Genomic DNA, 56,249 nt, shown 5'->3' on the forward strand with positions numbered 1-56,249 from the left:
ACCGTTCAACAGCCCCTGCGCCTGACCGCCACCGAGCAGGCCGGGGATCATCGAGCTCAGGCTGTCGGCCGCGACGCCGGCAATCGCCAGGCTGACTTCCGCACCGGCCTCCCGCGCGGGCAAGGCCTGGGCGAGGTGACCGATGATCAGCGTGCGGCTATCGCTGGCCTGAATCTTCGGCAGGCCTTTGGCGTTCTTTGCCAGTTGATCGCGACGGGTCGCCAGCAACTCGGCGGCGACGATCTTCTTGCCCAGCGGCGACTGGAAAAAAGCCAGTGCAGGTTTGGGATCGGCCAGGGTTTTGCGCAATTGCGCTTCCGCGCGCTGGTCCACGGCCTGCGGGGCAAAGCGCTGATTGCTGTTGTTCACCAGCGCCTGAAACACGGCGGGCGGCAGGCTGTTCTGGTAACGCTGCTGAGCGGCTGAAAGGGCATCACTGAAATGCGCGCGTTGTTCTGGCCAGCCGGCGACCTTGTACAACTGGTCGTGGCCGTCTGCCCAAGCGGGCAAAACGCAGAACATCATCAGTGAGAAAAGCAAACGGCGCATAGGGACTCCTGTCAGCAGGCGACTATTCTCCGTGTGGCATAGGGACTTGTCGAGAATTCGTATCAAGCCGCCGCGCGGCTCTGTCGGATTTTCCGGCACAGGAATACTATGCGCGCCATGCCAATACCCTCTGATCACCCGCTGCTGTTACGTATCGTCGACGACCTGGCCGAACGCGGCTGGTCGCAGCAGAACATTTTCCTGCCTTTGGGTCTGACCCAAGAACTGGCGGCTGAGTGCCGTAAACGTGCCGCCGAGGGTGAATTGGCCCCGGCCGCCGTGGGCCGCGGGCCGACATCGGAGATTCGCGAGGGAATTCGCGGCGACCGAATCCAGTGGATCGAGCCGGGTCAGGCCCTGGCTTGCGACAACTATCTGCAGTTGATGGACAGCCTGCGCGAGGCAATGAATCGCGGGTTGTATCTGGGCCTCGAAGACTTTGAGAGCCATTTCGCGATGTACCCGCCCGGCGCTTTCTACCTCAGGCATGTCGACCGCTTTCGCGACGATGATCGGCGCATGGTCTCGGCGGTGGTCTACCTCAATGACGCCTGGCTGCCGGAGCACGGCGGTCAGTTGCGCATGTACCTCAAGGAAGGCGTCGAATACGATGTGGTGCCCACCGGCGGATGCCTGGTGGTGTTCCTGTCGGGCGAAGTGCCCCACGAAGTCCTGCCCGCGACCCGCGATCGCCTGTCGTTGACCGGCTGGTTCCGGCGTCGTGGCAACGAGCCGTTCTGATCATGCAGAAAATTCTGGTTAGTCGCTGTCTGCTCGGCCACCGCGTGCGTTACGACGGCGGTGCCAGCGGGCCGTTCGACCAGCTTCAACAGTGGGTCGACGAGGGTCGCGTCGTGCCGTTGTGTCCGGAAGTTGCCGGTGGCTTGCCGACCCCACGGGCGGCGGCGGAGATTCCGGGCGGGCAGGGCGGTGAAGTGCTGGAGGGGCAGGCGGCGGTGATTACCGCCGAGGGCGAGGATGTCAGCGCGCAGTTTCTGAGCGGTGCTTACCAGGCGCTGGAGCTGGTACAGAAACACAACATCCGCATCGCCGTGCTCAAGGCCAACAGCCCGTCGTGCGGCAACCTGTTGACCTATGACGGCACGTTCAGCGGCGTGAAAGTCAGCGGCGAAGGCGTGACGGCGGCGTTGCTCAAGCGCCATGGCGTGCAAGTGTTCAGCGAACTGGAACTGGCTGAAGCCGCCGCCGCACTGCAACTCTGAACGCAAATTCCTGTAGGAGCCGGCTTGCTGGCGATAGCGGTGTAACAGTCAGCGCAAATGTTGAATGTTAAACCGCTATCGCCAGCAAGCCGGCTCCTACAGGGGGATCGCGGTGATCAATATGATCGTCGGTGGTCTTAGGGTTTCGGTATCTCGGCGGCATCCGCCCCAAACCATTTTTTCTCCAGTGCCTCCAGTCGCCCATCCGCCTTTATCCGCTGCAACGCATTTTCCAGGCTGGCGTGAAACGCCGGGTTCCCTTTCTGAAACGGAATGGCCAGGTTCTCGGCCGGGGCGGCTTTCGGCTTTTCTTGCGTCAGCGACTGCACCAACAGGATTGAACGCGGCTCTTCTTTCTGCGCGATCAAATGCGCATCGGTGTGAATGTAAGGTTCGCTGAAGTCGAAACGATCCTTGAGCGCCGGAGTCTCTGTTATGTGATTGATGGCGATGTCGTACTTGCCGCTTTCAACGCCGGTCAACAGATCGCTGGAATCGGTGACGACGAAGTCGGCCCTTACATCCAGTTCATTGGCCAGCAGTTGGCCCAGTTCGACTTCGAAGCCCGAGAGTTGGCCGTCGTCCTTGAAATTGAAAGGTGGTGTATTAGCCTCAAGGGCAATACGCAATTCACCGCGGTCGTTTACATCGTCAATCAGTTCGGCATGAGCCAAAGGGCTCAAAAGGGGTAGCAGGCAGATCAGGCCAGGCAAAAAGCGCATGGTCACTCCTTTGAATACATTTATCGCGATGCGCTGGTTCAGGCTCGCTTTGCTATGGTTGTCGAGTGCCTTCGACAACGAATGGCCATGAAGTTGTCATGGTCACATGGATTTTACGAAAAAACTGGAGAAGAGAATGAAAACCTTTATGTCACGTGCTGCGCTGGCTGGCCTGCTGATGGGTGTTTCGATGCTGGCCAGTGCGGCTACGCCGGCACCCAAGGGTGCTGAAGTGTCCATCGTTTCTCCTGAAGACGGTGCGACGGTCCCGCAAACTGTCGTCGTGAAGTTCGCTGTCGAGAACATTGCGCTGGCCCCGGCGGGTGATCCCACCAAGAACACCGGTCATCACCACTTGTTGATCGATGTCGATGAGTTGCCGGCCGCCGGTGCGCCGATCCCCAAAGATGCCAACCACCAGCATTTCGGCAACGCGCAGACTCAGGCTGAAGTAACGCTGACGCCCGGCAAGCACACCTTGCAACTCGAACTTGGCGATAGCAACCACATGCCGTTCGATCCGCCGATCCTCTCCGAGAAAATCACCGTCAACGTTAAGTAACGTCAGTCGCGCCCAAGAAAAAGGAGACCCGGGGGTCTCCTTTTTTGTCACTCAAGTCGCTATCAGAACAACACGCGGCTACGGATGGTGCCGTTGACGTGTTGCAGCTTCTGTTGCGCCAGATCCGAGTACTCGGCGTCTACGTCGATCACCACGTAGCCGACTTTCTCGTTGGTCTGCAGGAACTGACCGGAGATGTTGATGCCGTTTTCGGCGAAGACCTTGTTGATCTCGCTCATCACACCCGGAATGTTCTCGTGGATGTGCAGCAGGCGGTGCTTGCCAGGGTGAGCCGGCAGGGCCACTTCCGGGAAGTTCACGGACGATACCGACGTACCGTTGTCGCTGTACTTGACCAGTTTTTCCGCCACTTCCAGACCGATGTTGGCTTGCGCTTCAGCGGTGGAACCACCGATGTGCGGGGTCAGGATCACGTTGTCCAGGCCACGCAGCGGGCTTTCGAACTCTTCGTCGTTGGAGCGTGGCTCCACCGGGAATACGTCGATGGCTGCGCCGATCAGGTGCTTGTCCTTGATCGCGTCCGCCAGGGCTTGCAGTTCGACCACGGTGCCGCGAGCGGCGTTGATCAGGATGCCGCCCTTCTTGATGGCGCGGATTTCCTTCTCGCCGATCATCCACTGGGTCGCAGCGGTTTCCGGAACGTGCAGGGTGACGATGTCGGACATGCCCAGCAGCTCGTGCAGGTTGCCGACCTGGGTCGCGTTACCCAGAGGCAGCTTGGTCACGGTGTCGTAGAAGTACACCTGCATGCCCAGGCCTTCAGCCAGGACCGACAGTTGTGTACCGATCGAGCCATAACCGACGATGCCGAGCTTCTTGCCACGGATTTCGAAGGAGTTGGCCGCGCTCTTGATCCAGCCGCCACGGTGGCAGGAAGCGTTCTTCTCAGGGATGCCGCGCAGCAACAGGATCGCTTCGGCCAGCACCAGCTCGGCAACGGAGCGAGTGTTGGAGTACGGAGCGTTGAACACTGCGATGCCGCGTTCGCGGGCAGCGTTCAGGTCAACCTGGTTGGTGCCGATGCAGAAACAACCTACAGCGACGAGCTTCTTCGCGTGATCGAAGATCTCTTCGGTCAGTTGAGTGCGGGAGCGAATGCCGATGAAGTGAGCATCAGCGATCTTTTCCTTCAGCTGGGCTTCCGGCAGAGAACCCGTGAGGTACTCGATGCTGGTGTAGCCCGCCGACTTGAGAACGTCGACAGCCGATTGGTGGACGCCTTCGAGAAGAAGGAACTTGATCTTGCTCTTATCGAGAGAAGTCTTGCTCATCTGCGTAAACCTGTATCCCGGAGAAAAATGGCAGGAAATAGCCAGCAGACGCTGACCCGGACGGCAACTAAGCCGTCGCCGCAGAACAGCCGTTGGGCACTATCCTGCGGGGTCGGTATGCTAGCATAAGCGCCCCGCAAACACTCATTCCTGCGACGTGAAGCGTTCTCAGGATGACCATGAATTGTTCGAGAGTTCTGTCGATGACCAATCCTGCCCTGATTGATGAACTGAAGACCCTGGTCGAGCCTGGCAAGGTACTGACCGATGCCGACTCCCTGAACGCTTATGGCAAGGATTGGACCAAGCATTTCGCCCCGGCCCCGACCGCCATCGTGTTCCCGAAGACCACCGAGCAGGTTCAGGCCATCGTTCTGTGGGCCAATAAACATAAAGTGGCGCTGGTGCCGTCTGGCGGGCGCACCGGGCTTTCTGCCGCTGCGGTGGCCGCCAATGGCGAAGTGGTCGTGTCCTTCGACTACATGAACCAGATCCTCGACGTGAACCTCACCGACCGCACCGCCGTGTGCCAGCCGGGCGTCGTGACCGAGCATTTGCAGAACGTCGCCGAAGAAAAAGGCCTGTATTACCCGGTGGACTTCGCTTCCGCAGGATCGAGCCAGATTGGCGGCAATATCGGCACCAATGCCGGCGGGATCAAGGTGATTCGCTACGGCATGACCCGCAACTGGGTTGCCGGCATGAAAGTCGTCACCGGCAAGGGTGACGTGCTGGAACTGAACCGCGACCTGATCAAGAACGCCACCGGCTACGACATGCGTCAGCTGTTCATCGGCGCTGAAGGCACCCTCGGGTTTGTGGTCGAAGCGACCATGCGCCTGGACCGGGCGCCGAAAAACCTCACCGCGATGGTGCTTGGCACTGCCGATTTCGACTCGATCATGCCGGTATTGCACGCGTTCCAGAGCAAACTTGACCTGACCGCGTTCGAATTCTTCTCCGACAAAGCCCTGGCCAAGGTCATGGGGCGCGGTGACGTGCCGGCGCCGTTTGAAACCGACTGCCCGTTCTACGCGCTGCTGGAATTCGAAGCGACCACTGAAGAAGTGGCCAACCATGCGCTGGAAACCTTCGAGCATTGCGTGGAGCAGGGCTGGGTGCTGGATGGCGTGATGAGCCAGAGCGAAACCCAACTGCAAAACCTTTGGAAACTGCGCGAATACATTTCCGAAACCATCTCCCACTGGACGCCGTACAAGAACGACATTTCGGTCACCGTGTCGAAAGTCCCGGCGTTCCTGAAGGAAATCGATGCGATCGTCGGCGAACACTATCCGGACTTCGAAATCGTCTGGTTCGGCCACATCGGCGACGGCAACCTGCACTTGAACATCCTCAAGCCGGATGACCTGAGCAAGGACGAGTTCTTCGCCAAGTGCGCGACCGTGAACAAGTGGGTGTTCGAAACCGTCGAGAAGTACAACGGCTCGATTTCCGCCGAACACGGCGTGGGCATGACCAAGCGTGACTACTTGACCTACAGCCGCTCCCCGGTTGAGATCGAGTACATGAAAGCGGTCAAAGCGGTGTTCGATCCGAACGGCATCATGAACCCGGGCAAGATTTTCGCTGTTTGATTTTCGAACTTAAGCGCTACGAACCAGGAGTCGGTCAATGAGCTATCAGCACCAGTATGTCGACGGTACACGCATCCACTTCCCATTGGGCAAAGTGGTTTGCATCGGCCGCAACTACGCCGAACACGCCAAGGAACTGGACAACCCGGTGCCAACGGAGCCCCTGCTGTTCATCAAGCCCGGCAGTTGCGTCGTGCCGCTGGAAGGCGGTTTCAGCATTCCGACCGAGCGCGGTTCAGTGCACTATGAGGCCGAAATCGCGGTGTTGATCGGCAAGCCATTGTCGACCAAGCCAAGCCGTGAAGAAGTCCTTGATGCTATTTCCGGTTTCGCTCCAGCGCTGGACCTGACCCTGCGTGACAAGCAGGCAGAGCTGAAGTCCAAAGGCCTGCCGTGGGAAATCGCCAAGTCCTTCGACGGTGCGGCAGTGATTGCCCCGTTCGTATCCGGCAGCACCTTTGCCGACCTGACCGACATCGGCATCCGCCTGACCATCAACGGCGAAGTGCGCCAGGATGGCAACAGCAGCGCGATGCTCAACCCGATCGTGCCAATGATCCAGCACATGGCCGGCTGCTTTTCGCTGCAGGCTGGCGACGTGATTCTGACTGGTACGCCGGTCGGTGTCGGCCCGCTGAATGTGGGTGACGAAATCGTTCTGGAACTGCCAGGCGCGAGCAGCTTCACCAGCAGCGTCCGCTAACACACCGCAAAACCTTGTAGGAGCCGGCTTGCTGGCGATAGCGGTACAACATTCGATAGAGATGTTGAATGTTAGGTCGCCATCGCCAGCAAGCCGGCTCCTACAGGGATTGTGTTCCTACCTGAAGAAAGCGGCGCCCATGCAGGGCAATCCCGCCATTTCCCGTTTTTTTCACATCTTGTCTGGATAATTCCCGGGTTTCTGGCGTCTGAGCCGGTCCCAATTGTGCTATTACCCTTAGCCTGAATTTCTGGAACGCATCCCCCGATGGCCATCCAATCGCTGCCCACGCTTAAAACTGCCCGTCGCCCGCGCTTTTTCATGCGTTGGTATGCCTGGCTTTTGCTGGTCGCGGCCGCCGCGTATGGCCTCGCCTTTGCAATGCATTGGGATGATCGCGGCGTGCTCTGGGTGCTGGAGCGTTTCGAAAGCCCGGCTGAACGCCAGGAAAGTATCTGGCTCCCGGATTACCGGGCGGTGATCGATGCCAAGCTACTGCCGGGGATGGAAAAGGACGAAGCGTCCGACCTGGCCTACAACCCGCAAACCAAAACCCTGTTCTCGGTGATGGGCAAAAACCCGTTCCTGGTCGAACTGGACCTGCAGGGTGAAGTGCTGCGCAAAATGCCCTTGGTGGGCTGGAGCAACCCGGAAGGCGTGACGGTCATGGGCAACGGTCTGCTGGCCATTGTCGATGAGCGTGAGCATTTGCTGAGCATCGTCAAGGTCGACGCCGATACCCGTGAGCTGAACATCGCCAACTTCCCCAAGTACGACCTCGGCCCGTCGAAAGACCAGAACAAAGCATTCGAAGCGGTCGTCTGGGATGCGCACAATCAACACATGCTGCTGGGTGAGGAGCGTCCACCGGCGCTGTTCACCTGGAAAAGCGCCGATGGCCTGACACTCACCGGCGACAAGCAGAAGCTGGCCAGTGACGCGCTGGACATCCGCAACCTGTCGGCCTTGGCCATCGATCCGCGCACCGGCCATACGCTGGTGTTGTCCGCCGATTCCCACTTGCTGCTGGAGCTGGACGAGAAGGGCGAGCAGGTCAGTTTCATGACCTTGCTGGGTGGTTTTAATGGCCTGAAGAAGACCATTCCCCGCGCCGAAGGCGTGACCATGGACGAGGCGGGCACGCTGTACATGGTGAGCGAGCCGAACCTGTTCTACCGATTCGAAAAGCAGCGCTGAATCGCGAGCTTGATCTGCGAATGTGTAGGAAACGCGACGCTCAGTTGTAGGGTCAACCCAACGGCCTTTAAGCTTCAATTCAGACTGCCGTGGTATTTCATCCGCCCGTCCTGATTCCGAGCTTGCCTGAATGCGCCGACTTGCCCGCCCCAAACCCCTGATCCTGATTCTCTCGGTGATCGCGCTGACCGTGCTGGTTGCGTTCGGCCAGCACCTGCGGCTGTTCGAGCGGGCCTGGTTCAATCTGCATACGCTTTGGCAGGCCGAGAGTGCCCAGTCGATTGGGCTGGATCACTATCAGGTTGTCATTGAGGGCCGGGTTATCGAAGGCCTGGACGACGATGTGTCAGCGCTGACCTTCGATCCGGTCCGCAAAAGCCTGTTCACGGTCACCAATAAAAACTCCGAGCTGATCGAGCTGTCGCTGGAAGGCCAGATCATTCAGCGCATCGCGCTGGTCGGCTTCGGTGATCCGGAAGCGGTGGAATTCATCAGCGCCGACACTTACGTCATCACCGACGAGCGTCAGCAGCGGCTGATCAAGATTCATCTGGAGAAGGACACGACGTTCCTCGATGCGGCGGATGCCGAACAGATAACCCTCGGCGTGCACATGAGCAGCAACAAGGGTTTTGAAGGCCTGGCCTACGATTCGGTGGGTAAGCGGCTGTTTGTCGCCAAGGAACGCGACCCGATGCTGATCTACGAAGTGCAGGGCTTTCCGCATTACAACCCGGAAAAATCCTATGCGGTGCACGTGGTCAACAACCCCAAGCGCGATGCCGGGATGTTTGTGCGAGACCTGTCGAGCCTGCAATACGACGAGCGCAGCGGTCACCTGTTGGCGCTGTCCGACGAGTCGCGACTGATTCTGGAGCTGGATGTGGACGGGCGTCCGCTGAGCACCATGTCACTGAGCAAGGGGCGCCAGGGGTTGCAGAAGACGGTGCCGCAAGCGGAAGGGATCGCCATGGATGACGACGGCACGATGTACCTGGTGAGCGAGCCGAACCTGTTCTACGTCTTCAAGAAACCGGCACAACCCTAAAACATAAACACAACCCCTGTAGGAGCCGGCTTGCTGGCGATTGCGGTGCGACAGTCAATCTAAATGTTGAATGTCATACCGCAATCGCCAGCAAGCCGGCTCCTACAGGGTTTTGCGTCTGGCTTACTGCGCGCGCAGGGTCTTCACGCCTTCGCTGGTGCCCAGCAACAGCAGGTCCGCAGGACGCGCCGCGAACAAGCCGTTGGTCACCACGCCGACGATCGCATTGATCTGCGTCTCCAGCTCCACCGGGTTGGTGATCTGCATGTTGAACACATCCAGAATGATGTTGCCGTTGTCAGTCAGCACGCCTTCACGGTAAACCGGGTCGCCGCCGAGCTTCACCAGCTCGCGGGCCACGTGGCTGCGGGCCATCGGGATCACTTCGACCGGCAGCGGGAACGCGCCGAGCACCGGCACCAGTTTGCTGCCATCGGCGATGCAGATGAAGGTCTTGGCCACGGCCGCAACGATCTTCTCGCGGGTCAGGGCTGCGCCGCCGCCCTTGATCAGGTTCAGGTGCTCGTCGCTTTCGTCGGCGCCGTCGACGTAGAACTCCAGGTCGCTGACGGTATTCAGCTCATACACCGGAATACCGTGGCCCTTGAGGCGTGCGGCGGTGGCTTCGGAACTGGCGACTGCGCCGTCGAAGGCGCCCTTGTGTTGCGCCAGTGCGTCGATGAAGCAGTTGGCGGTGGAGCCGGTGCCGACCCCGACGATGCTCTTGTCGTCGAGTTTCGGGAGGATGAAGTCGACGGCGGCCTGGGCCACTGCCTGTTTGAGTTGATCCTGGGTCATGCGGGCTCCGAAAGCGGGCAAGGGGAAAACGGAAAGGCCGGCATTATAGCCCCATGCCGGGCTAAAACCTCTTGATTCGTGTGGTCGCCCGGTCGAAAGCCGGGTTAGACTCCTTGGCCCTGCCCAACCCGCTCAGTGATGCTTTCCGATGCTCGAACAGTACGTCAAAAAGATCCTCACCTCGCGCGTTTATGACGTTGCCGTAGAAACCCCATTGCAGACTGCCCGCCAGCTCTCCGAGCGGCTGGGCAACAGTATTTTGCTCAAGCGTGAAGACTTGCAGCCGGTGTTCTCGTTCAAGATTCGCGGGGCCTACAACAAGCTCACGCAGTTGAGCGATGAAGAACGCGCGCGCGGCGTCGTGACGGCTTCGGCCGGTAATCACGCGCAGGGCCTGGCCCTGGCGGCGAAAGTGCTCGGCGTGAAAGCCACCATTGTCATGCCCAAGACCACCCCGGAAATCAAAGTCGAAGGCGTGCGTTCCCGTGGTGGCAAAGTGGTGCTGCACGGGGATTCGTTCCCGGAAGCCCTGGCTTACTCGCTGAAACTGGTCGACGAAAAAGGCTACGTCTACATTCACCCGTACGACGATCCCCACACCATTGCCGGGCAGGGCACGGTGGCCATGGAGATTCTGCGCCAGCACCCTGGGCGTCTGGATGCGATCTTCGTTCCGGTCGGCGGCGGCGGGCTGATCGCCGGTATCGCGGCGTACGTGAAATATCTGCGCCCGGAAATCAAGATCATCGGCGTCGAGCCGGACGACTCCAATTGCCTGCAAGCCGCCATGGCCGCCGGCGAGCGCGTGGTGCTGCCGACCGTGGGCCTCTTCGCCGACGGCGTCGCGGTCGCTCAGATTGGTCAGTACACGTTCGACATCTGCAAAGACTATGTCGATGAAGTGATCACGGTCAGCACCGACGAGATCTGCGCGGCGATCAAGGATATCTACGACGATACCCGCTCGATCACTGAACCTGCCGGCGCCCTGGGTGTGGCCGGGATCAAGAAATACGTCGAGCAGCATGCTGTCACCGGGCACACCTTTGTGGCCATCGATTCCGGCGCCAACGTCAACTTCGACCGCTTGCGCCACGTCGCCGAACGCGCCGAGCTGGGCGAGGGCCGCGAAGCCATCATCGCCGTGACCATCCCCGAGAAGCCGGGCAGTTTCAAGGCGTTCTGCGAAGCCATCGGCAAGCGCCAGATCACTGAATTCAACTACCGCTACAACACCGGCAGCGAAGCGCACATCTTCGTTGGCGTGCAGACGCACCCGGAAAACGATCCGCGCAGTGCGCTGCTTGCCAGTCTGACCGAGCAGGGTTTCCCGGTGCTGGACCTGACCGACAACGAACTGGCCAAGTTGCACATCCGGCACATGGTCGGTGGCCGCGCGGCCCAGGTGGTTGATGAAGTGGTGCTGCGTTTCGAATTTCCGGAGCGACCGGGCGCGCTGTTCAACTTCCTCAGCAAGCTCGGCGGGCGCTGGAACATCTCGATGTTCCACTACCGCAACCACGGCGCGGCGGACGGTCGTGTAGTCGCTGGGCTGCAAGTGCCTCACGAGGAGCGTCATCTGGTGCCGGCGGCGCTGGAAGAAATCGGCTACCCGTACTGGGACGAAAGCGACAATCCGGCCTATCAGCTGTTTCTTGGCTGAGCGGCTACGCTGATGGGCAGGTCATAAGGAAGTCGAACAATGGAAACGTTAACCGCCCTGAAAGTGGCGCACATGGTCGCGACGGTTGTGCTGCTGGTCTGTGCGCTGGGCCTGGGGATCTGGGTCTGGCGAACTCGGCGTAATGGCGACGCGACGGCGGGCAGCCGAACCTTGCAAAGGCCTCGGGTGTTCATCTGGCTGTTGATGGGGCTGGCATTGCTGAGCATGCCGTTCACCGGCTGGTGGATGGTGCATCTGGTGGGCTGGCCGTTGGGGCAGACGTGGTTGCTGGCGTCGAGTGTGCTTTACACCGTTGCGGCGTTGGCGTGGTTCTGGTTGTTGGTGCGACTGAATAAGTTGCGCAAGGCGCCGGCGGGGAACGGCAAGTTTACCTTCGCCCTGGCGTTGTTCAGCTTCGTCTGCTTTATCGCCATTGCCGGGTTGATGGGTGCCAAGCCTGTTTAACGCTTGAAACCGAGTCGACCCAATCGCGAGCAGGCTCGCTCCCACAGTGGATTTGTGATTGATGCAAATCCCTTGTGGGAGCGAGCCTGCTCGCGATGGCGATATCAGCCGCGCAGACTGATTACCGGCCAGCCACGTTTCTCGGCCTCGGCGCGCAAATTCGGGTCCGGATCAACCGCCACCGGATTCACCACCTGTTCCAGCAACGGCAAATCATTCATCGAGTCGCTGTAGAAGTAACTGTCTTCCAGCGAATGCCCGGACTCTTCCAGCCAACGATTAAGCCGAGTCACCTTGCCTTCGCGGAAGCACGGCACGTCGGTGCTGCGCCCGGTGTAGCGGCCATCGACCATCTCGCACTCGGTGGCGATCAGGGTTTCAACGCCCAAACGCTCGGCAATCGGACCTGTGACGAAGCGGTTGGTCGCCGTGATGATCACCAGTTTGTCGCCGGCATCGCGGTGCTTCTTCAGCAGCTCAAGCCCCTTGGGCAGCACGATCGGTTCGATGCAGTCGCGCATGTAATCGCTGTGCCACTGATCCAGCGTGGCCATTTCGGTGCGGCCGAGCACTTCCAGGCAAAAGTTCAGGTAGGCGGCGTTATCCAGCTTGCCGGCCAGGTAATCCTGATAGAACTCGTCGTTGCGTGTCTTGTAGGCGACGGCGTCGAGGAAGCCGCGTTCGCACAGGTAATCACCCCAGGCGTGGTCACTGTCGCCGCCCAAAAGGGTGTTGTCCAAGTCGAATAAAGCCAGGCGCATTGCAGTTACTCGCTGAAAAGTCTGTAGAAAGGCGCCCAGAATACGGACTTTTCACAAGAGTGCACATAAGGTTGGCCGGCTCGTTGCTGCCTTCACAACCTTTGTGGAACAATGCGGCGACATGCGTTTGCGAGGTTGTTGCCGTGATCGACCCCGATGGTTTCCGCCCCAATGTCGGGATCATTCTCACGAATGATGCCGGACAGGTGCTATGGGCTCGCCGTATCAATCAAGATGCCTGGCAGTTTCCACAGGGTGGTATCAACCCCCAGGAGACGCCGGAAGACGCCTTGTACCGCGAGTTGAACGAAGAAGTGGGTCTGGAGCGTGAAGATGTTGAAATTCTCGCCTGCACCCGGGGCTGGTTGCGCTATCGTTTGCCGCAACGTCTGGTCCGTACCCACAGCCAACCGCTGTGCATCGGCCAGAAACAGAAATGGTTTCTCCTGCGCCTGATCTCCAACGAGCAGCGGGTGCGGATGGATTTGACCGGTAAACCGGAATTCGATGGCTGGCGCTGGGTCAGTTATTGGTATCCGTTGGGCCAGGTGGTGACATTCAAGCGCGAGGTTTATCGACGCGCTCTCAAAGAGCTTGCCCCGCGCCTTTTAGCGCGCGACTGACGACGGAGTTCGACCCCGAGCCATGCTCAATACGCTGCGCAAGATCGTCCAGGAAGTTAACTCCGCCAAGGATCTCAAGGCGGCGTTGGGGATTATTGTGTTGCGCGTCAAAGAGGCCATGGGCAGCCAGGTCTGCTCGGTCTACCTGCTTGACCCCGAGACCAACCGCTTCGTGCTGATGGCGACCGAGGGCTTGAACAAGCGCTCGATCGGCAAAGTCAGCATGGCACCCAACGAAGGTCTGGTCGGCCTGGTCGGCACGCGTGAAGAACCCCTGAACCTCGAAAACGCCGCGGATCACCCGCGCTACCGCTACTTCGCCGAGACTGGTGAAGAGCGCTACGCCTCATTCCTCGGGGCACCGATCATCCACCACCGCCGCGTTGTCGGCGTGTTGGTCATTCAGCAGAAAGAACGCCGCCAGTTCGATGAAGGTGAAGAAGCCTTCCTCGTGACCATGAGCGCGCAGCTTGCCGGGGTTATCGCCCACGCCGAGGCCACCGGTTCGATCCGAGGCCTGGGCCGTCAGGGCAAAGGCATCCAGGAAGCCAAGTTCATCGGCGTGCCGGGTTCGCCGGGTGCGGCGGTCGGTACGGCGGTGGTCATGCTGCCACCAGCCGATCTGGACGTGGTGCCGGACAAGACCATCAGCGACATCGACGCCGAACTGGCGTTGTTCAAGACCGCCATCGAAGGCGTGCGCGCCGACATGCGTGCGTTGTCGGCCAAACTGGCCTCACAGTTGCGCCCCGAAGAGCGGGCCTTGTTCGACGTCTACCTGATGATGCTCGCCGACGAGGCGCTCGGCAGCGAAGTCACCACGGTGATCAAGACCGGTCAGTGGGCCCAGGGCGCGCTGCGCCAGGTGGTCACTGAGCACGTCAACCGTTTCGAATTGATGGACGATGCCTACCTGCGTGAGCGCGCATCGGACGTCAAGGACCTTGGTCGCCGTCTGCTCGCCTACTTGCAGGAAGAGCGTCAGCAGAACCTGGTCTACCCGGAAAAAACCATTCTGGTCAGCGAAGAACTGACGCCGGCGATGCTCGGCGAGGTGCCGGAAGGCACGCTGGTCGGTCTGGTTTCGGTTCTCGGTTCAGGTAACTCCCACGTCGCGATCCTCGCCCGGGCGATGGGCATCCCGACGGTGATGGGCCTGGTCGACCTACCTTATGCCAAGGTCGACGGCATCGAATTGATCGTCGACGGCAACCGCGGCGAGGTCTACACCAACCCCAGCGATGTGCTGCGCAAGCAGTTCGCCGAGGTGGTGGAAGAAGAGAAACAGCTGGCGCTCGGTCTCGATTCCCTGCGCGACCTGCCGTGTGTGACCCTCGACGGTCACCGCATGCCGCTGTGGGTCAACACCGGCCTGCTGGCGGACGTGGCGCGGGCGCAAAAGCGCGGCGCCGAAGGTGTCGGTCTGTACCGCACCGAAGTGCCGTTCATGATCAACCAGCGCTTCCCGAGCGAAAAAGAGCAACTGGCGATCTATCGCGAGCAGCTCGCCGCGTTCCACCCGCAACCGGTGACCATGCGCAGCCTGGACATCGGCGGCGACAAGTCGCTGTCGTACTTCCCGATCAAGGAAGACAACCCGTTCCTCGGCTGGCGCGGCATTCGCGTCACCCTCGACCACCCGGAAATCTTCCTGGTGCAGACCCGCGCCATGCTCAAGGCCAGCGAAGGCTTGAACAACCTGCGGATTCTGCTGCCGATGATCTCCGGCACCCATGAACTCGAAGAAGCCTTGCACCTGATTCACCGGGCGTGGGGCGAAGTCCGCGACGAAGGCACCGACGTGCCGATGCCGCCGATTGGCGTGATGATCGAAATTCCCGCGGCGGTGTATCAGACCAAGGAACTGGCGCGGCAAGTGGACTTCCTGTCGGTCGGTTCCAACGACCTGACCCAGTACCTGCTGGCCGTGGACCGCAACAACCCGCGAGTGGCCGACCTCTACGACTACCTGCACCCGGCGGTGCTTCAGGCGTTGCAGAACGTGGTGCGTGACGCCCATGCCGAAGGCAAGCCTGTGAGCATCTGCGGCGAGATGGCGGGTGACCCGGCGGCGGCGGTGCTGCTGATGGCGATGGGCTTTGACAGTTTGTCGATGAACGCCACCAACCTGCCGAAGGTGAAGTGGATGCTGCGTCAGATCAACCTGAGCAAGGCCAAGGAATTGCTCGCGGAGCTGATGACCATCGACAACCCGCAAGTTATCCACAGCTCGCTGCAACTGGCGCTGAAGAACCTCGGGTTGGCGAAGATGGTCAGCCCGGCTGCGGTCAAAGCCCTCTAAAAGGCTGATGGCCTCATCGCCAGCAAGCTGGCTCCCACATTGGATTTGTGTTTGACGCAAATCCCCTGTGGGAGCCAGCCTGCTGGCGATGAGGCCGGATCAGACAATGCTAAATTCTGACCTCAACTTCCCCTAAATGCCCGCCATACGGCCCGAAACTCCGTTCGACCATCAGCCGCGTCCCATCCGCCTGAACAATCAACGCCGTACTCGCCCGCGTGCCATAACTCTGGCTGGCAATAAACACACTCGATAACAACGACTCGGTCGCCAGACCTACCCCGGTATCCGGCAGCTCGGCAAAAGGCGCTGTCTGCGAATCACTGAGCAACGCCAATAACGCCTCAGGCTGCGGATCCTCCAGAACAGCCTCCAGCGCCGCTCGCGCCTTGAGCAACTTCGGCCACGGCGTATCCAGACCAGCATTCGATAACCCATACACCCCGGCCGGCAGCAGCACCGCTTCAAGCTCCCGGGCATTGAAGTGCCACAGTTCATTGGCATTGCCGATCAGCAGGTTAAAACCGGCATATTCGATCGAACGTCCGACAACGTCGTCCAAATAATCATCTATCGGCATGTCGCCGCTGAGAAATCGCGCAACCAGTTCGCCTCGGGATTTTCGAGCGGCCGGTTGATGGGGATCGCGAATATTGGTCAGCGCCGCAAAGCGCCCGTTGGCGCCGACACCGAGCCAGGTGCCGCCAGCCTCCAGATCGCGACCGGCGTAGACGTGCGGTGCTTCGGGCCATTGCGCCAGGGGCAGACTGGGCCGGGCATAGAATTCGTCGCGGTTGGCGGCGACGATCAGCGGCTGGGCGTGACCCGGGCGCCAGGCAAAGACAATCAGGCACATAAGGTGGTCCTTGTGTGTTTTTGCCCACTCTACGCAGTCATTGTGCGGGTATCCATCGCCATCCAGTGGAGCCGAAGGCCATGCATCCGTTACCATGCCGCTCTTCTTTGGGGGTCGTACATGGAATTTCTGCTCTATCTGGCGCTCGGCGCCTGTGCCGGCGTGCTGGCCGGCCTGTTTGGCGTCGGCGGCGGAATTATCATCGTGCCGGTGCTGGTGTTCAGTTTCACCTTGCAGGGTTTCGACGCCTCGATCCTGACGCATCTGGCGGTCGGCACATCCCTGGCTACGATCATCTTTACCTCGGTCAATGCTGTGCGCGAGCATCATCGCCGCGGTGCCGTGCGTTGGCCGATTTTTGCCTGGATGACCGTCGGCATCCTGCTCGGCGCCGGGTTCGGCGCGCTGACAGCCGAAGCGATCTCCGGGCCAAACCTGCAGAAAATCATCGGCGTATTTGCCCTGGTCATCGCCGTGCAGTTGATGCTGGACGTCAAGCCCAAGGCCAGCCGAACGGTGCCGGGTAAAGTCGGCCTGACCGTGGCCGGCAGTGTGATTGGCTGGGCGTCGGCGATTTTCGGGATTGGCGGCGGTTCGCTGACCGTGCCGTTCCTGACCTGGCGCAGCGTGCCGATGCAGCAAGCGGTGGCCACGTCCTCGGCGTGCGGTCTGCCCATCGCGCTGGCCAGTGCATTAAGTTTCATGATTCTGGGCTGGCACGATCCGTTGCTGCCGGCCCATAGTCTCGGTTTTATTTATTTGCCGGCGCTGCTGGGGATCGCCCTGACCAGCATGGTCTTCGCCCGCCTCGGTGCGCGACTGGCCCACAGCCTGTCGCCGAAGTTGCTGAAAAGACTGTTCGCCGCTTTGCTGTTCTGCGTGGGTTTGAATTTTCTGATCTGACGCACCGCACAATCCTGGCTTAATCCTGAGGTGGCAGCGTCGCCCGGGAATTTTGAAGCTTTCAACTCTAACGAGGAGTCGCAATGCTGCCTTACCCGCAGATCGACCCGGTGGCCCTGGCCATCGGTCCGCTGAAAATCCACTGGTACGGCTTGATGTACCTGATCGGCATCGGCGGTGCGTGGCTGCTGGCGTCGCGCCGGCTCAACCGTTTCGACCCGACCTGGACCAAGGAGAAGCTCTCCGACATGGTCTTCTGGATGTCGATGGGCGTTATCGTCGGTGGTCGCCTGGGTTATGTGCTGTTCTACGATCTGCACGCTTACCTGGCCAACCCGACGCTGATTTTCGAAGTGTGGAAGGGTGGCATGTCGTTCCACGGCGGCTTCATCGGCGTGATGCTGGCAGCGTTGTGGTTCGGTAAGAAGAACAACAAGTCGTTCTTCCAACTGATGGACTTCGTCGCGCCGATGGTGCCGATTGGCCTGGGCGCCGGGCGTATCGGTAACTTCATCAACGCCGAATTGTGGGGCAAGGCGACCGACGTGCCGTGGGCGATGATCTTCCCGCCGTTCAGCGATCCGGCGCAGTTGCCGCGTCACCCGTCGCAGCTGTATCAGTTCGCGCTGGAAGGCGTCGCGCTGTTCCTGATCCTGTGGCTGTTCTCGCGCAAGCCACGGCCGACCATGGCGGTGTCCGGGATGTTCGCGCTGTTCTATGGCATCTTCCGTTTCATCGTCGAATTCGTCCGCGTACCGGACGCGCAACTGGGCTATCTGGCCTGGAACTGGCTGACCATGGGCCAGGTGCTCTGCGTGCCGATGATCGTTGGCGGGCTGTTCCTGATCTGGCTGGCGTATCACCGCGCCCCGGCGACTCCAGCGGCAGCCGTATAAATTCGAACCCCGGGGCTTTGGTCCCGGGTTCAAGGACACAGGTAACTCATGAAGCAATATCTCGAACTGGTCGCCCACGTCATCAAGAACGGCACCAAACAGGCCAACCGCACCGGCGTGAACACCATCAGCTTTCCGGGCGCGATGCTGCGTTACGACCTGCAAGAAGGTTTCCCGGCGATCACCACGCGCAAGATGGCCTTTAAATCGGCCATCGGCGAGATGTGCGGTTTTCTGCGTGGGGTGAACAACGCCGCCGAATTCCGTGCGCTGGGCTGCAAGGTCTGGGACCAGAATGCCAACGAAAACGCGCAATGGCTGGCCAACCCGTTCCGCCAGGGCGAAGACGACCTCGGCGAGATCTACGGCGTGCAATGGCGCAAGTGGCCGGCGTACAAACAGATCCCGGTCAGCAACCAGGCCGCCATCGAGCAGACCCTGAAGCAAGGCTACCGCCAGATCGCTGAAGGCGAAGAAGACGGTCAGGCCTACGTGGTGCTGTACAAGGCGATCGACCAGATCCGCCAGTGCGTCGATACCATCATCAAGGACCCGGGCAGCCGCCGCATCCTGTTCCACGGCTGGAACGTCGCGCAGCTTGATGAAATGGCCCTGCCGCCGTGCCACCTGCTGTACCAGTTCCACCCGAATGTCGAGACCAAGGAAATTTCCCTGACCCTCTACATCCGCTCCAACGACCTGGGCCTGGGCACGCCGTTCAACCTCACCGAAGGAGCTGCGTTGCTGAGCCTGATCGGTCGCCTGACCGGTTATACGCCGCGCTGGTTCACCTATTTCATCGGTGACGCGCACGTCTACGAAAACCACCTGGACATGCTGAACGAACAGCTCAAGCGCGAGCCGTTCCCGATGCCGAAGCTGGTGATCAGTGATCGTGTGCCGGAGTTTGCCAAGACGGGCGTGTATCAGCCGGAGTGGCTGGAGTTGATCGAACCGGGTGATTTCTCGCTTGAGGGTTATCAGCACCATGCGCCGATGACCGCGCCGATGGCTGTCTAAAATTTAGCGCACAACCCCTGTGGGAGTGAGCCTGCTCGCGATGAGGCCATCACATTCAGCATCGATGTTGACTGTAATGCCGCCATCGCGAGCAGGCTCACTCCCACATTCGGTTTTGTGGTGTTCCTAATGGCCGTGACTGCGGCCCACATGCGAATGCTCAACCTCCGTCGCCACAACCCCGCCGCTCACTTCCAACCGCTGCAAAATCCCGCATTGATCGATATCCGGCCCTTCGCCACAGCGTTGGCGCAGGTCGAGCAGTTGTGCCTGTAACGCCAGCAACCCGTCGATCCGCGCCTTCACGTGATGAATGTGCTCGTCGATCAGCGCATTCACGCTTTCACACTGATCCTGCGGACTGTCGCGCAAGGCCAGCAGGCTGCGGATTTCCTCGAGCGTCATGTCGAGGGTGCGGCAGTTGCGGATGAAGGTCAGGCGCTCGGCGTGGGCCTGGGTGTAGACGCGGTAGTTGCCGTCGCTGCGGGCCGGTTCCGGCAGCAGGTTTTCGCGCTCGTAGTAGCGAATGGTTTCCACGGCGCAGTCCGTGAGCCTGGCCAGTTCTCCGATCTTCATGACGGCGATCTCCAAAAGGGTGCTTGACCCTATAGTGGCTACAGGGTCTTTACTTGGCAACAGGCACCTTATGGACGCGACCTGATGAGCGATTCCCGACACGATCACACACACGAGGCTGGTCACAGCCACAAACTGCAGCCTGTACAGAAACATGACCATGGCGGTCACGGGGATTCCTGCTGCTCTTCCAAAGCGGCGGCACCGTCGCTGATCAAGCTCAGCGAAACGTCCACCGCCAACGCGCGGTTGAGCAGTTTCCGCATCGACGCGATGGACTGCCCGACCGAGCAGACGCTGATCCAGAACAAGCTGGGCAAGCTCGCCGGTGTGCAGCAGCTGGAGTTCAACCTGATCAACCGCGTGTTGGGCGTCACTCATGACTTGCCGAGCACCGCGCCGATCATCGACGCGATCAAGTCGCTGGGCATGGTTGCCGAGCCGCTGGAGCAGGGCGTCGAAGCACCCGCCCCGGCACCTGAGAAAAAGCCGTGGTGGCCGCTGGCGTTGTCCGGCGTGACCGCGCTCGCCGCCGAAGTGATCCACTTCACCGACGCAGCGCCCAACTGGGTCGTGGCGGTTATCGCGCTGGTCTCGATCCTCAGCGGCGGTCTCAGCACTTACAAAAAGGGCTGGATCGCCCTGAAAAACCTGAACCTCAACATCAACGCGTTGATGAGCATCGCGGTGACCGGCGCGATCCTGATCGGGCAGTGGCCGGAAGCGGCGATGGTGATGTTCCTGTTCACCGTGGCCGAGTTGATCGAGGCCAAGTCCCTGGACCGCGCGCGCAACGCCATCAGCGGTTTGATGCAGATGACGCCGGAGCAGGCCACGGTGTTGCAGGCCGACGGCAGCTGGGTTTTGCAGGACGTCAAAACCATCGAGCTGGGCGCGCGGGTGCGGGTGCGGCCCGGCGAGCGGATTGGCCTGGACGGTGAAGTGGTGTCCGGCAGTTCAACCATCGATCAGGCCCCGATCACGGGTGAAAGCCTGCCGGTCGAGAAGACGCTTGGCGACAAAGTGTTTGCTGGCACGATCAATCAGGCGGGTTCTCTGGAGTATTCCGTCACCGCCGCCGCCAACAATTCGACCCTGGCGCGGATTATCCACGCCGTCGAACAGGCGCAAGGCGCACGGGCACCGACTCAGCGTTTCGTTGATCAGTTTTCAAAAATCTACACACCGGCCGTATTCGCCCTGGCCTTGGCCGTCGCAGTGATTCCGCCGTTGTTCATGGGCGCCGTCTGGTTCGACTGGATCTATCGCGCGTTGGTATTGCTGGTGGTCGCGTGCCCGTGTGCGCTGGTGATCTCGACGCCAGTGACCATCGTCAGCGGCCTCGCGGCGGCGGCGCGCAAAGGGATTCTGGTCAAGGGCGGCGTTTATCTGGAGGGCGGTTACAAGCTCGATTACCTGGCGCTGGACAAGACCGGCACGATCACCCATGGCAAACCGGTGCAGACCGATTACCTGTCGCTTGACCCAACCGCTGATGCCTCGGCGCCGGGAATTGCAGCGGCTTTGGCCGGGCGCTCGGACCACCCGGTGTCGCTGGCCATCGCCAATGCAGCTGTGGATAAAACCTTTGCGCCGCTCGTTGTGGATAACTTCGAAGCCCTGGCCGGTCGCGGGGTGCGCGGTGAAATCAACGGTCAGGTCTACCACTTGGGCAACCACCGTTTGGTCGAAGAGCTGAACCTGTGTTCGCCCGCCCTGGAAGAAAAGCTGTTTGCGCTGGAGAAGCAGGGTAAGTCCGTGGTGCTGCTGCTCGACAAATCCGGCCCGTTGGCGCTGTTCGCCGTGGCCGATACGGTCAAGGAATCCAGCCGCGAGGCGATCCAGCAACTGCACGACCTGGGCATCAAAACCCTGATGCTCACTGGTGACAACGTCCACACCGCCCAGGCGATTGCCGCACAAGTCGGCATCGACGAAGCCAAGGGCGATCTGCTGCCGACCGATAAACTGCAAGCCATCGAAGCCCTTTATGCACAGGGCCATAGCGTCGGCATGGTCGGTGACGGCATCAACGATGCCCCGGCACTGGCCCGGGCAGAAATCGGTTTTGCGATGGCTGCCGCCGGCACCGATACCGCCATCGAAACCGCCGATGTCGCCCTGATGGACGACGATCTGCGCAAAATCCCCGCATTCATCCGCCTGTCGCGGCAGACATCGAGCATCCTCAAACAGAACATCGCCCTCGCTTTGGTCATCAAGGCTATCTTTCTTGGGGTAACCTTCGCCGGGATCGCCACCATGTGGATGGCGGTATTCGCTGACATGGGCGTGAGCCTGTTGGTGGTGTTCAACGGTTTGCGCCTGTTGCGCAAGTAAGTGATGAGGAGCGGGTGTGCTGAGTGCCGAGCTGAAGGCGTTTTACATGGTGGCCCGCCTGGGCAGCATTACCCTGGCGGCGAAAAAGCTCGGCCTGAGCCAGCCCACCGTGACCACGCAAATCCGCAACCTGGAAAGCCAGTACTCGGTTGAACTGTTCTACCGTGGCGGTCGCCGCCTCAGCGTCAGTGATGAAGGTGCGCGGCTGCTGCCGATGGTCAAGACGCTGTTGCAGCAGGAAGCCGACATCGAGTTTTTCCTGCGTAACAGCGGCCAAGTCCAGGGCACTTTGCGCATCGCCGCCACGGCACCGTATTACATCCTCGATCTGGTGAAGACCTTTCGCGAGCGCTTGCCGCAGGTGGAAGTGTCGGTGGAAATCGGCAACTCGCAGCAGGTACTGGAGGCGCTGGAGGATTACCGGGTGGATGTCGCCGCGTCCTCGCAACTGCTCGACGATGCGCGACTGATTCGGCGGGTGCTCGGCAGCGATCCGCTGGTGTTGGCGGTGCATCGCAATCATCCGTTGGCGGTGCACGATCATGTGCCGCTCAGCGCGTTGGCCGGGCATACGTTGTTGATGCGTGAGTCAGGCTCGACCACTCGGCGCCTGACCGAAGAATTGCTGGCCAGCGCCGGGGTGAGTTTCGGGCCGTTGCTGGAGATCGGCAGCCGTGAATCGATCCGCGAAGCGGTGCTGCGCAACATCGGGATCAGCATCATTGCCCGGCAGGAAGTGCCGCACGACCCGCAACTGCGCGTGCTGACCATCGAGAATGCGCCGCAGATTCCGGAGTATTTGTATTGCCTCAAGGAACGCAAAGGTGCGCGGTTGCCGGCGGCGTTTCTGGGGTTGGCGCAGGAAATGGCCCCGGCCTGAGTTCTTCATTGCCTGAACTGGCCTCATCGCGAGCAGGCTCGCTCCTACAGTTGACCGCATTCCCCCTGTAGGAGTGAGCCTGCTCGCGATGACGGCAGATCAGGCACCACAAAACCTCAACCCAAATATCTGAATACCACTATCAGCCGTTTTGGCCTCACTGCCACATGACGGACGCATTACATCCCTAGGATGGCCTTCATCTGCTTGATGAGGCCCGTCCATGAACCACTCGATCGCAACTGCCCTGACCAACCCCGGCGCCCCGATGAAGGTGCGCGGCGTGCAGAAACGCTTCGGCGCCTTCACTGCGCTGGATAACGTTTCCCTCGACGTGGCGGCCGGTGAACTGGTGTGTCTGCTGGGGCCGTCGGGTTGTGGCAAGACCACCTTGCTGCGTTGCATCGCCGGTCTGGAGAAACAGGACAGCGGCGAGTTGTACCTCGGTGATCGCGACGTTTCGCACCTGGCACCTCAGGCGCGGGACTACGGCATTCTGTTCCAGTCCTACGCGCTGTTCCCCAATCTCACCGTCGAAGCGAACATTGCCTACGGCCTCGCCGGCAGCGGTCGCGATGAAGTGCGCAAGCGCGTCGGTCAGATGTTGGAACTGGTCGGCCTGACCGGCAGTGAGAAAAAGTACCCCGGCCAATTGTCCGGTGGTCAGCAGCAACGTGTCGCACTGGCCCGCGCCCTGGCGCCGGCGCCTTCGTTGTTGTTGCTGGACGAGCCGATGTCCGCCCTCGATGCCCGGGTCCGCGAGCACCTGTGCACCGAGCTGCGCCAACTGCAGCGCAGCCTCGGCATCACCACGCTGATGGTCACCCACAATCAGGACGAGGCCATGCTGATGGCCGACCGCATCGCCGTGATGAACAACGGCAAGGTCGAGCAGTACGCCACGCCGCAGGAAATCTACGACCGCCCGGCCACGCCGTTCGTGGCGGAGTTTGTCGGCCAGGGCAACTGGTTGCCCTTCCAGCGCAGCAGCGACAGTCATGCGCAGGTCGGCGGGATGAACATGCGCCTGGCGGATGGCAGTGCAAAAACCGCGTCGGGTCGTTTGTTCTGCCGGCCCGAGGCGATCAACGTCAACCCGCTGGTGCATGAAGAAAACCTGTTCCCGGCCAAGGTTCGTGAAATCACCTTTCTCGGCAACCGCTGCCGCATGAGCTTCGAACTCGATCAACTGCCGGGTCACGCACTGCTGGCAGAACTGGCGCCGGAAGCCATGCCGCGCCTCGGCGCGCAGCAGATCATGGTCGCCTTGCCGCCGCGCAGCCTGCAGGTGTTTGCCTGATGAGCGCGAACATCGCGCTGCCGATACCGCACAAGCAGGTTCGGCAGACCTCCCGTGCCGAGATCGGCGACCGGGTGTTCGTGGTCGGCGGCAAAGTTCTTTTGCTGGTGTTGCTCGGCGTCGCGGTGTTGATGCCGTTGCTGGCGATTTTCTGGCGTGGCTTCAGTTCGGAGGCCGGGCAGGGCGGTGGTCTGGTGGCTGCGCGTGAACTGGTCACCAGTGCGAATTTCCACTGGTTGCTTGGCAATAGCCTGAAAGTGTCCCTCAGCGTCGCGGCGATTGTCGTACCGCTGGCCTACCTCTTTGCCTACGCTCTGCAACGCACCCTGATTCCGGGCAAAGCTATCTGGCGCGGCATGTCGCTGTTGCCATTGATGGCTCCGTCGATGCTGCCGGGCATTGCGCTGGTTTATCTGTTCGGTAACCAAGGCATGTTGCGCGGTTTGCTCTCGGACAATATCTACGGCTTCTGGGGCATTGTTCTGGGCGAGGTTATCTACACCTTCCCACACGCCTTGATGATTCTGCTGTCGGCGCTGTCCCTGGCGGATGCGCGACTGTTCGATGCCGCCTCCAGCATGGGCGCCAGTCCGGCGAAAGCCTTCCGCAGCATCACCTGGCCGGCGACGCGTCAGGCGGTGTTCGCCGCGTTCTGTCTTGTTTTCACTCTGACCATCACTGACTTCGGCGTGCCCGTGGTGGTCGGTGGCGACTATCAGGTGCTGGCGCTGGAAGCCTACAAAGCGGTGGTTGGTCAGCAACAATTCGGTCGCGGTGCATTGATCGGCATGGTCCTGCTGCTGCCGGCGCTGTTCAGCTTCGGGGTCGATGCGTGGTTGCGTCGGCGTCACGGCGATTCCATGAGCGGTCGGGCGCAGGTCTTCCAACCGGCACCATCGAAACTGCGCGACGGCTGCTACCTGGCCATCGTGCTGCTGATCTGCGCGGTGTTGCTGCTGGTGTTCGGCATGGCGGTGTTCTCGTCGCTGGTGAAGTTCTGGCCGTACAACCTGTCGCTGTCGCTCAACCATTACCAGTTCAACGATACGGCGGGCGGTGGTTGGCTGGCCTACGGCAACAGCGTGAAGATGGCCCTGTGCACGGCGTTGATCGGCAGCGTGCTGATCTTCACCGGCGCCTACCTGATGGAAAAAACCAAGGGCCAGCGCGGACTGAATCTGACATTGCGCATGCTCAGTTTCGTACCGATGGCGGTGCCGGGTCTGGTGCTGGGCCTGGGTTATGTCTTCTTCTTCAACCTCAGCGACAACCCGCTGCATGTGCTCTACGGGACCATGACCCTGCTGGTGGTCTGCACCATTGCTCACTATCTAACCACCGCGCAAATGACCGCGACCACGGCGCTGCGCCAACTCGACGCCGAGTTCGAAGCCGCCGCGCTGTCGCTCAAGGCGCCGCTGTACCGGCATTACCTGCGGGTCACCGTGCCGATCTGCCTGCCGGCGCTGCTGGATATCGTGCGCTACTTGTTCGTCTCGGCCATGACCACCGTTTCGGCGGCGATCTTCCTCTACAGCCCCGACACCATCCTCGCGGCGGTGGCGGTGCTGAACATGGACGACGCCGGCAACGTCGGCGGCGCGGCGGCGATGTCGACCCTGATTCTGTTCACCTCGGCGGGCGTGTCCCTGCTGCTGGCCTGGGCCTCGCGCGGTTTGCTGCGCCGCTCCCAAGCCTGGCGGCAGACCGCGCCCGGTCACTGATTCCACTCCCGCAACCTCAACTCAAAACAGGAAAAGATCATGTTCAAGCCCCTGGCCCTGGCCGCTGCTGTCCTCACCGCTTTCAGCCTGAACGCCTTCGCGGCGAAAACCGAGTTGACGGTGTACACCGCCCTCGAAGCCGAACAACTGAAGACCTACAAAGAAGCCTTCGAAAAGGCCAACCCGGACGTCGAGATCAAGTGGGTGCGCGATTCCACCGGCATCATCACCGCCAAACTGCTGGCCGAAAAAGCCCGCCCGCAGGCTGATGCCGTCTGGGGCCTGGCCGCGTCGAGCCTGGCGATTCTCGATCAGCAAGGCATGCTGCAAAGCTACTCGCCGAAGGACCTCGGCAAAATCGGCGGGAACTACCGCGACGCCGCCAACCCGCCAGCCTGGGTTGGCATGGACGTGTGGGCCGCGACCATTTGCTTCAACACCGTCGAAGCCGAGAAGCAGGGTTTGACCAAGCCCGTGAGCTGGCAGGACCTGACCAAGCCTGAGTACAAAGGCAAGATCGTGATGCCGAACCCGGCCTCGTCCGGCACCGGTTTCCTCGATGTCAGCGCCTGGCTGCAAACCTTCGGCGAGAAGCAGGGCTGGCAGTACATGGACGACCTGCACCAGAACATCGGCCAATACGTTCACTCCGGTTCCAAGCCTTGCAAACTGGCCGCGGCGGGTGAGTTCCCGATTGGTATTTCCTTTGAATACCCGGCTGTTCAGTTGAAGCGCCAGGGTGCACCGCTGGACATCATCCTGCCGAAAGAAGGCCTGGGTTGGGAGATCGAAGCGACGGCGGTGATCAAGGGCACACCGCATGAAGACGCGGCGAAGAAACTGGCAGACTTCTCGGCCAGCCCTGCAGCGATGGAGCTGTACAAAGAGAACTTCGCCGTCCTCGCTCAGCCGGGTATCGCCAAGCCGCAGACCGAATTGCCAGCGGATTACGAGCAGCGCCTGATCAAGAACGACTTCGCCTGGGCGTCGAAGAATCGCGACGAAATCCTGACCGAGTGGCGCAAGCGCTATGACGGCAAGTCCGAAAAAGTGGCTGCCAAGTAAGTAACTCGTTGGCCGAAGGGCCTCATCGCTGGCAAGCCAGCTCCTACAGGGTTCGTGGCGTTCACAAAACTTGTAGGAGCTGGCTTGCCGGCGATGGCGGCTTCAAATTCAGGACATCTCTTGATGACACAACACAACGACCTGCTGATCGTAGGCGCCGGCATCCTCGGTCTGTCCCACGCCTACGCCGCCGCCAGGCGCGGCCTCAAAGTCACGGTTTTCGAACGCAGCGAAACGCCCTTGGGCGCCTCGGTGCGCAACTTTGGCCAGGCCCTCGTCACCGGCCAGCCGCCAGGCCCGATGCTCGAACTGGCCAAAGCCAGCCGCGAAATCTGGGGCCAATGGGCGCAACTGGCCGGCCTGCAACTCAAGCGCAACGGCTCGTATTTGTTTGCCCGCACCGAAGCCGAAGAACACCTGCTGGAAGTATTTTGCGCCGGCCGCGCCGTGGAACACGGTTACCGCGTCGAGCTGCTGCGCGGTGCCGCATTGCGCGATCTGTACGGCGGCCAGTTCCGCCATCACCGCGCTGCGCTGCACGGGATGGACGATCAGCAACTGTATTCCCGCGAAGCGATCCCGGCGTTGATCGATTACCTGCGCCGTGAAATGAACGTCGAGTTTCACTTCTCCACCCTCGTGCGCGACATCGAACCGGGCCGCCTGCACAGCACCGCCGGCACCTTCAGCGCCGAGCACATCATCGTCTGCTCCGGTCACGATTATCAGACCTTGCTGGCCGAGCCGATTGCCGCGCTCAACCCGCAAATCTGCCGCCTGCAAATGCTCCGCGCCCGCCCGCAGATCAACCTTAATCTGCAACATGCACTGCTCACCGGTTTGAGTTGCGTGCATTACGGCGCCTTCGCCGATCTGCCGGAAGCAGCGGCAGTGCAGGCGCAAATCCTGCGCGAGCAACCGCACTTGCATGAAAACGGCATTCACCTGCTGATCAGCCCGACACCTCACGGCGAGCTGATCATCGGCGATTCCCACCACTACGGCAGTGATCCGTCACCGTTCAATGCCGAGCAGGTGGATGACTGGATGATCGAACTGGCCGAGCAGACGCTGGGATGCAAGGTGCAAGTGGTCGAGCGCTGGCAGGGTGTCTATGGTTCCCGAGGGCCAGGGCCGTTTTCGTTCCTGCGGCCGATGCCGGGCGTGAGCGTGGCACTGATGCACACCGGCGTCGGCATGAGTGTCGGGCCGGCGATGGCAGAACGTAATGTCGCGACGTTATTGGGAGAGCGTTGATGGACCGCAAGGCGCAAGTGATCGACGAGGTGTTTGGGTTGTATGAGCGCTTCGGCGACAGCGATTACATCGGCGAACCGGTGTCGCAGATCGAGCACATGTCCCAGGCTGCACAACTGGCCATGGCGGAAGGCTTTGATGATGAAGTGGTGCTGGCGGCGTTCTTCCACGACATCGGGCACATCTGCGTCGACAGCGCGCCGAACATGGGCGGTTTCGGCGTGGTCAGTCATGAGCGGCTGGGCGCCGATTATTTGCGGCGCGCAGGTTTCAGCGAACGCATGGCGCGGCTGGTGGAATATCACGTTCAGGCCAAGCGTTATCTGACACTCAAAACGCCTGGGTACTACGAGCGACTGAGTGAGGCCAGCCGTCGGACCCTGGAGTTTCAAGGGGGTGTGATGACTGCCGAAGAGGCCGAAGCTTTCGAGAAGGATCCGTTGTGCTCAGTCAGTTTGCGCATGCGGCACTGGGATGAACTGGCCAAGGAGATGTGGGTGCCGGTGATTGATCTCGACGTTTTGAAGGAGAAGGCGTTGCGGTTGTTGGCGGCGTAGGCACCTGGAACCGAGTTGCGCCCATCGCGAGCAGGCTCGCTCCCACAGGGGATTTGTGTCGGCCACAGATCCAATGTGGGAGTGAGCCTGCTCGCGATGGGGCCGGGTCTGACACCGCTGAGCTAAAGCTGCTGCGCCAACACCTCGATCTGCTCCTGCCGTTCCGCCTGATTCAACTTCGCGTGCGGATTCAGCGACGACCATTGCGGATGTGCCCGAGCCTTGTTCAAGGCTTCGGGCAGTTTGCCTTCGCGCCAGCTCTTGTCCTGTGGCGTGGCGACCTGGATGCTGTCCATCGCCGCATGCCCACGCGCATTCAGTGCCTGAAGCAACTGTCGCTGCCGCAATGCCAACAACCGCAACACGCTGTCATCGACCGTCAATTCACGCTGACCTTTGATCTTGCCCAGCAACCGGCTGCCGTAACTGCGCGCGGTTTGCAGGGCGCCACCGGCAATCGCGCCGGCCAGCGCCGCTGCGCCGAGGGTCAAGCCGCCGACCAGCAAATCCACCCCGGCTCCGGCGGCCGCACCCGCCGCGATGCCGCCGCCGACGCGCACGCCCAGTTGCTTGAGGGTTTCCGGGTTGAACAGATCATCGCCCCAGCGGCCGTCGAGCAACGGCAGATCACTGGCCGCCGCGTCTTGCAGGCGGAAGGCGTAGAGCTTGAGCAGCGCTTCGACACAACGCTGTTCCCGTTGGCGAACGGCTTTGCGCAGTTCGCTGATCGCCTGTTGTTCCTGCTCGGCATCGCTGGCCACGCTGCGCCGACACGCCGCACAATCGATCAACAATTCGGCAATTAACCGCGCCGCGCTTTGTTGCCGGGCCAGGCGCTGGGCCTGTTGATCGGCGATCAAACGTTCCAGTTGCTCGCGAGAATTTTCCAGCAGCAGCGCGAGGCTTTCATACAGGCGCCGCTCGCCATCTTCCGGCGGCGCCACGCTGTCGAAACGCACCAGGGCATGCAAGCCCAGACGCGCCAACGCTTCACGCCAATCCGGTTCGCGGTGGTTGGCGCTGCTGACGAAATTCAGCACCGGCAGCAGCGGTTTGCCGCAGCTGGCCAGCACTTCCAGTTCGTCGCGGTACTTGGAAAGCACTGGTTCGCGGGCGTCGATCACATAGAGGCCGGCGTCGCAGGTGAGCAGTTGCCGCAGCACCTTGGCTTCCTGTTCGAACCGCTGCCGCGCTTCACTGCCTTCAAGAAAGCGCGCCAGTCGCGCCGGACCGTCGAGGCGTTCGCCGGGACGCTCCAGGCGTTCGAGGTAGTCGAGCAGGGCGATGGCGTCTTCCAGGCCCGGCGTGTCGAACAGGTCGAGCAAGGGCTCGCCGTCCACCGATAACCGCGCGCCTTCGACGTGCCGCGTGGTGCTGGGGCGATGGGAGACTTCGCCGAAACCGACATCACGGGTCAGCGTGCGCAGCAATGAGGTTTTGCCGACGTTGGTGTGGCCGACCACGGCAAGCTTCAACGGCGCTTTCCACGGATTAGTCATGACCGGTCTCCAGCCAGTTCAGCGGCGCGCAATCGGCGAAGGGCAGCTCCAACTGTTGCAGCGCCACGTGCCAGTCGCCGAGGCGCTCGGCATCCAGCGCTTCGCCGGGCGGCGCTTGCAGCAACCAGACGCGGGTGGCGCTGGCGTTGCGGGCCAGTTCGGCGATCAGCGCGAGGCTGCCGCGGTCCGGCGAACGCCGTGGATCGCAGGCGATGGCCAGGCGGGCCGGGGGGAAACGGCTGAGTTGTTCCAAGAGTTTGTGGCGCGATTCGCGACTGTCGAGGATGCCCGCGTCGTTCACGGTTTTCGGCAGCGGTGGCGGCCATGGCCGTTGATCGTCCAGCTCGATGGCCACCAGTAACGCGCCGTCGCTTTGCAGTTCGCTGACGCCGCTTTCCACGTGATGAAGTTGCGCGGGGGCCGCATCGCTGATGCCCAGGCGTTCGCTGGTGGGCATCAGGCGTTCGCGCAGTTGCGCGTAGCCGGGCAGGTTCAGGTCCAGACGCAACATGGCGCGACCCCTTTTCCAGCGCCACAGGCACAACAGCGCCAACAACAACCTCGGTAAAACCCCGTAGACCAACAACACGCCCACCAGCCACGCGGCCCAGGCCTGACGAGCGCTTTCAATGTTCAGTGCGGCATCGCCACTGGCGCGGATCATTTCCACGGTGGGCACGCTGAAACCCAACAGAGCCGGCAGGGCGCCCAGAGCCTGGGTCATGACGACGAACGTGTCGCCGCCAAGGAGGGTGGTTTCCCAGACGAAGCCGTAGCGCCGGGTCGCCATCAGCATCAGCACAATCACCAACGCGCTGAGCATCGCCAGCAACCACAAGCCATTGACCAGCACGCCGAGCGCCCAGCGATTGAGCTTCTGTCGTTGCAGCAGCAACAGCAGGGCGGGCGCCAGTTGCGCGGCTTTGGCGTCGCGGGCGAGTTTTTCGCTGAGCCACAACCACAAGCGTCCCAGCGTCGCGCCGTGCTCACCGGCAAACACCAGTCCCAGCGCCCAGCTCAGCAGCAGAATCAGGTTCAGCCCGAGCAAGCTGCCCAAGGCCCAGAACACATTGACCGGCGTTTGTCCGTCGCCCAGCGCGGCAAACGCCAGACCGGCGCCGCTGACCACGGCCAGCACGGCCAACACCAACAGCGCCAGTCGTGCACCTTGCAGCCAATGCCTGAGGGCGTCGGTCAGTCCGTCGCGCTGGGCCAGCCATAAGGCGCGGCGCGAAATCCGTGTCGGCAGATCGCCGCCCGCCGTGCGAGCCAGTCGGTTGGCTTCCAGATCATCCAGAGGGCCGGCGTGTTCTTCGCGCAGGCGAATGGTTTCCGTCAACCAGAGGGTATTCAGTTCAGTCACGCGGCATCCCGTCGCTCAATTGAGTTGTGAGCATAACCGCTGTGGCGCTTGTCGGGGGGCTACGTTGCGAGAAGCCGAGCCTCTGGTATCCTCGCCGGCATGACTAAATCACTCCCCCTCAGCCTGATCGCAGCCCTCGGTGAAAACCGTGTGATCGGCGTCGACAACAGCATGCCCTGGCACTTGCCGGGGGACTTCAAATACTTCAAGGCCACCACCTTGGGCAAGCCGATCATCATGGGTCGCAAGACCTGGGATTCCCTCGGCCGCCCGCTGCCGGGCCGATTGAACATCGTGGTCAGCCGCCAGGCGGATCTGGTGCTCGAAGGCGCGGAGGTTTATCCGTCGCTGGAGGCTGCCGTGGTTCGCGCGGAAGAATGGGCGAAAGAGCAGGGCGTCGATGAGTTGATGCTGATTGGTGGGGCGCAGTTGTATGCGCAGGGGTTGGCGCAGGCTGATCGGTTGTATCTGACGCGCGTGGCACTGAGCCCGGAAGGGGATGCGTGGTTTCCGGAGTTTGATTTGAAGCAGTGGAAGCTGGTGTCGAATGTGCCGAATCCGGCGGAAGGTGACAAACCTGCGTACAGCTTCGAAGTCTGGGAAAAAGTCTAAAAGCATCGCCAGCAGGCTGGCTCCCACAGTGGGTTTGAGGTGAAACACAGATTGTGTGAACACCCAAAATCCCTGTGGGAGCCAGCCTGCTGGCGATGAGGCCAGATCAGGCGCTAAAGAACTTAAGCGTGAGCCAACTCCGCATGCTCATCCGCATCCAGCAAATCTTTATCGGTCTGCTGCATGATCTGGCTGGTAATCGCCCCGGCCGTGATCGAACCACTCACGTTCAACGCCGTACGCCCCATATCAATCAGCGGCTCTACCGAAATCAGCAACGCCACCAGTGACACCGGCAAACCCATCGCCGGCAGCACGATCAGCGCCGCGAACGTCGCACCACCGCCCACGCCGGCCACACCGGCCGAACTCAAGGTCACAATCGCCACCAGCGTCGCGATCCACAGCGGGTCGAGCGGGTTGATGCCCACGGTCGGCGCAACCATCACTGCCAACATCGCCGGATACAAACCCGCGCAGCCGTTCTGGCCAATGGTCGCGCCGAACGAAGCGGCGAAACTGGCGATGGATTGCGGAATGCCCAGACGGCTGGTCTGCGCTTCGATGCTCAGCGGAATCGTCGCCGCACTGGAGCGGCTGGTGAAAGCAAACGTCAGCACCGGCCAGATCTTGCGGAAGAACCGCAGCGGGTTGATCCCGGCTACCGACACCAGCACGCCATGGACTACAAACATCAGGCCCAGGCCAATGTAGGACACCACGACAAAACTGCCGAGCTTGATGATGTCTTGCAGGTTGGAACCGGCGACCACTTTGGTCATCAGTGCCAGTACGCCATACGGAGTCAGCTTCATCACCAGACGCACCAGACGCATCACCCAGGCTTGCAGGGTGTCGATGGCGTTGATCACTTTCTGACCTTTTTCGACGTCATCCTTCAGCAGTTGCAGCGCGGCGACCCCGAGGAATGCGGCGAAAATCACCACGCTGATGATCGACGTTGGCTTCGCACGAGCGAGGTCGGCGAACGGGTTCTGCGGGATGAACGACAGCAGCAACTGCGGCACATTCAAGTCGGCGACCTTACCTGCGTAGTCGGTCTGAATGGTTTGCAGACGGGCCATTTCCTGAGTGCCGGCCACCAGGCCTTCGGCGGTCAAGCCGAACAGGTTAGTCAAACCGATACCGATCAGCGCCGCGATAGCCGTGGTGAACAGCAGCGTTCCGATGGTCAGGAAACTGATTTTGCCCAGCGACGAAGCGTTGTGCAGACGGGCCACGGCGCTGAGGATCGAGGCGAACACCAGCGGGATCACGATCATTTGCAGCAACTGCACGTAACCGTTGCCCACCAGATCGAACCAGCCGATCGAGGCTTTCAGTACCGGGTTGCCGGCACCGTAAACGGTGTGCAAGGCGACACCGAACACCACGCCCAACACCAGGGCGAGCAGGACTTTTTTCGCCAGGCTAAATGTGGTGTGGCGGGTTTGCGCCAGGCCGAAGAGCAGGGCGAGGAACACCAGCAGATTGAGAATCAGCGGCAGATTCATTGGAACTCCCATTAGACATGTGCCAACTGCCTTCCGGGGCAGCTGCGAACCGGCAAGCCTAACAGCTTGATTTCCAATGAATTAATATCAAAAAAGTCTGATAACTGTCGTTTTTGGAATAAGCCGGTGTCGCTTACAGGAATGCAGCTGGCGCGATAGGTGCGTTGGCCGTCGCTGACAGACGGGGACTGTCACACTTATTTGTTAGCGTCGATGTCTTTAAATCAGGGAGATCTATCGATGAAGTTCGCACCGAAATTTCTGCTCGCTGCACTGTGCATTGGCCTCGCCGGCCAGGCCTTCGCTACGGATTTGAAGCACTGGCCAGCCGATCAGGCCAAGGCGCTGGATGCGATGATCGCGGCCAACGCCAACAAAGGTAACTACGCGGTGTTCGACATGGACAACACCAGTTACCGCTACGACCTCGAAGAATCGCTGCTGCCGTTCATGGAAAACAAGGGCCTGATCACCCGCGAGAAACTCGATCCCTCCCTGAAACTGATTCCGTTCAAGGACACCGCCGACCATAAGGAAAGCCTGTTCAGCTATTACTACCGCCTCTGCGAACTCGACGACATGGTTTGCTACCCATGGGTCGCCCAGGTGTTCTCCGGTTTCACCCTGCAAGAGCTCAAAGGTTATGTCGACGAGTTGATGGCGTCCGGCAAACCGGTGCCGGCTACTTATTACGAAGGCGACGTGGTCAAGAAGCTCGACGTCAACCCGCCGAAAGTCTTCACCGGTCAAACCGAGCTGTACAACAAGCTGATGGAGAACGGCATCGAGGTCTACGTGATGACCGCCGCATCTGAAGAGCTGGTGCGTATGGTCGCCTCCGATCCGAAGTACGGCTACAACGTCAAACCGCAAAACGTGATCGGCGTGAGCCTGCTGCTCAAGGATCAAAAGTCCGGCGAGTTGACCACGGCCCGCAAGCAGATCACCGCTGGCAAATATGACGAGAAGGCCAACCTGGGCCTGGAACTGACCCCGTACCTGTGGACCCCGGCGACCTGGATGGCCGGTAAACACGCGGCGATCCTGACCTACATCGATGAATGGAAAAAACCGGTACTGGTCGGCGGCGACACCCCGAGCAGCGACGGTTACATGCTGTTCCACGATGTTGACGTGGCCAAGGGCGGCATCCACTTGTGGGTCAACCGCAAGGACAAATACATGACCCAGATTAACGGCATGATGGCCAAACACGCTGCGGCCCAGGCCAAGGAAGGGCTGCCGGTGACGGCGGATAAGAACTGGGTGATCGTGACACCGGCAGAAATTCAGTAACCGCAACACCGATCAACTGTAGGAGCCGGCTTGCTGACGATAGCGGACTTTCAGACGAAGAATTTGCCGGCTGACACACCGCTATCGCCAGCAAGCCGGCTCCTACAGGGGTTTGCGTATAACGCAGATCAAACGACCGGCAAAAAAATGCCCCGCACTTGGCGGGGCATTTTTATTTCTGCGACTGACGCTTACAGCCCGTCAAGCATCGCCTTGTTACGCACAGCACCCTTGTCGGCGCTGGTCGCCAGCAGGGCGTAGGCTTTCAGTGCGGTGGTCACTTTACGTGGACGTTTCTCCACCGGCTTCCAGCCTTTCTGATCCTGCTCGGCACGGCGGCCGGCCAGTTCTTCATCGCTGACCAACAGGTTGATCGAGCGGTTCGGAATGTCGATCAGCACTTTGTCGCCGTCCTGCACCAGACCAATCGCGCCACCGGCAGCGGCTTCCGGCGAAGCGTGGCCGATGGACAGGCCCGAAGTGCCGCCGGAGAAACGGCCGTCGGTGAGCAGGGCGCAGGCTTTGCCCAGGCCTTTGGATTTCAGGTACGACGTCGGGTACAGCATTTCCTGCATGCCCGGGCCGCCTTTCGGGCCTTCGTAACGGATGATCACGATGTCGCCGGCCTTCACTTCGTCCGCGAGGATGCCGCGTACGGCGCTGTCCTGGCTTTCGAAGATTTTAGCGTTGCCTTCGAACACGTGGATCGACTCGTCGACGCCAGCGGTTTTCACTACGCAGCCGTCCAGCGCGATGTTGCCGTAGAGAACGGCCAGGCCGCCTTCTTTCGAGTAGGCGTGTTCGACACTGCGGATGCAGCCGTTTTCACGGTCGTCGTCCAGGGTTTCCCAACGGGTCGACTGGCTGAATGCGGTTTGCGTCGGGATGCCTGCCGGGCCGGCCTTGAAGAAGTGATGCACGGCTTCGTCGTCGGTCTGGGTGATGTCCCACTTGGCGATGCCTTCGGCCAGGGTCTTGCTGTGCACGGTCGGCAGGTCGGTGTGCAGCAGGCCGCCACGGGCCAGCGAACCGAGGATGCTGAAGATCCCGCCGGCGCGGTGTACGTCTTCCATGTGGTACTTCTGGATGTTCGGTGCGACCTTGCACAGTTGCGGTACGTGACGGGAAAGACGGTCGATGTCGCGCAGGTCGAAATCGATCTCGGCTTCCTGGGCGGCGGCCAGCAAGTGCAGGATGGTGTTAGTGGAACCGCCCATGGCGATGTCCAGGGTCATGGCGTTTTCGAACGCCTTGAAGTTGGCGATGTTGCGCGGCAATACCGACTCGTCGTTCTCGCCGTAGTAACGCTTGCACAGCTCGACGATGGTGCGCCCGGCCTGCAGGAACAGCTGCTCGCGGTCGCTGTGGGTGGCGAGGGTCGAACCGTTGCCCGGCAAGGCCAGGCCCAACGCTTCAACCAGGCAGTTCATCGAGTTGGCGGTGAACATGCCGGAGCACGAACCGCAAGTCGGGCAGGCGCTACGCTCGTACTCGGCAACCTTCTCGTCAGAAGCGCTGGAGTCGGCGGCGATCACCATGGCGTCGACGAGGTCGAGACCGTGGCTGGCCAGTTTGGTCTTGCCGGCTTCCATCGGGCCGCCGGAGACGAAGATCACCGGGATGTTCAGGCGCAGGGCGGCCATCAACATGCCTGGGGTGATCTTGTCGCAGTTGGAGATGCAGACGATGGCGTCGGCGCAGTGGGCGTTGACCATGTACTCGACGGAGTCGGCGATGATCTCGCGGCTCGGCAGCGAATACAGCATGCCGTCGTGGCCCATGGCGATGCCGTCATCCACGGCGATGGTGTTGAATTCTTTCGCTACACCGCCGGCGCGTTCGATTTCGCGGGCGACCAGTTGGCCCAGGTCCTTGAGGTGGACGTGGCCCGGTACGAACTGGGTGAACGAGTTGGCAATGGCGATGATCGGCTTTTTGAAGTCGTCATCTTTCATCCCCGTGGCGCGCCACAATGCGCGGGCACCGGCCATGTTGCGACCGTGGGTGGATGTTTTCGAGCGGTAATCAGGCATGAAGCACTCCGGGCGGCTAATCAGGTATCAAAAGGGAAGTGAGCTTCTATTGACGTCTGGAACACTCAGAAATGGCCGTGTGTCCGGAAGTTGCCGATAACTTTGCGGGATCGCCGCGCGCTTCAGCTTGAGCTCATAAACCCGCCGGGGGATGACTGGCGATGAATGTCGCGATTCTACACGGCTGGCGGCTGGAGGGAATGCCGGGAAGCGCTGATCCGGCGCCGGTGGCGTGCGCCGGATGACGACCGGCGCAAATCAACTCGCGTTCAGTGCCAGATTGCGCTGCATGATCAGCGCGTTCAAACCCAGGCCCGCGGCGCTAAGGATCAGGAAACACAAGGCGAGCGCCGTGGTGAGGTCTTCGGACGCGAGATTGATCACCACGCTGATCACGCCGCCGCACATGAAGATCATCACGCCGCCGACCGAGGAGGACGTACCGGCATCCTGTGGGTAGAGGGTCATGGCTTTGGAATTGGCGATAGGCCGGGCAATGGTGGTGCCGGCCGTGCAGATGAGCATGGGGATCAGCACCGCAGCGGCCGTCAGCCCGAATTGATTCGCCAGCCACAACATGACCAGCCCCGACAATGCGATCAGGCCGAGGCCGATCACTATCTGTGAATTGGCTGGCAGCCGGCGATGCAATGCGCTGGCAACTATCCCGCCGAACACATAAGCCACGCCATACAGCAACAATGTCCAGGCGAATTCGTAGGGCGTGAGTGCCAGGCGCTCCATGAAAATGATCGGCGACATGACGATGAATGAAAAATGGCAGGCGAAGGCCAGGGCCGAAATCAACCAGTAACCCATGAAGCGAAAATCCGCGCATAGCCGCCAGTAGGCACTGAAAAAGTGACCGGGCGCGGCATTGCGACTGCGCGGGGTTTCCTTGAGGAGCACGCCAGCCCTTATCCAGACGAAGACCGCCAGCGCGATAAAGACATAGAAGCTGCCATGCCAGTCCAGATGCATCTGCAACCAGGTTCCAAGCAGCGGCGATATGGAAATGAACACGCCGCCGCCGGTGGTCATCCAGATCCTCATCCGTTCCTGTTCCTTGCCGACGAACAGATCCTGAATCAGTGCCTGTGACAGCACAAAGGACCCGCAACCCACGGCCTGAATGACGCGAAATACCAGGAACCAGCCGTATTCGCTTGAAAGCAGACAACCCGTTGCACCGATGATCGAGATGGCGATGCCAGTCAGCAAAAGGGTTTTGCGCCCCCACAAGTCCGACAGCGGTCCGACCAGCACCACGGATAGCCCAAGGCCAATGGCAAACAGGCTGACCGAAAGGGCAATGTCGGACGCAGAGGTCAGGAAGTAATCAGAGAGCGCGGGAAAGGACGGGAGCACCACGTCCAGCGGGAAAACACCCAGTAGCGTCATCGTCATCAATAGCAGGATGAGCGACGATTTTTTCGCGGTATGCGGGGAAGGGTTCATCAACAACGCTCTCGATCCGTGAGGGGTAGCCGAGAGTCGACTTGATGAATAGGGAAGTCAATGCAGGAGGTATGGGACTGTTCTCAGACCGTTGTAGGAGCGAGCCTGCTCGCGAAAAACGAGCAGGCTGCGGGGGGTGTCAGGCAGCCAGCGTTATCGTTGACGACCATCGCGAGCAGGGCTCGCTCCTACAGTAGTTCCGAGCGGTTAGCTATTCGGCAGCAACCGGCAGGTGATGCTTTTGATGTAGCGGGTTTCAGCAATCGCCGGGTGTACCGGATGATCCGGACCCTGACCGCCACGTTCCAGCATCTGGATGTTGCGATCCAGGTGGCGGGCGCTGGTGAGCAGGATGTTCTGCAGGTCATCTTCCGGCAGGTGCATCGAGCAGGATGCGCTGACCAGGATGCCGTCTTTGGTGAGCAGGCGCATGGCTTGCTCGTTGAGGCGACGGTAGGCGCCTTCGCCATTTTTCATGTCCTTCTTGCGTTTGATGAACGCCGGCGGGTCGGCCACGATCACGTCGAAACGCTCTTCGCTGGCTTTGAGCTCTTTCAGGGCATCAAACACATCGCCTTCGAGGCAGGTGATTTTCTCGGCGACGCCGTTGAGAGCGGCGTTGCGCTCGACGCCGTCGAGGGCGAAGGCCGACGCGTCGACGCAGAACACTTCACTGGCGCCGAATGCTGCGGCTTGCACGCCCCAGCCGCCGATGTAGCTGTACAGGTCGAGGACGCGTTTGCCTTTGGCGTACGGGGCGAGGCGTGCGCGGTTCATGCGGTGGTCATAGAACCAGCCGGTTTTCTGGCCCTGGATGACCGGGGCTTCGAATTTCACGCCGTTCTCTTCCAGCGCGACCCACTCCGGCACCAGGCCGAACACGGTTTCAACGTAGCGGTTGAGGCCTTCGGCGTCGCGGGCCGCGGAGTCGTTCTTGAACAGAATGCCGCTTGGCTTGAGCACTTGGGTCAGTGCTGCGATCACGTCATCTTTATGCGCTTCCATGGTCGCCGAAGCGATCTGCACCACGAGGATGTCGCCGAAACGGTCGACCACCAGGCCTGGCAGCAGGTCGGAATCGCCGTAGACCAGGCGATAGAACGGCTTGTCGAACAGGCGATCACGCAGGGACAGGGCGACGTTCAAGCGATGCACCAGCAGCGATTTGTCCAGCGGCAACTTGACGTCGCGCGACAGCAGACGGGCGCAGATCAGGTTGTTCGGGCTCATGGCGACGATGCCCAGCAGCTTGCCGCCGGCGGCTTCGAGGATCGCCTGATCGCCGGCCTTGAAGCCGTGCAACGGGGTGGCGGCCACGTCGATTTCGTTGCTGTAGACCCACAAGTGGCCGTTCCGCAGGCGACGGTCGGCGTTGGCTTTGAGGCGCAGGCTAGGCAGGGACATGACGTCGCTCCGGAAAAAAGAGCGGGAGTATAGCGTGTTGAGGGTGGCGGCGGGCCGGGTGGGCGATGAAACGCTGATGACGCCTTCGCGGGCAAGCCTCGCTCCTACAGGGGGACGCATTCCAAATGTAGGAGCGAGGCTTGCCCGCGAAGGCAATTTCAAATGCTCCACGGAAATGAAACTTTGGCCGATGTTGCCCGCCGGTGTGTCGGATCCAACTTTATAAAGGTTAGAATCGGCGCCTGTCCCAGAGTGTGTACTTATGTCCCAAGAGCTGACCACCGAACAGATCCAACAGTCCCTGCAAGGCATCAGCGTGCCGGCCCAGCCGCAGATCATGGTGGATCTGCAGATGGAGCAGTACATGCCCGACCCGGATCTGGAAGTGATCGCCAAGCTGATCTCCCAGGACCCGGGCCTCTCTGGCGCCCTGCTGAAAATCGTCAACTCGCCGTATTACGGCTTGAGCAACAAGATCGCCTCGATCCAGCGTGCGGTGAATCTGCTGGGCAGCCGTTCGATCATCAACCTGATCAACGCGCAGTCGATCAAGGGTGAAATGAACGATGACACCATCGTTACCCTGAATCGTTTCTGGGACACCGCTCAAGACGTGGCGATGACCTGCCTGACCCTGGCCAAGCGCATTGGCGTCCAGGCCGGCGATGAAGCGTATGCCCTGGGCCTGTTCCACGACTGCGGCGTGCCGCTGATGCTGCAACGCTTCCCGGACTACATGACCACGCTGGAAGAAGCCTACGCCAGCGCCAGTGCCGAATGCCGCGTGGTGGACACGGAAAATCGGGTGTTCAATACCAACCATGCGGTGGTCGGTTATTACACGGCCAAATCCTGGCGCCTGCCGGAGCATGTGAGCACGGCGATCGCCAATCACCACAATGCGCTGGCGATTTTCAGCGATGAGTCCTCGCGCAACAGCCAGCTGAAAAACCTGTTGGCGATCCTGAAAATGGCCGAGCATATTTGTGCGTCCTACCGGGTACTGGGAAACCAGAACGAGGACCATGAATGGAACACCATCGCGCCGCTGGTACTCGATTACGTAGGCCTCTCGGACTACGACTTCGAAACCCTAAAACAAACGATTCGCGACCTCGGCACTCACCGCTGAGTGCCGTCAGCGCCTGATTCGAGAGCACCATGCCTGAACTGCCGGAAGTCGAAACCACCCGCCGCGGTATTGCGCCGTACCTGGAAGGCCAACGCGTCAGCCGGGTGATCGTGCGTGACCGTCGCCTGCGCTGGCCGATCCCTGAAGACCTGGATGTGCGGCTCTCCGGCCAGCGTATCGTGCTGGTGGAGCGGCGCGCCAAGTACCTGCTGATCAACGCCGAAGTCGGCACGCTGATCAGCCACTTGGGCATGTCGGGCAATCTGCGCCTTGTGGAAGTCGGCCTGCCGGCCGCCAAGCATGAGCATGTGGATATCGAGCTGGAATCGGGCCTGGCCCTGCGTTACACGGACCCGCGACGGTTCGGCGCGATGCTCTGGAGCCTCGATCCGCTCAACCATGAGTTGCTGATTCGCCTGGGGCCGGAACCGTTGACCGACCTGTTCGACGGCGAGCGCTTGTTCCAGCAGTCTCGCGGGCGTTCGATGGCGGTCAAACCGTTCATCATGGACAACGCCGTGGTGGTCGGTGTGGGCAATATCTACGCGACCGAAGCGCTGTTTGCGGCCGGTATCGACCCGCGCCGTGAGGCCAAGAGCATTTCCCGGGCGCGCTATTTGAAATTGGCGATCGAGATCAAACGCATTCTGGCCGCTGCCATCGAGCGCGGCGGTACGACGTTGCGCGACTTTATCGGCGGCGACGGTCAGCCCGGTTATTTCCAGCAGGAGTTGTTCGTGTACGGCCGTGGCAGTCAGCCGTGCAAGGTCTGCGGAACAGAGCTGCGGGAAGTCAAACTTGGGCAGCGCGCCAGCGTCTTTTGCCCGCGCTGTCAGAGCTGATATTCCTGCGGTCTATAGTCAGTGTTCTCACTGCCTATTCGAAGGACCGTGCCATGAACCTGTTCCGAACCCTTGCCGTGGTTTTGCTGCTGAGTGCCGGTGCGCCAGCGCTGGCAGCAAGTACCGGCAGCGGTGACCCGCGCTACACCATCCAGAATCCCCCGGCGTACGCCATGCTCGGCGACTTGCTGATTGCCCGACCCTTGCTGGTCGTGGCAACGGTGATTGGCGCGGGGGCATTTGTGGTGTCGTTGCCGTTTACCGCGCTGGGCGGCAATGTCGGCGACGCGGGACAGGCGTTGGTGATCGACCCGGCGAAAGCGGCGTTCGTAAGGTGTCTGGGGTGTATCGGGGAAGGGTTTGAGCAGCGGGAGTGAAGCCTGAAAGCTTCGCGGGCAAGCCTCGCTCCTACAGAAGCAGCGCTAACGTTGTAGGAGCGAGGCTTGCCCGCGAAGGCGTCCTCACAGACGCCTCATGGCTCACGCCTTACCGGTAATCTTCCGGTACTTCTCCATCAACTGCTCTTCAGTCTCCGGATGCGCTTCGTCCAGTGGAATGCAATCCACCGGGCACACCTGCTGGCACTGAGGTTCGTCGTAGTGGCCGACACACTGGGTGCACAGGTTCGGGTCGATCACGTAGATCTCTTCGCCTTGGGAAATGGCGGCGTTCGGGCACTCGGGTTCGCAGACGTCGCAGTTGATGCAATCGTCGGTGATGATCAGGGACATGCTAACTCCAGCCGGGGCGGCAGGCCCGGGCGCTAAAAACCAATGCGCAATTGTGCCGCATTGGAGAGCGCAGTGCACGCGGGCGCGACGTTCTGTAGGAGCCGGCTTGCTGGCGATAGCAACACCGCGGTCAGTCTGAGACACCGCAGCGGTCCTATCGCCAGCAAGCCGGCTCCTACAGTCGGTATTATTTTTTAAATCGAAGTGTCAGGGCGTCCGCCACCGCAGGGTGGACGAATTTGGTGATATCGCCGCCCAACGCCGCGATTTCACGGACCAGCGTCGAGGAAATGAACGAATAACGCTCGGACGGTGTAAGAAACAGACTTTCCACATCCGGTGCCAACTGACGGTTCATGTTGGCCAGCTGAAATTCGTATTCGAAGTCCGAGACCGCGCGCAAACCACGCAGGAACACGTTGGCATTCTTCTCTTTGGCGAAGTGCGCCAACAGCGTCGAAAAGCCGACGACTTCAACGTTCGGCAGATGTTTAGTGACCTCGCGGGCCAGCTCCACACGCTGTTCCAGGGGAAACAACGGGTTTTTCTTCGGGCTGGCGGCGACGGCGATGATCACATGATCGAACAGGCGCGCGGCGCGTTCGACCAGATCGCCATGGCCCTTGGTAATAGGGTCGAAGGTACCTGGGTACAACACTCGGTTCATCGCGTCGTCCTGGCGGGAGTCCGTTGGGGAGTCGGATGGTATCGCAGCCTTCCCGGTCGGCCAAGTCGCCTGTTGGGTAAGAAAGCACTATAGACGATAGGAATATTCGCTCTTTTCATGGGTTTTTCAAACGTTCGGTCAACGAAGTCGCCAGTTGCGCCGTCAGTCCGTAGACCGACAATTGCGGGTTTGCGCCAATGCTGGTGGGGAACAGCGAGCCGTCGTGGATCGACAGGTTGCTGAGCTGATGATGCCGGCCGAGGCTGTCGGTCACGGCGTTTTTCGGGTCTTCGCCCATGGCGCAACCGCCCATCACATGGGCACTGCCCAAGCGTGTGCGATACAACTCAAGGCTCAGGCCGTCGATCAGCGTGCGCGCCTCGGCCAGGGTTTTCACATAGCGCGCATCGGCGTGCATCGGCATCACGGCGTTGGCGCCACCGGCGAACTGGATCTCGGCCATGCTGTGGAAGGCGCGGCGCAAACCGTCCCAGGCGTAGGGTGAAACCTGATAATCGAGCACTGGCGTGTTGTCGCCGCGCAATTCGACGCTGCCACCGGGGCTGTCCGGGTGAAAGCCATCGCGCAGCAATGCCAGCATGGCGTGGGTATGCGGCAGGTTTTCCATGTGTCGGGCGCTTTCCTGGCCAAAACCGCCGAGCAATGTGGCCGCCAGCGCCGGGTGCAGGGGGGGCACTTCGAGTTTGTAGGCCATCGGACCGGTGGTGCCGTCCTTCCATTGGAAATGGTCGGAATAGATCGACTGCGGCGCCCCGTAGAATGGGTTGATCACCTCGTCGAACAGCCCGGCGGACATGTTCACCAAATGCAAGAAGGTGCGCTTGCCCAGACGTTTGTGCGGATCGGGCGCGTCGGAGCGCAACAGCAACGCGGGGCTGTTGATACCGCCGCCGGCCAGCACGTAATGCCGCGCCTTGACCGTAATCGTCTTGCCCGTGGGCGCAACGCAACGATCATCCATCGCCACGCATTGCAGGCCGGTGACCTTGCCGTCCTTGATCATCAGTTTCTCGGCGCGGGCCAGGTAAAGCAGTTCGCCACCCTTTTCCAGGGTTGCCGGGATCGTCGTGACCATCATCGATTGCTTGGCGTTGGTCGGGCAGCCCATGCCGCAGTAGCCAAGGTTCCAGCAGCCGCGCACGTTGCGCGGGATTACGTGCCAGCTGTAGCCGAGCTGCTCGCAGCCTTTGCGAATCACGTCGTTGTTGGCGTTCGGCGGGACCATCCAGGGTGCGACGCCCAGACGTTTCTCCATTTTCTCGAACCATGGCGCCATCTCGGCCGGGCTGTGGCCTTTGACGTTGTGCTCCCTGGCCCAGTGTTCGAGCGTCGGCTCCGGCGTGCGGAAACTTGAGGTCCAGTTGATCAACGTGGTGCCGCCCACTGCGCGGCCCTGAAGGATGGTGATCGCGCCGTCCTTGCTCATGCGGCCGATGCCTTCCTGATAGAGGCTGGTGTAGGCCTGGTCTTCAAGCATCTTGAAGTCGCTGCTGGTCTTGAGCGGGCCTTCTTCGATCAGCAAGACCTTGTAGCCGGCGGCGCTGAGGATTTCAGCGGTGGTGCCGCCGCCCGCGCCGCTGCCGATGATCGCCACGTCCGCTTCGAGGGTCAGGTCCTGGGTCAGTTGCGAGCCGTTGTGGGTTTTCCAGCCACGGGCCATGCCTTCGCGGAACGGATCGGGTACGGGCATATTCGGGTTCTCTTGTTTTTATATTGAGAAATGTGTCGTTCATCAGATCGCCTTCGCGGGCAAGCCTCGCTCCTACACGGGGAGCGCGATCCCTGTAGGAGCGAGGCTTGCCCGCGAAGGGGTCAACTCGGTCTTAAACCGTCGGCGGCCCGGGATACCCACAATGCGCCCACGACTCAGCCCGGCTGTACCACGCCATCATCACCAGTTGCAGCAACGAGCTATGCCCCATGCGCAACAGACTCAACGAGCTGTTTTCCCAGCGATCAAGAAAGTGCCGGATCTCATCGGCACTGGCGTTTTCCCAGCTGCCCCAGATCCCGGTCAACGGCCCACGCGTCACGGCCATCCCCAGCACATCGAACAATTGCCGAGTGAGCTTGAGCATTTCCGGCGACAGGTGATTGAGGCCGTTATCCAGGCAGTGCAGGGTCTGGTCGAGCGCCATCGGCATTTTCCCGGCGACCACTGCGCCATCGAGCATCACCGGAATCAGCGCCCGCAAAAACAACAGATCGCCGCTGCGCAGGATCGCGAAACCGCTGGCCGGGATGCTCGACGAACACCCGCTGAGGCTCGCGCCGAGTCCGGCCGTGGCCAGGAACGCGCTCGCGCCAAGGCTGAATTTAAGCAGGCCGCGCCGTGACAGCGCGGGTGTATCGGACAGGCTTGGGCTCATTATTGTTATTACCCGGCGGTGAAGGTCGTTAGCGGATAAACAGCTTCTGGATCAGTTTCTGAATGGTTTTTCCGTACGGCGGGTAGATCAGTTTCGCCGCGTTGAAACGCTGTTTGATCAGCACACCTTTGGCCTTGCTGAACGTCAGGAAGCCTTCGTGACCGTGATAATGGCCCATGCCCGAGGGGCCGATGCCGCCGAAGGGCATGTCGTCCTGCGCGACGTGCAGCAACGTGTCGTTCAGGCACACGCCTCCGGAATGGGTTTCATGCAAGACGCGGTTTTGTTCGCGCTTGTCGTAGCCGAAGTAATACAGGGCAAGTGGGCGAGGGCGACTATTGATGTAGGCAAACGCTTCATCCAGATCCTTGTAGGGAACGATCGGCAGCAGCGGACCGAAGATTTCGTCCTGCATCACCATCATCTCGTCGGTGACGTTCAGCAGCAGGCTGTGGCTCATGCGTCGGCCCTGGCCCTGGTCGAACAGCGGAATCAGCAGCGCGCCCTTGCTGGTGGCGTCGCTGATGTAGCCGTTGAGCCGGGACAGTTGTCGGTCATTGATGATCGCGGTGTAGTCCGGGTTGTCAGCCAATGTCGGATAAAATCCGCGAACCGCCTGACGGTAGGCTTCGATGAAAGAACCCACGCGGTCTTCCGGCACCATTACGTAGTCCGGGGCGACGCAGGTTTGCCCGGCGTTGAGCGTCTTGCCGAACGCAATACGTTCGGCGGCGTCCTTCAACGGCACATCACGAGAGACGATGGCCGGGGACTTGCCGCCCAGTTCCAGCGTTACCGGCGTCAGGTTCTCGGCTGCCGCGCGCATCACGTGTTTGCCGATGCTGGTGGCGCCGGTGAACAGCAGGTGATCAAAACGCAGGCGGGAGAACGCCACGCCGATATCGGCCTCGCCGAGCACCACGCAAACCAGGTCTTCGGGGAAGATCCGGCCCAGCAATTCCTTGAGCAACAGACCGGTGGCGGGGGTCGATTCGCTGAGTTTGAGCATCACCCGATTGCCCGCCGACAACGCGCCAACCAAAGGGCCGATGGCCAGAAACAGCGGGTAATTCCACGGCACGATCACCCCGACCACGCCCAGCGGCTGATAAACGACTTTCGCCGAGGCCGGCTGAAAGGCCACGCCGACCTTGCGTCGTGAAGGTTTCATCCAGCCTTTGAGGTGCTGACTGGCATAGTGAATGCCGTGCAGGCTGGGCATCAGTTCGGCGAGCAGGGTTTCATCGGCGCTGCGGTGGCTGAAGTCCTGGTTGATCGCATCGATCAGGGCCTGACGTTCATTGCTCAACAAATCGCGCAGGGCTTTGAGCCATTGAAGTCGCTGGGCGGCGGGCGGCATCGGGTTGGCGGCATAGGCTGCGCGCTGGTCGTCGAAGCGGTTTTGAAGTTCCTCCAGGGGCTGCTGCAGGTTCTGCAGGTAGGCGATGTCAGCAGTCATGGTCGGCTCCGGATTTATTGTAGTGAGGAACTTTTTAGAGTCTATGCTCTAGAAAGTCAAATGAGATCCTGACATCGCGTTGTTTTATCCGCTCGCGGTTAGGTCGTAAGATGCCCCTCAACGCACTCTGAATTAAAGCTCAAGCCATGGCCCCTCGGATCAAAACCAGCGAGCGCATCGTGCAGAACAGCCTGGAGCTGTTCAACCAGCAGGGTGAGCGCAGCATCAGCACCAACCACATTGCGGCCCACATGGACATTTCTCCGGGCAACCTCTACTACCACTTCCCCAACAAGCAGGCGATCATCGCCGTGTTGTTCAGTGAGTACGAAAGCCTGGTGGACAGCTTTTTGCGCCCGCCCCAGGGGCGCGCCGCGACGGTTGAAGACAAGCGCTTCTACCTTCAGGAGTTGCTGGCGGCGATGTGGCGCTACCGGTTTTTGCATCGTGATCTCGAGCACTTGCTCGACAGCGATCCGGAACTCGCCGCCCGTTATCGGCGCTTTTCCCAGCGCTGCCTGATCTATGGCACGCACATCTACGCGGGATTCGTCGAGGCCGGCATCCTGTCCATGGATAAGGTGCAGATTGAATCCCTGACGCTCAATGCGTGGATCATCCTCACATCCTGGGTGCGTTTCCTGTGCACCACGCGGGAAAATTCCAATCACCTGAGCGAGCAGGCGATCAAGCGCGGCGTGTATCAGGTGCTGGTGCTGGAGGCCGGTTTCGTCACTGATCAGTCTCGCGATGCGGTGAACGCGCTGTACGAGGAGTTTTACGTGCCGCTGGCCCAGGCGCTGGAAGAAGTGCAGTAGGATTCAAAATCGACCATCTCACAGGAGCCCGTTATGCCCATTGCGCAACTGATCAGCCCGCAAGCACTGGACCTGAAAAAGGACCAGCCGGGGTTGGTGATTCTTGATTGTCGTTTTGCCCTCGAAGACCCGGACTACGGCCAGCGCAGCTATGCCGAAGGGCACATTGCCGGGTCGAGCTTCGCCGATCTTGAGCGTGATTTGAGCGGGGCGGTGGTCAAGGGCCTGACCGGGCGTCATCCGTTGCCGCAACCTGTGGACTTGATCGAACGCCTGCAAGCCTGGGGCATCAATGCCGACAGCGATGTAGTTTTGTACGACGACGGCCCCGGTGCCTACGCGGCGCGGGCGTGGTGGTTGCTGGCCTGGCTGGGCAAGCGTGACGGCGTGTTTATCCTCGATGGCGGGCTCAAGGCCTGGCACGCGGCGGGTTTGCCCTTGAGCCTTGATGCGCCCGGTATTGAACGTGGCACCTTCGCGGGAACGCCGGACAATACGCTGCTGTTGAGCGCCGAACAGCTTCAGCACCGTCTCGGCCAGCCCGATTTGACCTTGCTCGATGCCCGCGCCTTGCCGCGCTTCAAGGGTGAAGTGGAGCCGATCGACCCGGTTGCCGGGCACATTCCCGGCGCGCAATGTGCGGCGTTCACCGACAACCTGGGCAGCGACGCGCGTTTTCTGCCGGCCGATCAGCTCAAGCAGCGCTTTGCCGCGAAACTCGGTCAACGTTCGCCGACCGATCTGGTGGCGTATTGCGGTTCCGGCGTGACGGCGTGCCATAACCTGTTCGCCTTGTGCCTCGCGGGATATCCGTTGGGTTCGTTGTATGCCGGCTCGTGGAGCGAATGGATCAACGACCCCGCGCGTGGCATCGCCACCGGCGAATAAACACAAATCCCTGTAGGAGCCGGCTTGCCGGCGATAAGGACGCCACGGTGTTTCAGACAGACCGCGTTGCCCCAATCGCCAGCAAGCCGGCTCCTACAGAAGTGCTCTGCGATACGCCCCCGGCCCCACCCCGTAAACCTGCTTGAACTGTCGACTCAGATGACTCTGGTCGGCAAACCCCAGTTGCGTCGCCACTTCCAACGGCAAACAGCCGCCCTGCAACAACGCCCGCGCCCGAGCGATGCGCTGCTGCATCAACCAGGTGTGCGGTGGCATGCCGGTGGCGCTGCGGAACACCCGGGCGAAATGAAAGGGCGACAGATTGACCGCTGCCGCGAGTTCTTCCAGTGACGGCGGCGCCGCCAATTGCGCTTGCAGCAGTTCCTTGGCCTGCGTCACCGCCCGGTGTTCCTTGCCGGGTTTGCCGGCATCCGGAACGGCGGCGTGACGTTGCAGCAGCGACAACATCATCTCTCGCCAGGCGGTCTGCTGTTGCAGGGCGGTGGAGGGCGTTTCGAGCAGGCGATGCAGTTGGCAGAAGCCCTTCACCAGGTCCGGATCGCGATACAGCGTGGCGCCAAATGCTGGCAAGTTGTGGGTCGGCAGTTCCAGCTCATCGAGCAGTGACAGAATCTGCCCGCTGTCGGGATAAAACGCCCGGTACAACCAACCGTCTTCCGTGCCTTTGTGGCCGGTGTGCAACTCGTCGGGGTTGATCAAAACGAGCGTGCCGCTGCCCGCCAAGTGTTCGGCGCCGCGATAGCGGTAACGCTGGGCGCCGGCCATGATCATGCCGATCACGTAACCGTCATGCACATGCGGGGCGAAACGGTGTTCGATGTAGCGTGCGGACAACAACTCGACCCCGGCCAAAGGCGCCGTTTGCCAGAAACGGATCGACTCGCCCTGATCGATGTCCATCGGTTTACCCGCGACCTGCAGCGGCCAGCCATTGCGGGATGCGCCGTTCCAGGTAGTAACCCGGCTGCCGGAACGAGCCATCGACGAAGCCGACATGCCCACCCTTGGCTTGCAGTTCGAATTGAGTGCTGGCGGACAGTTCCTCGGCTTGCGGCAGGCTGTGAGGAAATACGAACGGGTCGTCGGCGGCCTGAATGATCAGCGTCGGCGTGCGGATTTCGCCCAGAAAGTAGCGGCTAGAGGCGCGGCGATAGTAATCCTGCGCATCGGTGAAGCCGTGCAACGGCGCGGTCACCCGGCCATCGAAGTCCCAGAACGTGCGCATGTTTTCCAGCGAACCCAGCGCGGCCAATTCCGCCAGGCCATCCTCGCGCCCGTCATGCTGAAACTGCCGCTGCTTGTTCTTGATGTAGGCGACCATTTCGCGCATGAAGTGCGCCTGATACACCTTCGAGAAACCCTGGCCGATGCGGTCGGCGCACTGATCGAGCCGGAACGGCACCGACACCGCCACGGCGCCCAGCACGCCACTGTCGCTGCCGGTCTCGCCCAAGTGTTTGAGCAAAACGTTGCCGCCGAGGGAATAACCGACCGCATACAGCGGTGCGAGTGGTCGCTTGGCCCGCAGGTGCTTGATGGTTTCGGCCAAATCTTCGCTGGCGCCGGAATGGTAGCTGCGCGGCAACAGATTCGGTTCGCCGGAGCAACCGCGCCAGTTCAGCGCGACGCTGGCCCAGCCTTGGTCGCCCAAGGCTTTTTGCACGCCGGCCACGTACGGCGAATTGGAAGACCCGGTCAGGCCATGCAACACCAGCACCAGCGGTGCATCGGCGCTGTGTGGGCCGTGCCAGTCCAGGTCAAGAAAGTCGCCATCTTCGAGCCACAAGCGTTCGCGTTCGCGCTCGATGTGCGTGGTTTTGCGCCAAAGCGGTCCCCACAAGGTCTGCAAGTGCGGGTTGCCGAGGCCAAAGGCAGGGGTGAAGCGTTCTGACGGAAAAGACACGATTGCTCTCGATGCAGCGGTGCGCAACCTGTGCGCACCTTTTCAGGCCGGTCGGTTAACCGGCGATCTCTGCCATACGTTGCCACAACGAGTAGTAGACGCGCCCGGATTTCTGCTCACGGTGCAGGCGCCAGTTGGCCGGCAGGCCAAGCGTCGAGGGGGCGGTTTCGCTTTCGGTGTACACCCATGCATCGTCCGCCAGCCATTGGCGCTCTTCGAGCAGCGTGCAAACGGCGGGCAGCAGGTTTTGGTTGAACGGCGGGTCGAGGAAAACCACGTCGTAAGCGCTCGCGGTCTGGGTCTCCAGATAGCGCAAAGCATCGGCCGTCTGAATCTGGCCTGTGGTGCAGCGCAGGGTGCCCAGATGTTCCTTGATGCTTGAGACCGCGATATTGCTGGCGTCCAGCGCCTGGCCCATCGCCGCACCACGGGACAGCGCCTCAAGGAACAGCGCACCGCTGCCGGCGAATGGATCAAGTACCTTGGCACCGGCGATGTAAGGCGCGAGCCAATTGAACAGGGTTTCACGCACCCGGTCCGGTGTCGGGCGCAGGCCCGGAGCATCGGGGAAACTCAGCTTTCGGCTGCCCCATTCACCGCCGATGATGCGCAGTTGGTTCACGCCGTTGTGCACGTTGTGAACAGGTTTTTTAGGACGAGTGGCCATTAATGCTCCGGAACCCCGAGCGGCTGCTCGGCAGGTTTATCAGTAGGGGCCGGTAACGGCTTTTGCGGCACGGTCGGGCCAGCGCTGACGATGACCATTTTATCCGTGCTCAGGTGTTTGTTCAGTGCGGTTTTGACTTGTTCCACAGTCAGGCTCTGGGACTGCTGCATGAAGTCCTCCAGATAGCTCAACGGCAGATTGTAGAAACCCATCGCGCCGAGCTGTCCGACGATGTCGGCGTTGCTGGCGGTGGACAGCGGGAAGCTGCCGGCCAGTTCACGCTTGGCGTCATCGAGTTCTTTTTCGGTCGGGCCGGTTTTAAGGTAGTCGGCGAGCACGTCCTGCACCAGTTTCAGCGTGCCTTCGCTCATCTCGGCGCGGGTTTGCAGGTTGATCATGAACGGGCCACGCGCCTGCATCGGGGTGAAACCCGAATACACGCCGTACGTCAGGCCGCGCTTCTCGCGCACTTCACTCATCAAGCGGGTGCCGAAGCCACCGCCGCCGAGGATCTGGTTGCCCATGGACAGGGCTGCGTAATCCGGATCGTCACGGTCGATGCCCAGTTGCGCAAGCATCAGGTTGGTCTGCTTGGACGGAAACTCGATGTGGCCGATGCTGGCTTTCGGTTCTTCAGGTTGCGGCAGTTTCGCCAGCGCCGGGCCTTTTGGCAGCGCACTGGAGACTTGCGCAGCAATCGCCTCGGCTTCGGCGCGGGACAGGTCCCCCACCAGCGCTATCACCACGTTGCCGGCGGCGTAGGCTTTTTCATGGAACGTCTTCAACTGAGCCAGGGTGATGGCTGGTACGGTTTTCGCCGTGCCATCGCTGGAATGCGCGTACGGGTGATCGCCGTACAAGCGGTTCATCAGCTCGATACTGGCCAGTTTGCCGGGGTTCTGTTTCTGGTATTCGAAGCCGGCGAGCATCTGGTTCTTGATGCGCGCAAACGAATCGGCGGGGAAGGTCGGTTTGCCGACAACTTCGGAGAACAGCTTCAACGCAGGCTCGCGTTTGTCGGCGGCACTGAGGCTGCGCAGCGACGCCAGCGCCATGTCCTTGAACGCACCGTTGCCAAAGTCGGCGCCCAGGCCTTCGAAGCCTTGAGCGATAGCGCCGACATCTTTGCCGGCCACACCTTCGTTGAGCATCGCATTGGTCAGCACGGCCAAGCCCGGCGCATCGCCGTCCTGGCTGCTGCCGGCGGCGAAGATCAGGCGCATGTCGAACATAGGCAGCTCGCGGGCTTCAACGAACAGCACCTTGGCGCCTTCGGCGGTGTTCCAGGTTTGCACGTTGAGCGAGCGGCGGCTCGGTGCCTTGCCGTCGAGTTCGGCCAGCGATTGCAGTTTCTGGCTGGACTTGGCCTTGTCGAGGGCTTCGCTGGCGCTGGAATGGTCGGTCTTCAGGAAATAGAAGGCAGCGGAGCCAATCAATGCGACAGCGACCAGGCCGATCAGGGCCAGACGTGGTTTTTTACGCTCACTCATGAGTCGTCTCCAGTGGCAGGACATGGGCGACGCTGAGACGTTCGCGGGTGAAATACAGCTTGGCGGCTTTCTGGATGTCTTCTGGCGTGACGCTTTCCAGTTCAGCCAGTTCGGTGTCCATCAGCTTCCAGGACAGGCCGACGGTTTCCAGTTGGCCGATAGCGGTGGCCTGGCTGGTGATCGAGTCGCGCTCGTAAACCAGGCCGGCGATTACTTGAGCCCGCACGCGCTCCAGCTCTTCGGCGGACGGCGCGGTGGTTTTCAGCTGTTCGAGCAGCTTCCACAAACCGGCTTCGGCCTGGGCCATGGTTTTGTTTTTCTGGGTGTTCGGCGATGCCGACAGGGTGAACAGGCTGTCGCCGCGAGTGTAGGCGTCGTAGCTCGACGAACCGCCGGACACCAGCTCTTCGCCGCGCTCCAGTTGCGTCGGGATGCGTCCGCTGTAGCCGCCGTCGAGCAGGGCCGAGATCAGGCGCAAGGCGTTGACCGAACGCTTGTCTTCGGCAGTGGCGATGCTCGGCACGTTGAAGCCCAGCATCAGGCTCGGCAGTTGGGTCTGCACGTGCAGCGTAATCTGCCGTTCGCCGGGCTCGGCCAGTTCGACCGGTTTTTTCGCCGGTGGCACGTCGCGTTTGGCGATCGGGCCGAAGTAGCGCTGGGCCAGGGTTTTCACTTCGTCCGGGGTAACGTCACCGACCACCACCAGCGTGGCGTTGTTCGGCACGTACCAGGATTGGTACCAGTGGCGCAGCTCTTCGACTTTCATGCGGTCCAGGTCAGCCATCCAGCCGATGGTCGGCGTGTGGTAACCGCTGGCCGGGTAGGCCATGGCCTTGAAGCGTTCGTAGGCCTTGGACATCGGCTTGTCGTCAGTGCGCAGGCGACGTTCTTCTTTAATGACTTCGATCTCGCGGGCGAACTCGTCGGCCGGCAGGCGCAGGCTGGCCATGCGGTCGGCTTCGAGTTCGAAGGCCACGCCCAGGCGGTCGCGGGCCAGCACCTGATAGTAGGCGGTGAAGTCGTCGCTGGTGAACGCATTCTCTTCGGCGCCAAGGTCACGCAGGATCAGCGAGGCTTCGCCGGGACCGACTTTCTCGCTGCCCTTGAACATCATGTGTTCCAGGGCGTGGGACAAACCGGTCTGCCCCGGCGTCTCGTAGCTGGAGCCGACCTTGTACCAGACCTGGGAAACCACCACCGGCGCGCGATGGTCTTCGCGCACGATGACCTTCAGGCCATTGTCGAGGGTGAATTCGTGGGTGGGTTGCGGATCGGCAGCAAAGACTGAAAGTGGCAGACAAACTGTGCTGAGCAGCAGGCCTGCAGCGCGGCGGGCTAGAGCATTCATTCGTTTTTAAACCTGTTGAGCTGCCCGCTTGGTCTTAGCGTCGGCGGGCGAGAGGGTGCTAGGATACTGATCCGTTTTACTGGCGGCCACGCCTATCAGGCCTTTGCGTTTGATCAGGTTGTATGGGTTTGCGGCAGAAGGTTGGAATTTATCAACTAAACTCTGCTTTTTCGCCGATTTTGCCGCGTTAGTCCTTCGTGAAATCGTTTCTGTGAGGTGCCACTTGCACCTCTACAAAATGTTGCGCGTGAACAAGCTGGGTCAATCGCAGTCTGTTCTGCATCGAATATTTATTTGCCGAGGCGCCCTTTGGCGCGTCGCTACCGTGAGATAGCCGTCCTCCATGTTTGGTTCCAACGACGACAAGAAAGCCCCAGCTGCGGCTGGCGAGAAGAAAAGCCTGTTCGGATGGCTGCGCAAAAAGCCGCAGGAAACCGTCGTCGAACAGCCACAGCCCATTCCTGAGCCGGTACCTGCACCGGTAATAGATGAAGCGCCGGCACCGGTTGTCCTGCCGATCGCCGAGCCGGTGTTGCAAACGGTGGTTGAGGCGCAACCTGACGTCATGGCTGAACAGCCGCCGACGCCTGCCGCCGAGCCGTGGCTGACCTTGCCGGTAGCGGAAGAGCCGGTATCGTTGGTCGAAGACGAACTGGCGCCGCACATTACGCCGCCGATTCCAGCGCCGAGTGCGTTTTCTCCTGCGCCCGTTCAGGTGCCAGTGATTGAGCCAGTTGTTGTGGCCGAACCTGCGCCGGTTATTCCTGAGCCTGTGATTCCAGCCTTTGTTGCGCCGGCTGCTCCAGTTGTTCAAGCACCAGTGCCTGCGCCGGTCGTTGCACCCGTCGCCCCCATTGCCGCCGCGCCCGTCGTGCCGGTCGAAACACCCGCCGAGCCTGTGCGTACCGAAGAAACCAAAGCCGGTTTTTTCGCCCGCCTCAAGCAAGGCCTGTCCAAGACCAGCGCCAGCATTGGCGAAGGCATGGCGAGCCTGTTCCTTGGCAAGAAGATCATCGATGACGAGCTGCTCGAAGACATCGAAACCCGTCTGCTGACCGCCGACGTGGGCGTTGAAGCGACTTCGGTGATCATCCAGCGCCTGACCCAAAAGGTTGCCCGCAAAGAGCTGGCCGACGCCGACGCGCTGTACAAGTCCCTGCAGGCTGAACTGGCGGCGATGCTCAAGCCGGTCGAGCAACCACTGAAAATCACCTCGCAGAACAAGCCGTTCGTGATCCTGGTCGTGGGCGTCAACGGCGCCGGCAAGACCACCACCATCGGCAAGCTGGCGAAGAAGCTGCAACTCGAAGGCAAGAAAGTCATGCTGGCGGCGGGCGACACCTTCCGCGCCGCCGCAGTCGAGCAATTGCAGGTCTGGGGCGAGCGCAACAAGATTCCGGTGATCGCCCAGCACACCGGCGCCGACTCGGCTTCGGTGATCTTCGACGCTGTGCAAGCCGCCAAGGCCCGCGGCATTGACGTGTTGATCGCCGACACCGCCGGTCGCCTGCACACCAAAGACAATTTGATGGAAGAGTTGAAGAAGGTTCGCCGGGTCATCGGCAAGCTCGACGCCGACGCGCCGCACGAAGTGCTGCTGGTGCTCGACGCCGGCACCGGGCAGAACGCGATCAACCAGGCCAAGCAATTCAACCAGACCGTCGAACTGACCGGCCTGGCGCTGACCAAGCTCGACGGTACCGCCAAGGGTGGGGTGATTTTCGCCCTGGCCAAGCAGTTCGGCTTGCCGATTCGCTACATCGGCGTCGGTGAAGGCATCGATGACTTGCGTACCTTTGAAGCAGAACCCTTTGTCCAGGCACTGTTTGCCGAG

The 56,249-nt window shown here is 61.0% G+C and carries 52 protein-coding genes (2 of these 52 only partly in view); 29 read left to right on the top strand and 23 right to left on the bottom strand.

The annotated features are described in order from the left end of the window. Positions 1-549 carry the 5' portion of a DUF2059 domain-containing protein gene (locus tag IB254_RS05380; protein WP_192416684.1) on the bottom strand. 204 nt of this gene lie to the left of the window's left edge, so 549 of the gene's 753 nt are visible here — the first part of the coding sequence; its start codon is at positions 547-549; its stop codon lies beyond the left edge, outside the window. A gap of 108 nt (positions 550-657) precedes the next feature. On the opposite strand from IB254_RS05380, the gene IB254_RS05385 reads away from it, so the two are divergent. Together IB254_RS05385 and IB254_RS05390 are read left to right on the top strand one after the other, a co-directional pair. After that, positions 658-1,290, top strand: a complete 633-nt coding sequence (locus tag IB254_RS05385) for a 2OG-Fe(II) oxygenase (protein WP_192416685.1) — start codon at positions 658-660, stop codon at positions 1,288-1,290. A 2-nt stretch (positions 1,291-1,292) separates the two neighbouring features. Beyond that, positions 1,293-1,772: a DUF523 domain-containing protein gene (locus IB254_RS05390; RefSeq protein WP_192416686.1), complete on the top strand. Its 480-nt coding sequence runs from the start codon at positions 1,293-1,295 to the stop codon at positions 1,770-1,772. Between the two features lie 137 nt (positions 1,773-1,909). Here IB254_RS05390 and IB254_RS05395 read toward each other — a convergent pair whose 3' ends face one another. Further along, positions 1,910-2,494, bottom strand: coding sequence for a transporter substrate-binding domain-containing protein (locus IB254_RS05395; protein WP_008040763.1), 585 nt, complete (start codon positions 2,492-2,494; stop codon positions 1,910-1,912). Positions 2,495-2,630: 136 nt separating this feature from the next. On the opposite strand from IB254_RS05395, the gene IB254_RS05400 reads away from it, so the two are divergent. Further along, on the top strand, positions 2,631-3,056 hold the full coding sequence (locus IB254_RS05400) for a DUF4399 domain-containing protein (protein WP_192416687.1): 426 nt from the start codon (positions 2,631-2,633) through the stop codon (positions 3,054-3,056). 62 nt (positions 3,057-3,118) lie between these two features. On the opposite strand, the gene serA is transcribed toward IB254_RS05400, so the two are convergent. Next, positions 3,119-4,348: a phosphoglycerate dehydrogenase gene (serA, locus tag IB254_RS05405; RefSeq protein ID WP_008026067.1), complete on the bottom strand. Its 1,230-nt coding sequence runs from the start codon at positions 4,346-4,348 to the stop codon at positions 3,119-3,121. Positions 4,349-4,551: 203 nt separating this feature from the next. Between serA and IB254_RS05410 the strand changes: the two genes are divergently transcribed. The 4 genes from IB254_RS05410 to IB254_RS05425 all read left to right on the top strand — a co-directional run bounded on the left by IB254_RS05410 (position 4,552) and on the right by IB254_RS05425 (position 8,894). Next, positions 4,552-5,946 (top strand): FAD-binding oxidoreductase, encoded by a 1,395-nt coding sequence (locus IB254_RS05410; protein ID WP_032828611.1) that lies wholly within the window; start codon positions 4,552-4,554, stop codon positions 5,944-5,946. Positions 5,947-5,983: 37 nt separating this feature from the next. Then, positions 5,984-6,649, top strand: coding sequence for a fumarylacetoacetate hydrolase family protein (locus IB254_RS05415; RefSeq protein WP_008026071.1), 666 nt, complete (start codon positions 5,984-5,986; stop codon positions 6,647-6,649). A gap of 267 nt (positions 6,650-6,916) precedes the next feature. Continuing rightward, positions 6,917-7,846: an SdiA-regulated domain-containing protein gene (locus IB254_RS05420; protein WP_192227521.1), complete on the top strand. Its 930-nt coding sequence runs from the start codon at positions 6,917-6,919 to the stop codon at positions 7,844-7,846. Between the two features lie 130 nt (positions 7,847-7,976). Next, complete coding sequence (locus IB254_RS05425; protein WP_192416688.1) at positions 7,977-8,894, top strand: SdiA-regulated domain-containing protein; 918 nt, start codon at positions 7,977-7,979, stop codon at positions 8,892-8,894. A 123-nt stretch (positions 8,895-9,017) separates the two neighbouring features. Here the strand turns inward: IB254_RS05425 and rpiA are convergent, their stop codons facing one another. Further along, entirely contained in the window at positions 9,018-9,692 is a 675-nt protein-coding gene (gene rpiA, locus IB254_RS05430) for a ribose-5-phosphate isomerase RpiA (RefSeq protein WP_008026076.1), read from the bottom strand. Positions 9,693-9,840: 148 nt separating this feature from the next. Here rpiA and ilvA point away from each other — a divergent pair, with 148 nt between their 5' ends. Continuing rightward, the gene (gene ilvA / locus IB254_RS05435; RefSeq protein WP_008026079.1) at positions 9,841-11,355 is read left to right on the top strand and encodes a threonine ammonia-lyase, biosynthetic; all 1,515 of its coding nucleotides are present in this window, start codon (positions 9,841-9,843) and stop codon (positions 11,353-11,355) included. Between the two features lie 39 nt (positions 11,356-11,394). Next, positions 11,395-11,820, top strand: coding sequence for a DUF2269 domain-containing protein (locus IB254_RS05440; protein WP_008026082.1), 426 nt, complete (start codon positions 11,395-11,397; stop codon positions 11,818-11,820). A gap of 104 nt (positions 11,821-11,924) precedes the next feature. Here IB254_RS05440 and IB254_RS05445 read toward each other — a convergent pair whose 3' ends face one another. After that, on the bottom strand, positions 11,925-12,581 hold the full coding sequence (locus IB254_RS05445) for an HAD family hydrolase (protein WP_192416689.1): 657 nt from the start codon (positions 12,579-12,581) through the stop codon (positions 11,925-11,927). 143 nt (positions 12,582-12,724) lie between these two features. Here IB254_RS05445 and IB254_RS05450 point away from each other — a divergent pair, with 143 nt between their 5' ends. After that, on the top strand, positions 12,725-13,204 hold the full coding sequence (locus IB254_RS05450) for an RNA pyrophosphohydrolase (RefSeq protein ID WP_007897732.1): 480 nt from the start codon (positions 12,725-12,727) through the stop codon (positions 13,202-13,204). Between the two features lie 22 nt (positions 13,205-13,226). Next, the gene (gene ptsP, locus IB254_RS05455; protein WP_192416690.1) at positions 13,227-15,506 is read left to right on the top strand and encodes a phosphoenolpyruvate--protein phosphotransferase; all 2,280 of its coding nucleotides are present in this window, start codon (positions 13,227-13,229) and stop codon (positions 15,504-15,506) included. Between the two features lie 109 nt (positions 15,507-15,615). Here ptsP and IB254_RS05460 read toward each other — a convergent pair whose 3' ends face one another. Then, complete coding sequence (locus IB254_RS05460; RefSeq protein WP_192416691.1) at positions 15,616-16,362, bottom strand: NRDE family protein; 747 nt, start codon at positions 16,360-16,362, stop codon at positions 15,616-15,618. A gap of 120 nt (positions 16,363-16,482) precedes the next feature. On the opposite strand from IB254_RS05460, the gene IB254_RS05465 reads away from it, so the two are divergent. From IB254_RS05465 to IB254_RS05475, 3 genes are all read left to right on the top strand, one after another. Then, positions 16,483-17,265: a sulfite exporter TauE/SafE family protein gene (locus IB254_RS05465; RefSeq protein WP_008026089.1), complete on the top strand. Its 783-nt coding sequence runs from the start codon at positions 16,483-16,485 to the stop codon at positions 17,263-17,265. 83 nt (positions 17,266-17,348) lie between these two features. Then, positions 17,349-18,161, top strand: a complete 813-nt coding sequence (lgt, locus tag IB254_RS05470; RefSeq protein WP_008026090.1) for a prolipoprotein diacylglyceryl transferase — start codon at positions 17,349-17,351, stop codon at positions 18,159-18,161. Between the two features lie 48 nt (positions 18,162-18,209). Further along, positions 18,210-19,181: a thymidylate synthase gene (locus IB254_RS05475; protein WP_008026091.1), complete on the top strand. Its 972-nt coding sequence runs from the start codon at positions 18,210-18,212 to the stop codon at positions 19,179-19,181. 126 nt (positions 19,182-19,307) lie between these two features. Here IB254_RS05475 and cadR read toward each other — a convergent pair whose 3' ends face one another. Next, entirely contained in the window at positions 19,308-19,757 is a 450-nt protein-coding gene (cadR, locus tag IB254_RS05480) for a Cd(II)/Pb(II)-responsive transcriptional regulator (RefSeq protein WP_008040770.1), read from the bottom strand. Between the two features lie 84 nt (positions 19,758-19,841). Here cadR and IB254_RS05485 point away from each other — a divergent pair, with 84 nt between their 5' ends. From IB254_RS05485 to IB254_RS05515, 7 genes are all read left to right on the top strand, one after another. Further along, positions 19,842-22,097 (top strand): heavy metal translocating P-type ATPase, encoded by a 2,256-nt coding sequence (locus IB254_RS05485; protein WP_192416692.1) that lies wholly within the window; start codon positions 19,842-19,844, stop codon positions 22,095-22,097. Between the two features lie 16 nt (positions 22,098-22,113). After that, positions 22,114-22,977, top strand: a complete 864-nt coding sequence (locus tag IB254_RS05490) for a LysR family transcriptional regulator (RefSeq protein WP_008026094.1) — start codon at positions 22,114-22,116, stop codon at positions 22,975-22,977. A 223-nt stretch (positions 22,978-23,200) separates the two neighbouring features. Further along, entirely contained in the window at positions 23,201-24,277 is a 1,077-nt protein-coding gene (locus IB254_RS05495; protein WP_008026095.1) for a putative 2-aminoethylphosphonate ABC transporter ATP-binding protein, read from the top strand. Next, positions 24,277-26,001 carry a putative 2-aminoethylphosphonate ABC transporter permease subunit gene (locus IB254_RS05500; RefSeq protein ID WP_008040772.1) on the top strand — a complete coding sequence of 575 codons (1,725 nt, stop codon included), beginning with the start codon at positions 24,277-24,279 and terminating at the stop codon, positions 25,999-26,001. The genes IB254_RS05495 and IB254_RS05500 overlap by 1 nt, the downstream gene beginning before the upstream one ends. A 39-nt stretch (positions 26,002-26,040) precedes the next feature. After that, positions 26,041-27,066 carry a putative 2-aminoethylphosphonate ABC transporter substrate-binding protein gene (locus tag IB254_RS05505; protein ID WP_192416693.1) on the top strand — a complete coding sequence of 342 codons (1,026 nt, stop codon included), beginning with the start codon at positions 26,041-26,043 and terminating at the stop codon, positions 27,064-27,066. Positions 27,067-27,189: 123 nt separating this feature from the next. Beyond that, complete coding sequence (locus IB254_RS05510; RefSeq protein ID WP_192416694.1) at positions 27,190-28,323, top strand: TIGR03364 family FAD-dependent oxidoreductase; 1,134 nt, start codon at positions 27,190-27,192, stop codon at positions 28,321-28,323. Continuing rightward, entirely contained in the window at positions 28,323-28,880 is a 558-nt protein-coding gene (locus IB254_RS05515) for a phosphonate degradation HD-domain oxygenase (RefSeq protein ID WP_192416695.1), read from the top strand. The genes IB254_RS05510 and IB254_RS05515 overlap by 1 nt, the downstream gene beginning before the upstream one ends. Positions 28,881-29,002: 122 nt before the next feature. On the opposite strand, the gene IB254_RS05520 is transcribed toward IB254_RS05515, so the two are convergent. Together IB254_RS05520 and IB254_RS05525 are read right to left on the bottom strand one after the other, a co-directional pair. Then, positions 29,003-30,379: a GTPase/DUF3482 domain-containing protein gene (locus IB254_RS05520; protein WP_192416696.1), complete on the bottom strand. Its 1,377-nt coding sequence runs from the start codon at positions 30,377-30,379 to the stop codon at positions 29,003-29,005. Then, positions 30,372-31,742: a DUF2868 domain-containing protein gene (locus IB254_RS05525; RefSeq protein WP_192416697.1), complete on the bottom strand. Its 1,371-nt coding sequence runs from the start codon at positions 31,740-31,742 to the stop codon at positions 30,372-30,374. Before IB254_RS05525 ends, IB254_RS05520 begins: the two co-directional genes overlap by 8 nt. A 99-nt stretch (positions 31,743-31,841) precedes the next feature. Here IB254_RS05525 and IB254_RS05530 point away from each other — a divergent pair, with 99 nt between their 5' ends. After that, on the top strand, positions 31,842-32,354 hold the full coding sequence (locus tag IB254_RS05530; protein WP_192416698.1) for a dihydrofolate reductase: 513 nt from the start codon (positions 31,842-31,844) through the stop codon (positions 32,352-32,354). Positions 32,355-32,476: 122 nt separating this feature from the next. Here the strand turns inward: IB254_RS05530 and IB254_RS05535 are convergent, their stop codons facing one another. Next, positions 32,477-33,868 (bottom strand): L-cystine transporter, encoded by a 1,392-nt coding sequence (locus IB254_RS05535; RefSeq protein WP_192416699.1) that lies wholly within the window; start codon positions 33,866-33,868, stop codon positions 32,477-32,479. A gap of 240 nt (positions 33,869-34,108) precedes the next feature. On the opposite strand from IB254_RS05535, the gene IB254_RS05540 reads away from it, so the two are divergent. Beyond that, the gene (locus tag IB254_RS05540) at positions 34,109-35,164 is read left to right on the top strand and encodes a hypothetical protein (RefSeq protein WP_008026105.1); all 1,056 of its coding nucleotides are present in this window, start codon (positions 34,109-34,111) and stop codon (positions 35,162-35,164) included. Between the two features lie 191 nt (positions 35,165-35,355). On the opposite strand, the gene ilvD is transcribed toward IB254_RS05540, so the two are convergent. The 3 genes from ilvD to IB254_RS05555 all read right to left on the bottom strand — a co-directional run bounded on the left by ilvD (position 35,356) and on the right by IB254_RS05555 (position 40,059). Then, complete coding sequence (gene ilvD, locus IB254_RS05545) at positions 35,356-37,197, bottom strand: dihydroxy-acid dehydratase (RefSeq protein WP_008040782.1); 1,842 nt, start codon at positions 37,195-37,197, stop codon at positions 35,356-35,358. Between the two features lie 258 nt (positions 37,198-37,455). Then, positions 37,456-38,655 (bottom strand): MFS transporter, encoded by a 1,200-nt coding sequence (locus IB254_RS05550; RefSeq protein WP_192416700.1) that lies wholly within the window; start codon positions 38,653-38,655, stop codon positions 37,456-37,458. 207 nt (positions 38,656-38,862) lie between these two features. Next, entirely contained in the window at positions 38,863-40,059 is a 1,197-nt protein-coding gene (locus IB254_RS05555) for a class I SAM-dependent rRNA methyltransferase (RefSeq protein ID WP_192416701.1), read from the bottom strand. Between the two features lie 316 nt (positions 40,060-40,375). On the opposite strand from IB254_RS05555, the gene IB254_RS05560 reads away from it, so the two are divergent. The 3 genes from IB254_RS05560 to IB254_RS05570 are packed head-to-tail and all read left to right on the top strand — an operon-like array spanning position 40,376 to position 42,410. Continuing rightward, the gene (locus IB254_RS05560) at positions 40,376-41,191 is read left to right on the top strand and encodes an HDOD domain-containing protein (protein ID WP_192227639.1); all 816 of its coding nucleotides are present in this window, start codon (positions 40,376-40,378) and stop codon (positions 41,189-41,191) included. Positions 41,192-41,220: 29 nt separating this feature from the next. Next, positions 41,221-42,033 carry a bifunctional DNA-formamidopyrimidine glycosylase/DNA-(apurinic or apyrimidinic site) lyase gene (gene mutM / locus IB254_RS05565; protein ID WP_008026119.1) on the top strand — a complete coding sequence of 271 codons (813 nt, stop codon included), beginning with the start codon at positions 41,221-41,223 and terminating at the stop codon, positions 42,031-42,033. 53 nt (positions 42,034-42,086) lie between these two features. After that, positions 42,087-42,410: a multidrug transporter gene (locus tag IB254_RS05570; protein WP_192416702.1), complete on the top strand. Its 324-nt coding sequence runs from the start codon at positions 42,087-42,089 to the stop codon at positions 42,408-42,410. A gap of 102 nt (positions 42,411-42,512) precedes the next feature. Here IB254_RS05570 and IB254_RS05575 read toward each other — a convergent pair whose 3' ends face one another. From IB254_RS05575 to IB254_RS05595, 5 genes are all read right to left on the bottom strand, one after another. Beyond that, on the bottom strand, positions 42,513-42,764 hold the full coding sequence (locus IB254_RS05575) for a YfhL family 4Fe-4S dicluster ferredoxin (RefSeq protein WP_003195146.1): 252 nt from the start codon (positions 42,762-42,764) through the stop codon (positions 42,513-42,515). 187 nt (positions 42,765-42,951) lie between these two features. Then, positions 42,952-43,431, bottom strand: a complete 480-nt coding sequence (gene coaD, locus IB254_RS05580; protein ID WP_003177462.1) for a pantetheine-phosphate adenylyltransferase — start codon at positions 43,429-43,431, stop codon at positions 42,952-42,954. Between the two features lie 115 nt (positions 43,432-43,546). Continuing rightward, entirely contained in the window at positions 43,547-45,142 is a 1,596-nt protein-coding gene (locus IB254_RS05585; RefSeq protein WP_192416703.1) for a GMC family oxidoreductase, read from the bottom strand. Between the two features lie 133 nt (positions 45,143-45,275). After that, entirely contained in the window at positions 45,276-45,821 is a 546-nt protein-coding gene (locus IB254_RS05590) for a twin-arginine translocation pathway signal protein (protein WP_192416704.1), read from the bottom strand. A gap of 28 nt (positions 45,822-45,849) precedes the next feature. Next, positions 45,850-47,280, bottom strand: coding sequence for a coniferyl aldehyde dehydrogenase (locus tag IB254_RS05595; RefSeq protein ID WP_192416705.1), 1,431 nt, complete (start codon positions 47,278-47,280; stop codon positions 45,850-45,852). A gap of 146 nt (positions 47,281-47,426) precedes the next feature. Here IB254_RS05595 and IB254_RS05600 point away from each other — a divergent pair, with 146 nt between their 5' ends. Together IB254_RS05600 and IB254_RS05605 are read left to right on the top strand one after the other, a co-directional pair. Beyond that, complete coding sequence (locus tag IB254_RS05600) at positions 47,427-48,098, top strand: TetR/AcrR family transcriptional regulator (protein ID WP_008026133.1); 672 nt, start codon at positions 47,427-47,429, stop codon at positions 48,096-48,098. A gap of 33 nt (positions 48,099-48,131) precedes the next feature. Then, positions 48,132-48,986 carry a sulfurtransferase gene (locus IB254_RS05605; RefSeq protein ID WP_192416706.1) on the top strand — a complete coding sequence of 285 codons (855 nt, stop codon included), beginning with the start codon at positions 48,132-48,134 and terminating at the stop codon, positions 48,984-48,986. Positions 48,987-49,079: 93 nt separating this feature from the next. Here the strand turns inward: IB254_RS05605 and IB254_RS05610 are convergent, their stop codons facing one another. From IB254_RS05610 to IB254_RS05630, 5 genes are read right to left on the bottom strand one after another with little or no spacing between them, the layout of a single operon-like run. Next, complete coding sequence (locus IB254_RS05610) at positions 49,080-49,907, bottom strand: AraC family transcriptional regulator (protein WP_192416707.1); 828 nt, start codon at positions 49,905-49,907, stop codon at positions 49,080-49,082. A 4-nt stretch (positions 49,908-49,911) separates the two neighbouring features. After that, entirely contained in the window at positions 49,912-50,910 is a 999-nt protein-coding gene (locus IB254_RS05615; protein ID WP_008026140.1) for a hydrolase, read from the bottom strand. A 55-nt stretch (positions 50,911-50,965) separates the two neighbouring features. Continuing rightward, a complete protein-coding gene (gene rsmD / locus IB254_RS05620; RefSeq protein WP_192416708.1) occupies positions 50,966-51,577 on the bottom strand; it encodes a 16S rRNA (guanine(966)-N(2))-methyltransferase RsmD in 612 nt (203 codons plus the stop codon). Next, positions 51,577-53,067 carry a M16 family metallopeptidase gene (locus tag IB254_RS05625; RefSeq protein ID WP_192416709.1) on the bottom strand — a complete coding sequence of 497 codons (1,491 nt, stop codon included), beginning with the start codon at positions 53,065-53,067 and terminating at the stop codon, positions 51,577-51,579. The genes rsmD and IB254_RS05625 overlap by 1 nt, the downstream gene beginning before the upstream one ends. Continuing rightward, complete coding sequence (locus tag IB254_RS05630) at positions 53,060-54,415, bottom strand: M16 family metallopeptidase (RefSeq protein WP_008040793.1); 1,356 nt, start codon at positions 54,413-54,415, stop codon at positions 53,060-53,062. Before IB254_RS05630 ends, IB254_RS05625 begins: the two co-directional genes overlap by 8 nt. Positions 54,416-54,758: 343 nt before the next feature. Here IB254_RS05630 and ftsY point away from each other — a divergent pair, with 343 nt between their 5' ends. After that, positions 54,759-56,249, top strand: partial view of a signal recognition particle-docking protein FtsY gene (gene ftsY, locus IB254_RS05635; protein WP_192416710.1) — the 5' portion only. Its footprint extends 15 nt past the window's final position; 1,491 of the gene's 1,506 nt are visible here — the first part of the coding sequence; its start codon is at positions 54,759-54,761; its stop codon lies beyond the right edge, outside the window.

The sequence above is a fragment of the Pseudomonas sp. PDM03 genome (assembly GCF_014852385.1).
In the GTDB taxonomy this organism is placed as follows: domain Bacteria; phylum Pseudomonadota; class Gammaproteobacteria; order Pseudomonadales; family Pseudomonadaceae; genus Aquipseudomonas; species Aquipseudomonas migulae.

Coding starts and splice junctions, on each gene's coding strand:
- ptsP (WP_192416690.1), top strand. CDS start 13,227: ATGCTCAATACGCTGCGCAAGATCGTCCAGGAAGTTAACTCCGCCAAG.
- IB254_RS05630 (WP_008040793.1), bottom strand. CDS start 54,415: ATGAATGCTCTAGCCCGCCGCGCTGCAGGCCTGCTGCTCAGCACAGTT.
- IB254_RS05445 (WP_192416689.1), bottom strand. CDS start 12,581: ATGCGCCTGGCTTTATTCGACTTGGACAACACCCTTTTGGGCGGCGAC.
- IB254_RS05385 (WP_192416685.1), top strand. CDS start 658: ATGCGCGCCATGCCAATACCCTCTGATCACCCGCTGCTGTTACGTATC.
- IB254_RS05400 (WP_192416687.1), top strand. CDS start 2,631: ATGAAAACCTTTATGTCACGTGCTGCGCTGGCTGGCCTGCTGATGGGT.
- IB254_RS05605 (WP_192416706.1), top strand. CDS start 48,132: ATGCCCATTGCGCAACTGATCAGCCCGCAAGCACTGGACCTGAAAAAG.
- IB254_RS05460 (WP_192416691.1), bottom strand. CDS start 16,362: ATGTGCCTGATTGTCTTTGCCTGGCGCCCGGGTCACGCCCAGCCGCTG.
- IB254_RS05505 (WP_192416693.1), top strand. CDS start 26,041: ATGTTCAAGCCCCTGGCCCTGGCCGCTGCTGTCCTCACCGCTTTCAGC.
- IB254_RS05585 (WP_192416703.1), bottom strand. CDS start 45,142: ATGCCCGTACCCGATCCGTTCCGCGAAGGCATGGCCCGTGGCTGGAAA.
- IB254_RS05540 (WP_008026105.1), top strand. CDS start 34,109: ATGAAGTTCGCACCGAAATTTCTGCTCGCTGCACTGTGCATTGGCCTC.
- IB254_RS05520 (WP_192416696.1), bottom strand. CDS start 30,379: ATGACTAATCCGTGGAAAGCGCCGTTGAAGCTTGCCGTGGTCGGCCAC.
- IB254_RS05410 (WP_032828611.1), top strand. CDS start 4,552: ATGACCAATCCTGCCCTGATTGATGAACTGAAGACCCTGGTCGAGCCT.
- IB254_RS05625 (WP_192416709.1), bottom strand. CDS start 53,067: ATGAGTGAGCGTAAAAAACCACGTCTGGCCCTGATCGGCCTGGTCGCT.
- IB254_RS05440 (WP_008026082.1), top strand. CDS start 11,395: ATGGAAACGTTAACCGCCCTGAAAGTGGCGCACATGGTCGCGACGGTT.
- IB254_RS05570 (WP_192416702.1), top strand. CDS start 42,087: ATGAACCTGTTCCGAACCCTTGCCGTGGTTTTGCTGCTGAGTGCCGGT.
- rpiA (WP_008026076.1), bottom strand. CDS start 9,692: ATGACCCAGGATCAACTCAAACAGGCAGTGGCCCAGGCCGCCGTCGAC.
- IB254_RS05610 (WP_192416707.1), bottom strand. CDS start 49,907: ATGGACATCGATCAGGGCGAGTCGATCCGTTTCTGGCAAACGGCGCCT.
- lgt (WP_008026090.1), top strand. CDS start 17,349: ATGCTGCCTTACCCGCAGATCGACCCGGTGGCCCTGGCCATCGGTCCG.
- IB254_RS05530 (WP_192416698.1), top strand. CDS start 31,842: ATGACTAAATCACTCCCCCTCAGCCTGATCGCAGCCCTCGGTGAAAAC.
- IB254_RS05590 (WP_192416704.1), bottom strand. CDS start 45,821: ATGAGCCCAAGCCTGTCCGATACACCCGCGCTGTCACGGCGCGGCCTG.
- cadR (WP_008040770.1), bottom strand. CDS start 19,757: ATGAAGATCGGAGAACTGGCCAGGCTCACGGACTGCGCCGTGGAAACC.
- IB254_RS05595 (WP_192416705.1), bottom strand. CDS start 47,280: ATGACTGCTGACATCGCCTACCTGCAGAACCTGCAGCAGCCCCTGGAG.
- ilvA (WP_008026079.1), top strand. CDS start 9,841: ATGCTCGAACAGTACGTCAAAAAGATCCTCACCTCGCGCGTTTATGAC.
- ilvD (WP_008040782.1), bottom strand. CDS start 37,197: ATGCCTGATTACCGCTCGAAAACATCCACCCACGGTCGCAACATGGCC.
- IB254_RS05390 (WP_192416686.1), top strand. CDS start 1,293: ATGCAGAAAATTCTGGTTAGTCGCTGTCTGCTCGGCCACCGCGTGCGT.
- IB254_RS05535 (WP_192416699.1), bottom strand. CDS start 33,868: ATGAATCTGCCGCTGATTCTCAATCTGCTGGTGTTCCTCGCCCTGCTC.
- IB254_RS05415 (WP_008026071.1), top strand. CDS start 5,984: ATGAGCTATCAGCACCAGTATGTCGACGGTACACGCATCCACTTCCCA.
- IB254_RS05425 (WP_192416688.1), top strand. CDS start 7,977: ATGCGCCGACTTGCCCGCCCCAAACCCCTGATCCTGATTCTCTCGGTG.
- IB254_RS05575 (WP_003195146.1), bottom strand. CDS start 42,764: ATGTCCCTGATCATCACCGACGATTGCATCAACTGCGACGTCTGCGAA.
- IB254_RS05550 (WP_192416700.1), bottom strand. CDS start 38,655: ATGAACCCTTCCCCGCATACCGCGAAAAAATCGTCGCTCATCCTGCTA.
- IB254_RS05495 (WP_008026095.1), top strand. CDS start 23,201: ATGAACCACTCGATCGCAACTGCCCTGACCAACCCCGGCGCCCCGATG.
- serA (WP_008026067.1), bottom strand. CDS start 4,348: ATGAGCAAGACTTCTCTCGATAAGAGCAAGATCAAGTTCCTTCTTCTC.
- IB254_RS05500 (WP_008040772.1), top strand. CDS start 24,277: ATGAGCGCGAACATCGCGCTGCCGATACCGCACAAGCAGGTTCGGCAG.
- IB254_RS05515 (WP_192416695.1), top strand. CDS start 28,323: ATGGACCGCAAGGCGCAAGTGATCGACGAGGTGTTTGGGTTGTATGAG.
- IB254_RS05600 (WP_008026133.1), top strand. CDS start 47,427: ATGGCCCCTCGGATCAAAACCAGCGAGCGCATCGTGCAGAACAGCCTG.
- IB254_RS05485 (WP_192416692.1), top strand. CDS start 19,842: ATGAGCGATTCCCGACACGATCACACACACGAGGCTGGTCACAGCCAC.
- IB254_RS05475 (WP_008026091.1), top strand. CDS start 18,210: ATGAAGCAATATCTCGAACTGGTCGCCCACGTCATCAAGAACGGCACC.
- mutM (WP_008026119.1), top strand. CDS start 41,221: ATGCCTGAACTGCCGGAAGTCGAAACCACCCGCCGCGGTATTGCGCCG.
- IB254_RS05465 (WP_008026089.1), top strand. CDS start 16,483: ATGGAATTTCTGCTCTATCTGGCGCTCGGCGCCTGTGCCGGCGTGCTG.
- IB254_RS05420 (WP_192227521.1), top strand. CDS start 6,917: ATGGCCATCCAATCGCTGCCCACGCTTAAAACTGCCCGTCGCCCGCGC.
- IB254_RS05555 (WP_192416701.1), bottom strand. CDS start 40,059: ATGTCCCTGCCTAGCCTGCGCCTCAAAGCCAACGCCGACCGTCGCCTG.
- IB254_RS05395 (WP_008040763.1), bottom strand. CDS start 2,494: ATGCGCTTTTTGCCTGGCCTGATCTGCCTGCTACCCCTTTTGAGCCCT.
- IB254_RS05510 (WP_192416694.1), top strand. CDS start 27,190: ATGACACAACACAACGACCTGCTGATCGTAGGCGCCGGCATCCTCGGT.
- rsmD (WP_192416708.1), bottom strand. CDS start 51,577: ATGGCCACTCGTCCTAAAAAACCTGTTCACAACGTGCACAACGGCGTG.
- coaD (WP_003177462.1), bottom strand. CDS start 43,431: ATGAACCGAGTGTTGTACCCAGGTACCTTCGACCCTATTACCAAGGGC.